The following is a 56,470-nucleotide window of genomic DNA, read 5'->3' as shown; positions in this document are numbered from 1 at the left end:
CTGAATCCGCAGATTCCAGGCTCCGGATACGCGGCCGAGGAGAACGCCAAGGCCAAGCGGCCCATCGGACGTGACACGGAGTCGTACCAGAATCTGCTGCACGAGGTACGGGAGATAGCCGTCCACGCCGACCAGATCGGCTTCGACGCGCTGATGATGACCGAGCACCACTTCCACTCGGAAGGCATGGAGTTCTCGGTCAACCCGCTGATGTTCCTCACCGACCTCGCGGCCAGGACCGAACGCATCCTGCTCGCCCCGCTCGGCATGGTGCTGCCGGCCTGGGACCCCATCCGGGCGGCGGAGGACGTGGCGCTGCTCGACCAGTTCTGCAAGGGACGGCTCCGGCTGGGCGTGGCCAGGGGCTACCAGAACCGGTGGATGAACGTACTGGGTCAGCGCTGGCACGCGGCGGCCGCCCGCTCCGACGGCTCGGCCTCCGACACGCGGAACTTCGACGTCTTCGGCGAGGTGCTGAAGATCATGAAGATGGCCTGGACTCAGGAGACGCTCCGCTACAAGTCCGACGTACTGGACTACGAGGTGCCCTATCCGTTCGACGGCATCGAGGGCTGGCCCGCCTTGGAGTGGACCAAGACGTTCGGCGCCCCCGGTGAGATCTCGGACGACGACAAGGTGCAGGCCATCTCGGTCTGCCCGCGGCCGTACCAGAACCCGCATCCCGAGCTGTGGCAGCCGTTCACGATCTCCGACCGCTCGGTCATCAGGGCCGCGCAGGAGAACATCCTGCCGTGGATGTTCACCCCGAACCCCGACGACCACGCCGCCAAGGCCAAGCTCTACCAGGAGGAATCCGCCCGGCAGGGCCGCGACTACAAGCTGGGCGAGCACACCGGCATCCTCAAGATCGTCGGCATCGCGGACACGACCGAGGAGGCGATCAACACCTTCGGCCGGAGCATCCCCAAGGACTTCGCCGCCTTCTTCGGCCCGTTCGGCTACCTGGAGGTGCTGCGGAAGAAGGAGGACGAGAAACACAAGCCCATCTCCCCCGAGAAGGGCGACGCCAAGCGCATGAACGACGTGGAGATGGCGCTGTTCGGCACCCCCGACGACGTCAAGCGCGGCATCCAGCGGATGCTCGACCGGATGCCCGACCTGGAGTGGTTCGGCCTCTACATGCAGGGACAGCAGGGCGTGTTGCCGCTCGACACGGTCAAGCGGAACCTCGAGATGTTCGCCACCAAGGTCATTCCGGAGTTCCAGTGAGATTCTGGCTGGGCGCCTCGTTCGCGGACACCGACCAGTTCCTGGAGCTGGCCAGGACGGCTGAAAGGTGCGGGTTCGACACGCTCACCCTGTCGGACCACCTCTTCTACGCCGACTTCGCGACGCCGTACCCCTATTCCAAGTCCGGCAAGCCCCGCTGGACCGCCGAGACGCACTGGCCGGACGTGTGGGTGACGATCGGCGCGATGTCCGCGGTGACCACCACGCTGCGCTTCGCCCCCAACGTCTACATCGCCCCGGCCCGCGACCTGTTCACCGTGGCCAAGCAGGTGTCCACGGCGGCGGTGCTGTCGCGGGACCGCGTTTCGTTCGGGGTGGGCGTCGGGTGGTGCGCGGAGGAGTTCGCCGCCACCGGCCAGGACTTCCACACGCGTGGGCGGCGGCTCAACGAGATGATCCCGGTCCTCCGGGACCTCTGGACCGGCGGTACCGTCACGATCGACGGCCTGCCCGAACTGTCCATCTCGCCCACCCCCGCCGAGCCTATCCCGGTCATGGTGGGCGGCGACAGCGAGGCGGCGCTGCGCCGGGCGGCCAAGCTGGGCGACGGCTGGATCGGCAACCGCATCTACACGGAGGAGCAGCTCGACACCGTGCTCGACTCCTTACGGGGGTGGCTGGACGAGTACGGCAGGACCGGGCCGTTCGAGATCATCGCCCCGCTGGCGGTGCTGCCGGACGCCGACACATACCGGCACTTCGCCGCCAAGGGCGTCACCGGGACGATGGCCGCCCCGTGGTGGCTGGCCGCCCCGGAGGAGAAGCAGCGGTACGGCGAGGGCACCCTGGAGCTGAAGATCGCCACCATGGAACGCTTCGCGGAGGAGATCATCGCGAAGATGTGACCCCTGCCGCGGCCGGCCGTCTGTGCAAGCAAGGCCCGGCCCGCTGGAGATCTCCGGAGCGGGTGAGTCGCGGTGGGGGCATCAGGGGTGAACGAGAGGGCCGCGAGGTCGAGGTCACGACCCTCTCCGGTGGTCTGCCGGCTTAGCCGACCGCCGTCTGTGCTGCTCGAAGGAGTGCCGGATCCACATCGGGAACGGCGAGTCTCGGGTTGTGACCCGCCGCGACGACTCTCATGACGAATCCGGCGGCCTCCTCCAGCTGCCGGGCGCAGTTGAGTCCACCGACCACCGCGGGCCGGGCACCAAGATCTTGGATAAGCGCCGCAGCGCGATCGAGAGCACTTGAGTCGTCGCCGCAGATCGCCACGACCGGCGCCGACTCCTGCGGACCCACGTACGGCCACGAGGCTCCTGCGAACAGGTGGAGCCCCTTGACCACGTGTGCGTCGGGAGCCGTATCCGCCACGAGTGTTGCCGCCGAGCCGGCCACTGGCTTCAGCTCACCGGTTGTGTAGTCGACGGGGTTGGTGCAGTCGATCACGGCCTTGCCGGCCAGTGACCCCTCGGGAGCGCCGACGAGAGACAATGCCGCCCGCAGCCCCTCCCAAGCGACCGCGACCACGAGCACGTCGACCTGAGCCGCGAGGTCTGCGGGGTCGACAGCCTTCGCCACCGGACCGATCTGGTCGGCGGTCGCTTTGGCGTGCAGGGGGTCGCGCCCTGTCACCAGCAGTGAGTGACCTGCCGAAGCCCAGGCTCGGCCAAGCGTCACGGCGAGGTTTCCAGTGCCCAAGATTCCTATGTTCACAGCGATCTCCTCTGTCTCGAAGCTGTGTTCTTGGGACGCTACGAATGGCGCTCCTACCGTTTGGTAGGGGCGCGAGGCGATACTGGGTTTCATGCTCGAAGGGTCCTGCCAGACATTCATCTCCGACTGCCAGGTGCGCGCGGCGGCCGAACTCATCAGCCACGCTTGGGATCCTGTCGTGCTCTCGGCGCTGCGCCTGGGGCCAACGCGACGCAAGGACCTGCTCACGAGGATCGCGGGAGTCAGCGACAAGGTGCTGACTCAGGCGCTAGATCGTCTCCAGGCACGCGGGCTCGTCGTGAGAGGCGGCAGCGCCGACCCAGTGTCAGCGCACACAGGCGCGGTCTACCGGCTCTCCACGCTGGGGGAATCGTTCACCGATGGGCCCCTCGCGCACCTCGCACAGTGGGCCGCCGACAACCAAGACGATCTCGTCGGCCGATCAACGACGTCATGACCATGGTGGCGTTCCAGGCGTCGTCATGAGGGGGCGGCTGGAGGCAGGCCCAGCTCGGCCATGGCCAGGTCGACCAGGGAGCCCGGCACCTCGTCCGCCGCCCCGATGCGCACCAACGCGGCCAGCCCGAGGTAGCCGCCGTAGGCCGCCAGCACCCGCCTGCGCGCCTCCCCCTCCGGCTGGCCGAGCTCCCGCAGTACCTCCTGCATGAAGTCCAGGCGGCGCCGGCTCACCCGCCGCACCACCTCGCCGACCAGCGGATCGTCCACCTCGCTGATCAGCCGGAACGAGATCGCCGCATTCTCCGCGTCACCGAAGGCCAGGTCCAGCAGGGTCCGCATGCGCGTCACCGGCTCGTCGAGCGACTCCAGCCGGGCGATGACGCGCTCGGTCCCTGCCTCCCATTGCGCCAGCGCCGCCTCGACCAGCGCCCGGCGGTTGGCGAAGTGCCAGTAGAAGCTGCCCTTGGAGACGCCGAGCCGTACCGCGACAGGCTCCACCGCCACCGCGCCCAGGCCACCCTCCGCGAGCGCCGCCAGCGCGGCTCTCGCCCAGTCGTCCGGCCCCAACCGCTCCGCCGTCCCACGCTTGTCTCTCTCAGCCACCCCATGCCTCCCCCCGCTCGACCGCCTCCGCCGACGGACACCGTCCCCGCTCCGACAGCCTGCCATACGGCGGCGCATAGTCGCCTCCATACGCAACCGTATGGAGGCCGCGAGCAGGCCCCGAGCGCGAGGAGCCCCCCAATGCCGACGCTGGTAGACGACTTCATCCCCCGCCCGGACGCGGCGGAGCGGCACTCGATCGTGATCAACGCCTCCCGCGACCGCGTCTGGCAGGCGATCACGAACCTGGGCCCCCGGGACGTCCGCCTGGCCAAGCCGCTGTTCGCCGTCCGGCGGCTGATCGACCGCTCCCCCGGCGACCGGCCGAAGCGGAACCTGCCCGACTTCACCCCACTGGCCGAGGACCCGATGCGGGAGCTCGTCGTCGGGACGGTCGGGCAGTGGTGGCGGCTCGGCCGCGCCGAGCGCACCCCGGCGATCAGTGACGTGGCCGCGTTCCGGGCCCTCGACCAGCCCGGGTACGCGAAGGCGACGTTCAGCTTCCTGCTGGACGACGCGGGGTCGGGGCGCATCCGCCTGGTCACCGAGACGAGGGTCCTCGCCACCAGCCCCGACGCCCGCCGCGCCTTCCGCCGCTACTGGATCGTCATCCGCCTGGGCAGCGGCCTGATCCGCCGCATCATGCTCTCCGCCATCCGGGCCCGCACCTGACCGCCCGCGCGAGGACACACATACACCACCATGGCTGAACGTGCCGGTCGGCGAGGTAGCGGGGCGGGGCGGGAGTGCTCACACAGGGCGATAACCTCGTGTCGTGCTGGATAAGATCGCGGCGACCCGTTACGTGACGCCGTTGCGCGAGGGCGGGTCGCTGCCGGGCGTGGTCGAGGCGGATGATCTCGGCACATACGTGGTGAAGTTCCGGGGAGCGGGCCAGGGCCGCCGGGTGCTCGTGGCGGAGATCATCTCGGGCGAGCTGGCCAGGCGGCTCGGACTCCGCACTCCCGAGATCAAGCTGATCGACCTCGACCCGCAGATCGCCATCCGGGAGCCCGACGAGGAAGTGCAGGACCTGCTCAAGGCGAGCACCGGCCTCAACCTGGCGATCGACTTCCTGCCCGGCTCCCTCGGATTCGAGCCGCTGACGTGGACGCCCGACCGGATGTTCGCCTCGCGGGTGGTCTGGTTCGACGGCCTGATCCACAACGTCGACCGCAGCTGGCGCAACCCCAACCTGCTCGTCTGGCACCGCGACATCTGGCTGATCGACCACGGCGCGGCGCTCTGGTTCCACCACAACTGGCGGACGGCCGACCCGCGACGGCCGTTCGACGTGGGAGACCATGTGCTGGCGCCGTTCGCCACCCATCTTGAGGCAGCGGGGGCCGAGCTCGCCGCGAAGATCACTCCGGAGCTCCTGGAGACCGTCACCGCGCTGGTGCCCGACGAATGGCTCGACGACGAGCCCGGCTTCGACTCGGCGCAGGCCGTCCGCGACGGCTATGTCGACCACCTGCTCCAGCGCGCGCGGGCACCGTACGAGTGGCTGAGACCGCCCGAGACCCCGGTCGGCGGCCCCACGGGGCCGGCCTCCGTCGGCGAGTTCTGGCGGGGAGGCGACCGATGAGCAGGGACGTCTACGAGTACGCGGTGATCCGCGTGATGCCACGCGTCGAGCGCGGCGAGCTGATCAACGCGGGCGTGCTGCTCTACTGCCAGCCACGCGACTACCTCTGCGCGCGGGTCGATCTCGACGCGGCCCGGCTGCGCGCCCTCGACCCGGTGGTGGACATCGACGGTGTACGACAGGCGCTCAGCGCCTACGAACTGGCCTGCGGCGAGGAGGCCGGACCACTGGCCAAGGAGTCGCTCGGCGGAAGGTTCCGCTGGCTGACGGCACCGCGCAGCACGATCGTGCAGACCGGCCCGGTGCACGCCGGTCTCACCGCCGACCCGGACACCGAGCTGGCCAGACTCTTCGACAAGCTGGTCCGGCTCTGACCCCCTGACCCCAGACAGACGCACCAGCAAGACACACCGGACCGACTGGGTCGGGGGTGCACGGGCACGGCGCATCCGCGGATAGCAGCCTCAACCCGCGCCACACGAACGTGCTCCCCGCCCGCCCGCCCGGCCGTGCGGGCGGGGAGCGGTTCTCTCCTGCCGCCCGCAGTTCATGCCGGGTCCTTGTCGCCGGCAGGAAAGGTCCGGCGATATGCGGTGGGTGAGACCCCGACATGCTGGGCGAAGTGGTGGCGCAGGTTGTTGGCGGTTCCCAACCCGCTGCGTTCGCTGATCTGGTCGATGGGCAGGTAAGTGCTCTCCAGAAGCTCCTGTGCGCGGGCCAGGCGCTGGTGGAGCAGCCATCTCATGGGGCTGGTGCCTGTTGCGGCCTGAAGGTGCCGATGGAAGGTGCGCGCGCTCATCCCGGCACGCGCGGCAAGGTCGTCGACGGTGAGTGGCTGATGAAGATTTTCTGCCGCCCACTGCAGGACGGGGGCGATTCCGTCGTCGGTCACGGGGAGGGCCTGCTCCACGAATTGGGCCTGGCCGCCCGGCCGATGCGCGGGGACCACCAGGCGGCGGGCGAGCTGGTTGGCCACATGCGCGCCGAGGTCACGGCGGACCAGGTGCAGGCACAGGTCGAGCCCGCCGCTGAGCCCCGCGCTGGTGAGCACCTCGCCGTCGTCGACATACAGCACGGTAGCGTCGACCCGCACTTGGGGATATCGCTCCGCCAGGGCACGGGTGTGCGCCCAGTGGGCGGTGGCGGGACGGCCGTCGAGGAGTCCCGCGGCGGCAAGGGCGAACGCGCCATTGCACAGGGACACCATGCGCGCCCCGGCCGCGGCGGCCCGGCGCAGGGCATCGATCAGTTCGGCGGGGAGGTCGCGCTCGCCGTGAAGGCACTCCTCCGGCACGGCGGGGACGATCACGGTGTCGACTTTCGTCAGCTCGTCCAGTCCGTACGGCGCATCCAGCACGAAACCCGGCTGAGACGAGGCGACGCCCTGGCGCACCCCGCACAAGCGCAGCTCATACCAGGGGTCGGCCAGATCGGTATGGGCCACACCGAAAACTGCGGTGGCGATCCCCAGCTCGTACAGGTCCCACATGGGGATGGCGTCGTCGATCACCACAAGGGCGACGGTTCCGGCACTCACTCCCGCATCATATGGCGGGAATTTGGTGAAGGTCGGCATTCCTGCCGCTGGTGACGGGTGCTTCGCGGCTGCCATCGTGGTCGTTCGAAAGCACCATCTACCTGGGAAGTCGATATGAATAACACTGCCGTTGCGGTCATCGGTCTGGGAATGATGGGCCAGGCGCTGGCTGCCGCGTTCGTCAATGCCGCGCGCCCGACGACCGTCTGGAACCGCACACAGGGGAAGGCCGAGCATCTGATCGAGATGGGCGCGAGCCAGGCGCCGACAGTCACCGCCGCTGTCACGGCCGCCCCGCTTGTGATCATCTGCGTGCGCGACTACGACGCCGTCCGCGAATTGCTGGCGCCGGCCGAAGCACACCTGTCCGGCCGGGTCCTGGTCAATCTCACCTCGGGAGCCTCGGACGAGGCACGTGCGATGGCCGAGTGGGCGGCCGAACGCGGAGCCGGCTATCTGGACGGGGCGATCATGATGACGCCGCCAGGCATCGGCGCACCCCAGACGGTCATCCTCTACGGAGGATCACCGGAACTGTATGAGGTGCACGAGAAGACCCTTGCCGTGCTGGGCGGTGGGACGACCCTGCTGAGCTACGACGTCGGCATTCCCTCACTGTATGACGTCGCGTTGCTCGGCATCATGTGGTCGACGTTCAACGGGTTCATGCACGCGGCGGCGCTGCTGAACACCGAGAAGATCGCGGCGACCGATTTCATGCCGCTCGCCGGAGACTGGCTCACGGGTGTGGCGTCGTTCCTGACGGCCTATGCGCACCAGATCGACGAAGGCGAGTACGCAGCCTCGGACGCCACCTTGGAGACACAACTACCTCCGCTTTCGCATCTCCTCCACGAGAGCCGGATCCGCGGCATCGACGCCACCATGCACGAGTACACCAAGACGCTGATCGATGAGGCGATCGCGAACGGCCACGCCCTGGACAGCTATGCGCGAATCATCGAGCACTTCAGGACGCCCGCGGCATGAACACCTCCTGGCCTGACCTGGTGACCGAAGCGGCCGCCGTGTCCACCATGATCCTTGAGGAGGGAGCCGAGCGCGACTGGTCACACAACGCCTCAGGGCTGGACTGGACCTGTCGCAACACCCTCGACCACGTCGTATTGGGCGTGGTCGGCTACGCCGGACTGCTCATCGCGCGCCCCGCCGACCGGTACATCACGCTCTTCGCCTCACTCGACCCGCAGGCGGCCATCTGTGAGTGTCTGGAAGGTGTCGGGATTGCGGCCACCATTCTGGGCTCCGCCGTACGCGATGCCGATGACCAGGTTCGCGCCTGGCATCCCTGGGGTCACTCCGACGGCCCTGGATTCGCGGCCATGGGAGTGGTCGAACTGCTCATGCACACTGCTGACATCGCCCGCGGACTCGGACTCGACTGGCGGCCGCCGGAACACCTGTGCACCCCCGTGGTGCGGCGCCTGTTCCCGGAGGCACCGAGCGGCCACAACCCGGCCGACACCCTGCTGTGGTGCACCGGCCGCGCCGCCCTTCCTGGTCACGGCCGCAGAAGCCGGTGGCAGTGGGACGGAACCGTCCGCTGAGACGTCCGCCGACGCATCCCGGGAGCGGACCGGATCCGCCGGACCGTCATCGGCGAGACCGGCGGGCTGACCGGAGTGCCGGGCTTCGTCCCCAGACCTCCTCACCTGGTCGCCGCCACCAGGGAGGACGACGACCTCATCGCTGTGCCAGCGACTCCCCGATCCCCATCACCAAGATCATGGCTAGAAGAGTACGGACATGAACGTGTCGACCTCGTGGAAACCCACCTTCCGGTAGACCGCCCGCGCCGAGTGGTTGAAGTCGTTGACGTACAGCGAGACCACAGGGGCGAAGCAGTCCAGGGCGGCGTCCACCACCGCCGCCATCCCGGCCACCGCGTGCCCCCGACCGCGCAGCGCGGGATCGACCCACACCCCCTGGATCTGGCAGGCATGGGGAGTGACCGCCCCGACCTCCGCCTTGAACACCACGCGCCCGTCGTCGATGCGCGCGTAGGACCGGCCGATGCGGATCAGCTCGGCCACCCTGGTCCGGTAGAGGGCGCCGCCGTCGCCGAGGTTGGGTGAGACCCCCACTTCCTCGGTGAACATCGAGACGCAGGCGGGCAGCAGGGTCTCGAACTGGTCCGGGCGGACCCGCCGGACCAGCGGATCGGCGGGCACGGGCGACCTGCGCGAGGTGGCCATGACCGGCTGTGCCCAGCGGATCGTGCGGGCCCGGCCCCAGTACGGCTCCAGGCGCTCCCACAGCAGCGAGACCGCGTCGGCGGGACCCACGATGGACGAGCAGCGGCGGCCCTGCTTGCGGGCGCGGTCGGCGAACGCGTGCACAGCTTCGGGGCCGGCGTTGACCGGCACCATGTTTGCCCCCGCGTAGCAGAGCGAGACAAGCCCGCCGCGCGGCCCGAACCCCCACATCTGCCCGCCCAGCCGCGCCGGATTGAGTCCGACGGTCCGCACCCGGGAGGAGACGAAGACGTTGGCGACCGGATCGAAGTCGAGCAAGGCAAGGGCTTCGTCCCGGTCGCTGTCATCGAGCACACGCGACGCCGATGTACGCAGCATCACATGGTCAGACTACGCGAACGACCACCGAATAGCTCATCTGGTGAGGAGCTCGGTGCGCCTTTCGTGACCAAGAGGACTAACGGCCGCCATATGGGCCGTGGGCTTGGGCGCCGGCAGCTTGTCACAGTTGGCAGTGTGCCGCGGCACCGTGCCGTCGACCAGGTACGCGACGAGGTGGCGGTCCACGCACTGGTTCCCCGACAGCGAGGACCCGTGGTTGCCGCCCGCGTCGACGACCATGCGGGCGCTCGGGAACCGTTTGCGCATGTTCAGGGCGCCTTGGTACGGCGTCGCGGCGTCGTCCTTCGACTGGATCATCAGGATCGGGGGCAGCCGCTTGGACGCGTTGATCTTGACCGGGGTGCCGCCCGGCACGGACCAGAACGCGCACGGGGCGTTGTACCAGGCGTTGGACCAGGTGAGGAACGGCGCCTGCCGGTACGTCCGGGTCATGTCCGTCCGCCACTTCTCCCAGGACCTGGGCCACTGGGCGTCGCGGCACTGCACGCTCAGGTAGATGGCGTAGCCGTTCTCCTCGTCGGCGTCCGGCTTGCCGTACTTGTTGTAGACGTCGACCAGTGCCTTCCCGTCGGCCTGCCGCACGTACCTGGACCAGGCGGCGGCGAGGTCGGGCCAGATCCTGTCGGTGTAGCCGGCCACGGTGAACGCGTCGTCGAGCTCGCTCGGGCCGACCACTCCGGCGGCCGGGCGGTCGTGCAGCCTGGAGCGCATCGCGTACCAGGCGAACGAGGTCTGGGCGAGCGAGCCGCCGAGCTTGTAGACGGCGTTGTTCTTGGCGGTCCAGGCCAGGAAGGCACGGTGCCTGCGCTCGAAGGCGCGGTCCTGGGCCAGGTTGGCCTTGTACCAGACGCCGTCCGGGTCGACCGTGCTGTCCAGGACGAGGTGCTTGACCCGGTCGGGGAAGAGCGTGGCGTAGACGGCGCCGATGTAGGTGCCGTAGGAGTAGCCGAGGAAGCTGATCTGCGGCTCGCCGAGGGCCACGCGGATGCTGTCCATGTCGCGGGCGGTGTTCTCGGTGGTCAGGTAGGGCAGCAGCCACGCGTACAGGTCGCCGCACCGGCTGGCGTATTCGCCGGCCCTGCCGAGCAGCACCTTCTCGTCTTCCTCATTGCGCGGCACCGCGTCGGGCCTGGGCGCGGCGTAGTAGACGGCGGGGTCGACGCAGTGCATGGCGGGTTCGCTGTTGCCTACGCCGCGCGGGTCGAAGCCGATGATGTCGTACCGGTCGGCGGCCTTCTGCGAGAGCGTCGCCGACACGTACTCGGCCAGCGACCGGCCCGAGGCACCCGGCCCGCCGGGGTTGACCAGCAGCGGCCCCAGGTAGTCGCCGTCGCGCGGCACCTTGGCCTTGATCCGGTTGAGCGCCAGCGTGATCGACTGCCCCATCGGCTCGTTGTAGTCGAGCGGCACCCGCACGGAGGCGCACTCGACGCCGCTCACCGCGGGCGCGGGCCGGCTGACGACCGTCCCAGGATCGGCCTTCTCCGACGACGAAGCCGACGCCACCGGGCAGGCCCCCCAGTCCAGTCCCGAACTCCCGGCGCTCCCGGCAGCCACAGCGCTACTCGCTCCCCCGAGCACCGGCACCAGCATCGCCATCCCGACGATCACTCTTACGACCCGCTTCACACGGCCTCCCCTTCGATCGGCAGACCGATGGTCCCGGAGTAACCGAGTCATGACGCTGGGTATGGAAGAACGCTTACCATTCTGTAATCGCCCAATTGCCCGCCGTAACGCTGTCGTCGACGGTCAGGGTGCCCGATTTGCCCCGCCTCTGGCCAAGAGTGCGCACGTCACGGCGCCGCACCACCTCCACCGGAGGAGCGTGCCCCTGGACAGGGCTCAGCCCGGTCGGCGTCTGGGGCCGACCGGGCTGAGCCGTAAAAAATAGGAGTTTTGAATCAGCCGACGACAACCTCCGGCTCGCCGTCGAGCGCGATGCCCATCGAGTCGGCGATGCGCAGAGCCTCGTCGATCAGGGTCTCCACGATCTGCGACTCGGGGACCGTCTTCACGACCTCGCCCTTGACGAAGATCTGCCCCTTGCCGTTGCCCGAGGCCACGCCCAGGTCGGCCTCGCGGGCCTCGCCCGGCCCGTTGACGACGCAGCCCATGACGGCCACCCGCAGCGGCACCTTCAGCCCCTCGAGCCCCGCCTGCACCTGCTCCGCCAGCGTGTAGACGTCGACCTGCGCCCGCCCGCACGACGGGCACGAGACGATCTCCAGCCCGCGCTCCCGCAGCCCCAGCGACTCCAGGATCTGCGTGCCGACCTTGACCTCCTCGACCGGCGGCGCCGACAGCGAGACGCGGATGGTGTCGCCGATGCCCTCCGCTAGCAGCGCGCCGAACGCGACCGCCGACTTGATCGTGCCCTGGAAGGCCGGACCCGCCTCGGTCACGCCCAGGTGCAGCGGGTAGTCGCACTGGGCGGCCAGCAGCCGGTACGCGTTGATCATGACGACGGGGTCGTTGTGCTTGACCGAGATCTTGATGTCGCGGAACCCGTGCTCCTCGAACAGCGAGCACTCCCACAGCGCCGACTCGGTCAGCGCCTCGGGGGTCGCCTTGCCGTATTTCTGCAGCAACCGGGGGTCGAGCGAGCCGGCGTTGACGCCGATGCGGATCGGCACACCGTGATCGGCCGCGGCCCGAGCGATCTCGCCCACCTTGTCATCAAATTTCTTGATGTTGCCGGGGTTGACGCGTACCGCCGCGCAGCCCGCCTCGATGGCCGCGAACACGTACTTCGGCTGGAAGTGGATGTCGGCGATGACCGGGATCTGCGACTTGCGGGCGATGACGGGCAGCGCGTCGGCGTCGTCCTGGGACGGCACGGCCACCCGCACGATCTGGCACCCCGAGGCGGTCAGCTCGGCGATCTGCTGCAAGGTGGCGTTGATGTCGGCGGTCACCGTGGTGGTCATCGACTGCACGGAGACCGGCGCGTCACCACCGACCGGGACGTTGCCGACCATGATCTGGCGGGAGTGCCGGCGTTGGGCGAGCGGCTTGGGACGGACCGTGGGGATGCCGAGTGCTACAGAAGACATTTCAACCCTTGAGTTTCGGTAACGGTATCCAGTGTAGGTAGCCCGTGGGACTGCCGGGCTGTGAGCTCCGTCCCAGGCCTCATCCGCCGGCCGCGCGCCGTACGAGCTCGCTAGCGCGAGTGCGAGCCCAGGCGTCGGCGGCGAGCACCTCCTCGACCGAGTCCGCGGGGGTCACCCGGTGCTCTTCGACGACCTTGGCGACCGTGTCGACGATCGCCGGGAACCGCAGCCCGCCGCCGATGAACGCCTCCAGGCACGCCTCGTTGGCCGCGTTGTAGACGGCGGGCGCGGTGCCGCCCTCGGTGCCGACGTGCCTGGCCAGCGCGACGGCGGGGAATGCCTCGTCGTCGAGCGGCTCGAAGGTCCACTGCTGGGCCCGGGTCCAGTCGATGGGGGCCGCGGCGCCCGCGATCCGCTCGGGGTGGCCGAGCGCGAGCGCGATGGGCAGCCGCATGTCCGGCGGGCTGGCCTGGGCGATGGTGGAGCCGTCGATGTACTCGACCATGGAGTGGATGATCGACTGGGGATGCACCACGACCTCGATCCGGTCGAAGCCGATGTCGAACAGCAGGTGCGCCTCGATCACCTCCAGCCCCTTGTTGACCAGGGTGGCCGAGTTGATGGTGATCATGGGACCCATGGACCAGGTGGGGTGCGCCAGGGCCATCTCGGGTGTGACGTCGAACAGGTCGGCGCGCTTGCGCCCCCTGAACGGCCCGCCGCTCGCAGTGATGACCAGCCGCTTGACCGCCTCGGGCCGGTGACCGTCGGGGCCGCCGGCCCACAGGCACTGCTGCACGGCCGAGTGCTCGGAGTCGACGGGCAGGATCTGCCCCGGCGCGGCCAGCCGCTTGACCAGCGGCCCGCCGATGATCAGCGACTCCTTGTTGGCCAGGGCGAGCGTCCGGCCCGCCTCCAGCGCGACCAGCGTGGAGGTCAGGCCGAGCGCGCCGGTGATCCCGTTGAGCACCGTGTCGCACGGCCACGCCGCCGCCTCCGCGACCCCTTCGGGGCCCGCGAGCACCACCGGGCTCGCGCCGCGCGCCGCGAGCGCCTCCTTCAGCGCTGGTACGGCCTCGGCGTCGGCCACGGCCACCACCTCGGCGCCGTGCTCGGCCGCCTGCTCGGCGAGCAGCTCGACCTTCCCGCCACCGGCCGCGAGCCCGGCGACCCTGAACCTGCCCGGCTCGGCGCCGATGACGTCGAGCGCCTGGGTGCCGATCGAGCCGGTGGAGCCGAGGACGACGACGGAGCGGAGGGTGTCTGCGTGCACCCGTCCATTGTCCCCGCTGCCGGAAGCGACCCGGCACGCGCCTCCCCCGTCGCTGAATATGGCAACGCCTGTGACACCAGATATTCATCTACATTAACGCCCAAATTTCCCCATATCCGTATGCGCAAATCCTGAGAAATCTGGATATTGGGGCCGCTACCTTCCAACCTCAGATCCGGGATTTCGGGAGGTACGTAATGCACCGCAGAGTCGCTCTGCTTTCCATCCTCACCCTCACCGCCGGGGGCGCCCTGCTCCCGGCCGGGCTCGCGCAGGCCCAGTCGGGGCCCAAGCCCGCCCAGAAGGCGGCCGCCGACTCCACCTCCGAACAGAAAGCCGTCCTCCGTTACTGGACCCCGCAGAAGATGGAGGCGGCCCAGCCACTCGACGCCCCCGCGCCCAAGAAGCAGGCCAGGCTCGCCATGGGCGCCCCCGGCGAGCCCACGACGGTCCCGCCCACCGGCGCCCCGGCCGGCGCCGCGCAGCCGCAGGCCGCCAACAGCGGCGGCACGGCCTGGACCCGCGGCGGCGCGATCACGAAGACGACCGGCCGGGTCTTCTTCACCTACCAGGGACGCAACGCCTCCTGCTCCGGCTCGGCCGTGACCAGCGCCAACAAGAGCGTGGTGCTCACCGCGGGCCACTGCGTCAAGATGGGCGGCGCCTTCCACACCAACTGGGTGTTCGTCCCCGGATACGACAACGGCAGCCGCCCGAACGGCACCTGGGCGGCCACCAAGCTGCTGACCACCCCGCAGTGGAACGCCGGCGAGGACATCAATTTCGACGTCGCCGCCGCCGTGGTGGCGCCGCTGCAGGGCAAGTCGCTGACCGACGTGGTGGGTGGCCAGGGTGTGGCGTTCAACCAGGCGCGGGGCCGGCAGATGTACGCGTTCGGCTACCCGGCGGCGGCCCCGTACGACGGCTCGAAGCTGACCTACTGCAGCGGCCGTGCGTTCGACGATTTCCTGATGTCCAACGATCAGGGTCTGACCTGCGACATGACCGGCGGTTCGAGCGGCGGTCCATGGTTCCAGAATTTCAATGAAACGACCGGACTCGGCACCCAGAACTCCGTCAACAGCTTCAAATACAACTTCGCCCCTAAATGGATGTTCGGCCCTTATTTCGGGTCAGAGGCCCAAGCTGTCTACCAAGCCGCCCAGAGCGTCAACGCCCTCTGAAACCATTAACCGAAAGTAGTCACAAGAACACATCTTGTGGTGCACACTCGGGGGTCATGAGTCTGAGCATCCCCTTGCTGACAGCCGTACCGCTCGTCACGGGGCTGATGGGCCCCGCACTCATCGGCGCCATGCCCGTCCAGCACCACGACCCCGCCCGTCCCGCCGCCAAGCGGATCGTGCACACGGCCAAGCGGACGGAGGTGGTCGAGCACGTGGCCGCCCGCAGCCCCGCCGAGCAGCGGCGCGTGCTCGACTACTGGACACCGGCCCGGATGGCCGACGCCCTGCCGATCGACATGCTCGGCATCGTGACCAAGCGTGACGGCCTGCTGGGCGGCCTCGCCAAGAAGACGGGGATCGCCGCGGCACCCGGCCTGACCGGTGAGAAAGCGACCGGCGGGAAGGTGACCCGCGAAGGCGAGAAGGCCAGGATCCCCGTCCCCCGCCTCCAGTCGGCCCGGCCCCTGACCACCACGTCCGGCTCCCGCTGGCTGACCGGCGGCGCGGTGACCCGCACCACCGGCCGCGTCTTCCTGACCGTCAGCGGGATCGACTTCGTGTGCTCCGCGAGCACGGTCAAGAGCGCGAGCAGGGACCTCGTGGTCACGGCCGGCCACTGCGTCAAGGACGGCACCGGCGAGTGGGCGGCCAACTGGCAGTTCGTGCCCGGCTACCGCGACGGCGGCGGCCACCCCTACGGCCAGTACGCCGCCCGCCGCATGTTCGTCACCGGCCCGTGGGCGCACTCCGCCGACGACAGCTACGACGTGGGCATGGTGGCCCTGACGACCGCGGAGAGCCGGCACGTCACCGACGTGGTCGGCGCCCAGCAGATCGCCTTCAACCCTCCGCGCGGCGGCCAGACGTTCGGCTTCGGCTTCCCGGCCGATCCGCCCTACGACGGCGAGCACCTGGTCTACTGCGCGGGCCGCCTGCACGGCGACCCCTACAAGCAGACCCGCGACCAGGGCATGGGCTGCGACATGACGGCGGGCTCCAGCGGCGGCCCGTGGCTGTCCGGCTTCGACCCCGCCACGGGCACCGGCGAGATCACGTCGCTGAGCAGCTTCAAGTACAGCGACGACCAGCGCACCATGTACGGCCCCTACTTCGGCGACGCCGCCAAGGCCCTGTTCGACACGGCGCAGCGGGCATAGCTAGAGCGACAGGCCGGTCAGCACCATGACCTTCTCGTAGGTGTAGTCCGTCATCGCCGAGTGCAGGCCCTCGCGGCCGATGCCGGAGTCCTTCACGCCGCCGTACGGCATCTGGTCGGCCCGGTACGACGGCACATCGCCGATGATCACACCGCCCACCTCCAGCTCCCGGTTGGCCCGGAAGGCCGCGTCCAGCGACCGCGTGAACACCCCGGCCTGCAGCCCGTACCTGGAGGCGTTGACCATCGCGTACGCCTCGTCGATGTCCGCGGCGGGCTGCACGACCATGACCGGCCCGAAGACCTCCTCGCGCAGGACCTTGGCGTCGGGGGGCACGTCGGCCAGGACGGTGGGCGCGTACGTGGTGCCCTCGCGGGTGCCGCCCGCGAGCACGCGGGCGCCCCCGTCGACCGCCTCCTTGACCCACTCCTCGACGCGTTCGGCGGCGTGGACCGAGACCAGCGGCCCGACCTGCGTCTTCTCGTCGGCCGGATCGCCGGTCACGAGCCCGTCGACGGCCGGGAGCAGGCGCTCGACGAAGGCGTCATAGACAGGCTGCTCGACGATCACCCGCTGCACCGCGATGCAGCTCTGACCGGCCTGGTAGTTGGAGAACAGGGCGACGCGCTGAGCCGCCCAGTCGAGGTCGGCGTCGCTCAGCACGACGGCCGCGGCGTTGCCGCCGAGTTCGAGCGTCACATGCTTGCGCGGGATCTGATCGGCGATCGCGTATCCGACCGGCGCGGAGCCGGTGAACGACACCACCGGCAGCCTGGGGTCCAGCACCAGGACGGAGGCGCGCTCGTTCTCGACCGGCAGCACGGAGAACATCCCGGCGGGCAGGTCGGTCTCGGCCAGGATCTCGCCGAGCAGGAGCGAGGTGAGCGGCGTGGCGGGCGCCGGCTTGACGATGACGGGCGCGCCGACGGCGATGGCGGGCGCGACCTTGTGGGCGACCAGGTTCAGCGGGAAGTTGAACGGCGTGATCGCGAGCACCGGACCGTACGGCAGACGGGTCACGTACGCCAGGCGCCCGGCGGCGGCGGGCTCGGTGTCGAGCCGCTGCACGCCGCCCGACCAGCGGCGGGTCTCCTCGGCGGCGAAGCGGAAGGTGGCGATCGCGCGGGTGACCTCGCCCCGGGCCCAGAAGATCGGCTTGCCGTTCTCGGCGGTGATCAGCTGGGCGATCTCGTCGGCCCGCTCCGCGATACGGCGCGAGACGTGGGCCAGCGCTTCGGCGCGTACGTGCGCGGGGAGCGCGGCGGCCTGCCCGGCGACCGCGTGGGCGGCCGCGACGGCCTCCTCGACCTGGGCCTCGGTCGGCACGGAATAGCGGCCGACGTCGCGACCGTCGTGGGGATTGGTCACGGTGAGCTGGGAGTCGCCGGTGGCTGGCCGGCCCGCGAGCCAGAAGGTACGCACGTCCATGTTCTCGACGTTATGCCAAGGCGACGATCGGGGACGTACACCACCGTGCACAAGACCCCCACCAGACCTCACCGTTAAGTACAACCTCCCTTGCCTACCCAGGATGTAACAGAAGTAGACCTAATTCGGGATGTTTACCATGCAGGGCGGTTTGAACTTTCTCCCGGCTGGCTAAGTCATCGTGTGCGGGTCCCTCAGCGCGGCGGGCCCCCGAGCAGAAAGGCGTGGCCCCATGACCTCCTCGGCGCCTCTCGGGCTCCAAGGCGCCTACTTGCTCGGTGAGCGGGCCACCCATGACGAACTGCGTTCCCGGCTTCTCGACGTCGCGGTCAATCTGCTGATCAGCGACGGCCCCGAGAGCTTGACCATGCGCAGGATCGCCACGGAGGCCGGTTGCACGACAACGGTGATCTACACGATGTTCGGCAACAGGGAAGGGCTGGCGGAGGCCCTCTACCTGGAGGGATTCGAGCGCTTCCGGCGCTTTCTGGACGCGGTCCCGCAGCGGCGGGACGCGCTCGAGAACCTCACCGCGCTCGGCCCCGCCTACCGTCAGGCGTGTCTGGCCGAGCCCGGCTACTACAGCTTGATGTTCGAGCGGGCGATCCCCGGTTTCGAACCCAGCGAGCGGGCCAGGACATTGGCCCGCGCGGCGCTCAACATCCTCGACCGGGTGATCGCCGACTGCATCTCCGCCGGATACCTCATCCCGACCCAGCCCCGCAAGATCGCCGACGCGCTGTGGGCCGCCGCCCAGGGCGCGATCAGCCTGGAGCGGGCCGGTCACCTGCGTGACGGCCGCACCTACGAGGCGGTCACGACGGCGACGATCTGCTGCTATCTGGTGGACAGGCAGAAGAAGTAGCCGCCAGCGCGATCCAGAGCTCGGCGCGCACGCCGGGATCGTCCAGGTCCCGGCCCAGCAGTTCGCTGACCCGCTTCATGCGGTAGCGGAGCGTGTGGCGGTGGATGCCGAGCCGCTGGGCCGCCGCGTCCCAGTGGCCGTTGCTGCCGATGTAGGCGCGCAGCGACTCGATCAGGTCGGCCCGCGAGCCGTACCTGGTGAGGGGCGCGAGCAGCGCCGCCGCGAACGCCTGGGCGGCGGCGGGGTCGAGCAGGGTAAGCAGCCCCTGGCCGGCGAGGTCGGCGAACCTGACGAGGCCGTCACGACCGCTCTCGAACGCCCGCCTGGCCTGGTCGAGCGCGCCGGGCAGGTCACCGTACGCGCTGGGCGCGCTCATCCCGACCGTCCCCCCGGCGAGCGCGGCCACCCTCTCGGCCTCCGCCTCGGCCACGAGCACCACGACCGGCGATCCGAGCGGAGCGTCCTCGGAGAAGCGGGCGGCCTCGGGAAGGCGGGCGGCCTCAGGAAGGCGGATGGCTTCGGGGAGGCGGGCGGTGAAGGCGTGCGGCTCCACCGCGTCGAGCGCGTCGCCCGCCACCGCCAGCACCACCACCGGCTCTTCCGGCAGCCGCCCACCGAGCGGCGCCAGCGCCGCGCGCGCCCGCTCCGCACCTGTCGGTTGCGCGCGCCCGCGCCCCTTTCCCCCGTCTAGTCCCCCGTCCAGCAGGAGCCCCAGTACGGCCGAGCGCACCCGCCGCTCGGCCTCCCGCTGGGCGCCGCCCTGCTCGACGGCCAGCGTGAGCAGCGATCCGGCCGCGTTGATGACCGTCTGCGTGACGGGCGAGAACGCCCGGGACGCCCCGACCACGAAGAACCCGCGCGGCCTCGGCCCCCCGCCCAGCGGCTGCAGGACGACGTGCTCGTCCGGTCCGGAGAGCGCCAGGCTCGCGGGCGGCCGCCCGTTCGCCGCGCCGCCCCGCCAGACCCCGTGCTCGCCGCGCAGCCGGGCCAGCTCGCGGGCCGCCGCCTCGGCCTTGGCAGCGCGGGTGGCGTGGCGTACCTCGCCGTTCTCATCCAGCAGCGCGGCCCAGCCGCCGACCTCCTTGGCCAGCCGGTCGATGACCGCGTACGGGCCCTCGGTCCGCAGGGCGGCCCGCGTGAGGCGGCCCTGGGCGGCGAAGGCGCGGGTGATCTCGTCGTACTGCTCGGCGGCGAGCAGGTCGCTGACCGCCTTGCCGACCGCGATGAACGGCGTCTCGCGCGGCACCTCCAGCAGCGGCAGCCCGGCCGCGGTGGCCGCCTCCAGCAGGGCGGGCGGCACCTCTTCGTGCGAGAGCCCGACGCCGAGGGCGAGCCCGGCCACGCCACGCGCCACGAGGCGGGCGACATATTGTGAAAAATCGCCTTCGAGGCGCATACCCGTGGTCAGAAGGAGCTCGTCGCCCTCCAGGTACGGTGTGGGATCCTCCAGCTCGCTGACGGCCACCCAGCGCACGACCGAGTCCAAGGTGCCGACCAGCGGCCGCAGCCCTGTCCGTCGCACCACGGTCCGCAGCGAAGGCGCCATACGAGTTGTCCATTCCGGCAAAGACGGGCACCCCAGTGTGACATATCGACGCATCGGGCCAGGTGAGCGCCCGGCGTACCGTCGGGCCTATGAGCATTCCGCAGGAGCGTCGTCTCGTCACCGCGATCCCAGGCCCGAAATCGCAGGAGTTGCTGGCCCGTAAGCAGGCCGCCGTTCCCCCGGGCATCGGCACCGCGCTGCCGGTCTTCGTGACGCGCGCCGGCGGCGGCGTCGTCCAGGACGCCGACGGCAACTCGCTGATCGACTTCGGCTCCGGCATCGCCGTGACCAGCGTCGGCAATGCCGCGCCCAAGGTGGTCGAGCGAGTCCGGGAGCAGGTCGCCGACTTCACCCACACCTGTTTCATGGTCACCCCGTACGAGTCGTACGTGGAGGTCTGCGAGAAGCTCAACGAGCTGACCCCCGGCGACCACGAGAAGCGCACGGTCCTGCTGAACACCGGCGCCGAGGCCGTCGAGAACGCCGTCAAGATCGCCCGGCACGCCACGGGCCGCCCGGCGGTCGTCGTGTTCGACCACGGCTACCACGGCCGCACCCTGCTGACCATGACGCTGACGGCCAAGAACCTGCCCTACAAGCAGGGCTTCGGCCCGTTCGCGCCAGAGGTGTACCGGGTACCGCTGGCCTACCCGTTCCGCTGGCCGACGGGCCCGGAGAACTGCGCGGAGGAGGCCGCCGCGCAGGCCATCGACATGATCGGCAAGCAGATCGGCGCGGAGAACGTCGCGGCCGTGGTGATCGAGCCAATCGCCGGCGAAGGCGGGTTCATCGAGCCGGCCAAGGGCTTCCTGCCGAGGATCGCCGCGTTCTGCCGGGACAACGGCATCGTGTTCGTCGCCGACGAGGTGCAGACCGGCTTCGCCCGTACCGGGCAGATGTTCGCCTGCGAGGACGAGGGCGTCGTGCCCGACCTCATCACCACCGCCAAGGGCATCGCGGGCGGTCTCCCGCTCGCCGCCGTCACCGGCCGCGCGGAGATCATGGACAAGGTGCACCCCGGCGGCCTCGGCGGCACGTACGGCGGCAACCCGGTCGCCTGCGCGGCCGCGCTGGGCGTGCTGGAGACCATCGCCGAGGAGGACCTGGTCGCCAAGGCCCGCCGCATCGGCGAGATCATGCTCCCCCGGCTCCACGCGCTGCGCGAGCGCTTCGACGTGATCGGCGACGTGCGCGGCCGTGGCGCGATGATCGCCGTCGAGCTGGTCCAGCCGGGCACGAAGGAGCCGAACCCGGCCGCGCTCGCGGAGGTCGTCCGGCGCTGCCACGCAGAGGGCCTGCTGGTGCTCACGGCGGGCACGTACGGCAACGTGCTGCGCTTCCTGCCACCGCTGGTCATGCCCGAGCACCTCCTTGAGGAGGGTCTCGGCATCCTGGAGAAAGCTTTCGCTGAACTGTAGGAAACGCGCGAAACGGGCATCCAGCTTGTGGCTGGATGCCCGTTTTTGTAGGTGTAAGGCGTGCGAGCCGGGTAGAGAATTCACCCGGGCTTGACGCTGGCCTAGACGATCAGGAGCACACTCGGGCTTATAACGGATCCGGTATACGAGTGGCCTACCGCTGCTGGGAGCATGATGAACTGGGGTCCGACAGGAACGGCACGGAGCATGTTGACGTTCGACCCTGATGGTTTGAGCCGGGCACAGCTCGAGGGCGAAGCCTGCGTGGTCTGCCACAAGAGATGGCCCAGGCCGCGCGCCCGCGTCGGGCGCTTCCCCGACGACTCTCCCGTGCTGGCCTGCGCCGACTGCGCCGAAGCACTCACTCCGGCGCCGATGGCCACGGTGGTCGCCTTCCCATCGCGCTAGAGACGACCTCTCGCGCCAGGGACGGCGACCCACGGCACGGCGCCCACGCCAAGCGGCTTCCCCGCGGCACCGCTCCCGCCGTCGAACGCCTGGTCGGCTCGCTGTGTGCCGGCTGCCGGACGCGGGCCGCGCCGCCGCCCTCACCCGCCGGCGGTTCAGCCACGCACCCGGCGCCGACTCGGCTGCCGCGGGCTGAGCGACCTCCTCGTAGTCGTCGTCGGGGTAGAGGCACAGCGCGATCAGCAGGTAGACGACCATATGCGCGGCGTGCTTGCGAACGCGACGCTCCCGGCATCTGTGCGTGGCGATGGCCACGTCCAGCAGCTGGCGAGGGATCAGCGATGTCAGCGCGCCGGCCGCGACCAGATCCGTCAACCGCCCCGAACCACCTGCGCCACCCGACAAGATCACCATATAAACGGCATCGGGGAAGCAGCCTGCGGTGATTCCGTCAATCCATTGAGCATCTGAACATCAGCGGATACGGGATAGCCGCCGATCCGGCAGCTCACCAGAATCGTATGAGGAGATCATAGATGGGAGAAATGGATGATGGTTCGGCGAACTATTATGATTCTCGCAGTGGCACTAGGGCTCCTCATACCATGGGCCTCGGTGGCGTCGGCAGCACCGAAAGCATCGACCGCCTCGGCCGCGGCTGACTGCAACGGGTACGAGCCGTACGCCTATCCTCCGGGCCAGAACGGAGATGTGATCTCCGGAATCGGCGGATGCGGCAACCAAGCCGTCACGGTGGAGATCTGGATCGACGTGCCCGGGCCCGACGTAAGGGCAGGCTGCTGCTCTCGATACACCAGCCCGGTCACCGCATACGCCTACTGCAGCAGGACCGGCCCCGGAAACTACTACACGCTGGCCAGGACACCGGTCGGCGACAGAGAATCCGCGCGACGGTGGCTTTGCTAGCCGGCACCGCCAGGTGAGCGGCTGCGTCCTGCGCCCCACATGTGGGGCGCAGGACGCAGCCGTTCACCTGGCGGTCGACACCGAGTCCGGAGGTCCGAATGAGGAAGTCGGCTTCCGTTTCCTGTTGGTGGCCGCGGCGGTAGACGATATTCGTATCAACGGATATGCGACCAACCGCTGCGAGACGGTGAACTCGCCCGCTCAATCGGGTCACCACGAGGATCCGGTGGGCATCGAACTGGAGAAATCAGAATGCCAAGAACAAGGGAGAGGCGTCTCCCGGCATCGATGACGCTTGTAACGGCGAAGACTTTATCGATCGGCGACGCCCAGACAGCGGATCATGGCACGGTAATAGCAGCTCGGCCAAGTAATGGGTTTCCGCGTCAATCGGCGACGCCTACGCGCGTCACACCGTGATCTTCACGATACTGGGCCCTGTCGGTTTGCTGGCGCAGCGGGACGCCGCGCGGAAGGCGGCCGACAAGCAGCTTTCGGAACATCGGGTACGAGGTCTGCTGGCCGCCCTGCTGCTGCGGCCCAACAGGTTCGTGGCCCACACCACGCTGGCCGAGCTGCTCTGGGACGATCCGCCTGCCGGATACCGTTCCAACCTGCGCACGTACGCTTCCGGTCTGCGTCGTTGTCTCAACGCCGTGGACCCCTCGAAGGTACGGCTGGAGTCGCTGCGAGGGAGCGGCGGAGGCGGCGCGTACCTCCTGCGTGTCGAGAAGATGGAACTGGACGCCGACGTTTTCCTTCGGCTGATCGCCCGTGCGCAGACCCTGAGGCGCAACGACGACTACGAGCCGGCCATCCAGCTGCTGAAGCTGGCCTTGGAGCTTTGGCATGGGCCGGCCGGCGGTTGTGACATCGCCGGCTCCAGCCGGCTGCTCGCCCAGCTTGACGCGTTCAACGACCTGCGGTTGATCACGCAGGAGGATCTGAACGCGGTCCGGCTTCAGCGTGGGGAGCACCGGCTCGTCATCCCCGAGCTGAGGGCACTGCTGGCCGACCACCCCTACCGTGAGGGCGCCTGGGCGCAGCTGATCTACGCCTACCACTGCTCCGGGGATGTCGAGAAGGCCCTGCGCACCTACCGTGAGATTCGGGACATCTTGGACAGGGAGCTGGGGGTGGAGCCGGGTGACGAGCTGAACCGGCTGCATCGCGCCCTCCTCGACCGCGACGACGCCAGGGCACGCAGCGTCATCTGGCCGGAGTCGGACCGCCTCGCTGTGCGATGACGGACCGTGACCCGCCGACGACCGGGGAATCCTCCCGGCTCGGTGCCGGAACGCGATCATCGGCCGGGCCGCGGTCCCGCGTGGCTGCCCAGCCCGGCTCGATCGCCAGCCAGCTGTCGCGGACCGGCCCTTGACGGACGTACGCGAACGGCAGCCACCCGTAGCCGTCGTCGCCCCACCTCGTCCCCCAGCTGTTGAGCACCCGGAACGCACCGGTGAGCCCGGGACCGCACGGCTGGTTCTCGTCGTAGCCGACGAGCAGCACCACATGCGTACCGAGGAGCGCTTCCCTGGGATGCGGAACCGGAAAGATCCCGTCGGCGAACGACCCGGTTGTCGAGAGGTGCAGCGTGACCTCGAAGACGACCGGAACGCCCACCGCGAGCGGCGTCTTCAGGGACGTGAGGAGTTTCTCCGGTGGCATCGCGTCGCCCGCGAGCCGCCGGAGTTGTAGCCGCGGCGCGCTCGCCGGGTACGCCTCCTCGGGTGGGTCGTCGTTGACGCGGTTCAGATCCAACGGCCAGCTCGCCTCGTCGGCCAGGCCGTAGCGCGTCCATGCGGCAAGGCTGAAGAGGATGTGCGAGCCGTTGCGGTCGGGATTGCCGCCGAGCTTGCGGGAGAGGCGGTAGTTGAAGAGCAGGGAGGGCTCGAACTCCCGCCCCTCGGCCCGCCGCGCGTAATAGGAGGCCATAGCGGTGATCACCGCTGAGGTGCACAGCGGCTGTTCCCCTTGGTCGATGACGGCGGGAAACCATCGCTCGATGGAATCCGTCGCCGGCGGGAGCCCCGTTCCCGTCGGGCCGCGCGCCGACCACGGAGGCGCGAGGTCGGTCCCCGTGGTGAGGAAGCCGTCTTTGACCGCGATCTGCCAGCCGGTCACCCGGCCCGCCTGGCGTGAGCCTCGCGCATGACCGCGACCAGCCGGGCTTCCCGCATCCTCACACGTGCCCTCAGCAGCCCGCCGGCCCGCCGGGCGATCTCGCGGTAGGTCCTGGGCGCGGTGGCGTACTCTTGCGCCTGCTCCCGATCCAGCAGTTCGACCGGGAAGAGGAACCCGTCGGCATGGAAGCGGGTGCGTCGGTCCTCTCGCGTCGCGGTGTGGTTCCTCATCCCAGATACTCCCTGATCGCGGCGAGCAGCAGCAGGGCGTCATCGGCCTTGGTGTCGGGCGCCTCGAAGGCGAAGAACCGGGCGAGTGCCTCATGTTCGTCGGTGGGCAGATCGGGTTCGACGACCCGCAAAGTGTTGCGCGCGGTGCGCTCGGGGAAGTACAACTTCTTCGCCGCGTCGACGAAAGTCGCTCCGGTCTCGGCCGTGACCAGCCCGCGTTCCACCGCCGCGTCGACGGCGAACCGAAGGTTGATCATGGGATCGGACGCGGCAGCCCCGGTCTCCTCGTCGTAGATGATCGCCACCTCGTCGTCGGCGTCGACGGCCCCGGACGCGTACGCCTCGTAGATCCTCCCGATGCCGATCATTCCCCAGGGAGCGCACTCCGCGGCGCGCAGGGCGCCCATGCTGGAGGACCCATAGACACGTACGCCCTGGTCGACGGCGCCGAGGACCTCCTTCGGCGAGATCGACAGCGACGACAGGAACCGGCCGTCCACGATACCGATCACCTCGGGCGGCTCAGGCCGACGTAGCAGCGCGTCGATGTCGCCACGCTGGATCGGCGGCAGGTATTCCGCCTCCAGTTCCTTCAGCGCCAGGGCCGGGGACAGGCTCGGTCCGAGAAAGACCGCTGCGCGCATGGCGTTCCTTTCTGCGTTCACGGTGGTCAGCCCGCCTCGGCGAGGGACAGACGGCGGTCGAGTTCGGCGGCCGTGCGGACGGCACGGTTCCACGCGGCGGCGGCCCGGTGGCCGAGCCTGCTGTGATCGACGCCCCAGGACTCCAGCCCGGGCACCAGCAGCCGGACCACGGAGACCGGGATCTGCGGTGGGGACAGGTCGACCACGATGGCGCGGGTCATCCCGATCGCCCGAAGGCGGTCGAGCATGAAGCGCACGTCGTCCATCACGTCGGCGTGCCGATAGGAGGTGATCTCCCGGGCGTCGAGGACCTTGTTCACCGGCTTCCAGAGCCAGCCGCCCTTGTCCACGGTCGCGGACCGGTGCACGTGCAGCATGTGCTTGGGCACCTGCGTGCCCGGCAAGGAGATGTCCTCGCGCATTGCCTGGATGTCCACCGCACGTCCCTGAGCACACTCGCTGATCGCCCGCGTGATCGCGACCTCAACGTCGGGGTGGGTGCCGAAGCCGGCGTGGTTGTGTGACGAGGTGGCCGTCAGCTCCTCGGTGGTCGCCGCCACGAAGGTCGGCACGCCGGTGTCATTGGTCAGTTGGACCACCCGCATCTCCAGCCGCGCGTCGTGGACACGGGTGACCAGGTCCTGAGCTCGCGGCGGCAGCGTGTCGACGTCCAGGTGCGGGTGCTGCTCCTTGAGCCAGCCGATGATCGCGGCAGCGTGCCCCGCGCGGTCATCCCGCTGCAGCCCCTGGCCGAGCTTCGTGCTCAGCAGTTCGGAGATGGTTATGGCGTCGCGCTCGATCACCTCGCACAGCGCGTGACACACCGCCTCCTCGAGGCTGTTGCCGGAGGCGAGCCCATTGGTGGTGGTGATGCGGTAGCAGGGCGCCTCGTGGTAATTGGCCACGTAGCCGGCCGCGTCCTGGGGAACCAGCACGGGTTCGTCCGAGAGCAGGTCGTGGCCCTGCGCCCAGGAGATGGGCCGGTTGTCGGAATAGTGCGGGGCCAGCTCCAATAAGTACTCGGTGGGGTGCATCACGCTCCGCCCTGCGGCGCGCAGCTCCGCGTAGGAGGCGATGGCGGCGGGCATGCGTGGCAGCCACGCGGAGAAGCGCTCCATGGCCTCCATCACGGCCGAGGTCTTGGCCTGCAGCGGGGTCATGCCCTTGCCGTTGTAGACAGAGATGATGTCGTTGGAGCGTGGGGAGATCGCGTTGTAGACAGGGATGCCGATACGGTCCAGCCACGTGATGTCGGCGACCCGGGTGATGCCCGCACGCAAGAGATGCGGCTCCACGCGCGACCAGGTCTCCTCAGCCGTGACCTCTCGGTGCACACCACGGCCGTTGACTTTGGGCACCTGAGTACGCAACTTCATGATTCCCCCTGTTCCTGAACGAGTTCGACACGAGCCCGGCCGTCGCCCTCGTATCGGTAACTCAGCGTGATCATGTCTCCGGGCGCGACCTTGACCTCCTCGGGGAAGGCCCAGCCGGCGCAGTACCAGTGGCTCTTCTCACCGCCGTCCCAGGGAGCGGTGGAGAGCACGGTGGTAGGACCGAGCTGTGCCTCGAAGTAGACGAGGGCGGTGTTGAGCAGGCCCGGCCGGGTGACGGGCACGGTCACCCGGTTCTCGAAGTGCCGTACGTCCTGGTGCAGGTCGACCGTGAACAGGGGTACCGGCTCCGAGAGCCGCTCCCAGGTCCGCACGTGCTCGGGCCGTTCGTAGAAGCCCGCGGAGCGGGAGAGGTTGCCCTCCAGCATCGGCGAGAAGTCGATCCCGTACCGGCTCTGCCAGCGCGCGATGTGCGAGGGCAGGATCCGGTGCCGGGAGCGGAAGTCGTCCGGCATGTGGGCGAGGTAGACCTTGCCGCGCAGCGAGCCGGGGATCAGGCGCGCGTCGTCGGTGAGCAGGCGCCGCCGGGCGTCCTGCAGGTTCTCCCAGACGACCATGTCCAGGCCGTCGTTACCGATGATGTCGGTGGTGAGGACGGTCGCCTTCTCGGGCAGTTCGGTGGTGCTGGACCAGCCGCGTATGAGCGTGACCCGGTCGGCGAAGCCGTTGCGCTCCACCACGCGGGCGGCGATGTCGCCGGTGCGTGCGGGCTCGACGGCGTACACGTGCCGGGCACCGGCGCGGGCCGCCGCGACGGCCAGGACGCCGCAGCCGGTGCCGAGGTCCAGGACCACGTCGTCCGGGCCGACCACCTCGTCGATGGCCTTGAGGAACAGCGGCTTGCGAACCGGGTCCTCGAGCATCGTGATATCCGGATACGCCTGTCCGTACCCGCCGATGGGGAACATCAGCTCCGAGTGGCCCTCAGCCGGGTCGGGGGTGAGCAGCCCGGCCCCGGTCATGGTGGTGAGCGTCGTGAGCAGCTCGTCGACGGCTCGCCTGCCCTTGAGCCGCGGGCGAAGACGCTGGAGGGCCTCGGCGACGGTCACGGGCTCGTAGAACACGTCTAGGAGGGACAGCGCGTGGGGGCCGAGCTCCCAGATCCGCCGGTCGTGGTGCACCCGGACCCGATGGGAGCTCTCCACCTCGACCAGCAGTTCGGGGACGCGACGGAGCGTCACGTCGGGTGTCAGGGTCAAAGGTTCCTCCTGCTCTCACTGCTTGCGGCATCCGCGACGGGGGCGGATGTGGATGAACCATCCGTGGACGGGACAGCCTCGGGGTGGCCCGCGGCGCGGGTCAGAGCGGCGATCAGCGGGGCCCGGTAGTCGCCCATCGAACCCTTCTCGTCCGCACCGGTGGCGAGCGAGTGACCCGTCCGCGGCTCCACCACTTCGAAACCGTCGGCTCTGAGCTGCGCGACGTTGCGCCGCACGACGGGCTTGTTCCAGGTCGTCTCGCTGGTGGAGGGCACGACGACGGTCGGGCATGACACGGCCATGAGCGTGGAGCTGACGAGGTCGTCCGCGATGCCATGGGCGAGCTTGCCGACCAGGTCCGCGGTGGCCGGCATCACCAGACCCACCTGAGCCCACTGGGCGACGGACACGTGGGAGCGGTCCTCAAGGGGAAGGTCGTCCCAGTCGCACATCACCTCGCAGCCGACAACGCGTCGGAACGAGTCCTTGGTGACCAGCCGCAGCGCCATCGGTGTCAGCAACACCCTGATCTGTTTCAGCCCGAGCCGGCCTGTCAGCCAGAGCAGGATGTGCGGCATCGCGAGCGCCGCGACCGAGCCGGAGACGCAGACCAGCAGCCGCACCTCACTCAGATCGAGGTGGGCGCCGGCGCCGGGCCCGATCCGAGGCCGTGTCACGCCGTCACCGCCGCCGCGAACCGCCGCCACTGCGCCTCCAGTCGCGGAAGCGCCACGTCCGGGTCGCCCCCCGCGGGCCGCCACAACGTGCTCTGGGCGCAGTGCTCCAGCAGCCGGTCGGCGACGAGGCTCACCAGCCGGCCGGCATCGGCCACCGCGCCGTAGCCGTCGAGGAACGCCATCGCCGCCGGGTCATCCGCCAGCTCGATGAGCGCAGCCGCTTCGACCAGCTCAGCCAGGAAGAAGGCCAGGTCACGATGTGGGTCGCCGAGCCCCGCTTCCCGCCAGCCGAGCACCACCGGCCGGCCGGTGTCGGCGCACACACCGGTCGAGAACCGGCCGTGCACGACTACCGGCTCACCGGTGAAGGGGGTGACGACGGCCGCGCCGCGCGCGAGCTCTCCGCCCTTCAGCCGACGCCGCGTGGCCTCGACCTCCCGGGCCGCCCACGATCCTTCAGGCAGCCAGGCCGGGCGGTCCCGGCGGGGCAGGTCGGCCGGCGGCGCGGCGTGCAGCCGGGAGAGGAAACCGCCCAGTGCCCGGCAGACGTGTTCCAGGTTGCCGCGCTCGGCGACGTACCCCCGGTCGCAGAGCAGCGCGGGGGTGGGCAGCGTGGGCCACGTGGCCAGGCCGGGGGTGGAGAGCGTGGGGACGGCGGCGAGCACGGCGGCGTCCTGGGGCAACACAGTGCGCAGCGCGTCGAGCTGCCGCGCGTCCAGGTATCCCGCGTTCTGCCGCTTGTCCCGTTCGGCCCAGCGGTAACCGGACGGGGTGCGCACGCACACCCGAAGCAGGAACGGCCCGTCCATGCTTCGTACGAGACCTTCGACGGCCGGGGGCGTGACGCCGGTGGCACTCCCCGCAGGTCCGCCCGGCCGGTCGACGGCGTCGGTCGCCCTGTTCACGGCACCCGTACCGGCTCGGCGTACGGCGTCTCCATGCTCAGTCCCTCCCGAGCGTAGCGGTCGCGGATGACGGCCAAGCGGCCGGCGGCGTCGCTCACCCCCTGCTCGTGCGCCTGGACCAGCGCCTCAGCGACGAGCAGGCACCGGTGTTCGCCGAAGCTCAGGAGGCGTCCGGGCACATGGGGCTCAACGGCGAAGGAGACCCCGAACGCGAGCGGCAGCGCCAGCCGCGGGTAGTCGTCACGCAGGACGGCGCGTACCTTCGCGCACATCTCCAGCAGGGCCGTCCGATGGTCCGACCATGCCTCCGCGCTCAGGAAGAGCACTCCAGCGTCGCGCCGGTGGTAGGCGGCCGGGTGGTTGGCCATCTTGAACTGGAAGGGGACCTCCAGCGCGTTGAGCGTCGAGGTGACCGCCTTCATCAGGACCGGGGCCCCGAGGTGTCCGTCCAGGCTGAAATAGATGCGGACCAGGCCATCCTCGCGTTCGGCCACACCCTGGTCGCCGATGGCCATGTACCAGCCGAGCAGGGCGTACCGCATGCTCGGCGGGAAACGCACCGACACCAGTGCGCCTACCTTCACCTCGCCGTCCGGTTCGGCCGCGACCAGCTCCTGCGGGGCGGCGCTGAGCGTGATGCCCTCCCCGTGCACCAGGAAGCGCTGCCCGTCGTGCCCGGTGATCCGCCAGCCAGGGGTGAGATGGCCGCGTCCGGTGTTGTGCCCGTGAAGCTGCTCGCTGAACGGATAGTCCTCGTAGTCAGGGATGGTGGCGACGGCCTTGCCGCCGTCCATGAGGATCTGTGCGGCCGCGTCGTCCCCCGCGTAATAGGACAGATAGATGAGCTTCGCAAGATAGGTGACGACCGGGTGGTCGGCGCTGGCCGCCATGTCGCGCGGCGGCTCGAGGGTCCCGAATCGTGCATGAGTGAAGGTGAAGGCGTCCTCGATCACCACCTCTTCCGCGATCTCACGGAAGAAGCGGAGATAGGGGTTGTCCGTCTCGCCCGTCATCGCAGGATCGCCTCCGGGGTGGGATTCTGGATCAGCTGCTTTCCGTACAGCAGGCAGAGGTGGCCGATCCGGCCGAGAGCGCCCAGGAGTTGCAGTCGGCTCGCCGCCTGGACCAGCAGGAGGACGCCCGCGTAGCGGAAGATCTGCTCCTCGCGGGAGTGCTCGAGCTCGGCCAGCCGGCGGTAGGCGATGAGGAAGGTGCGGATGTTGTGCCGCGCCGCGCGAGGTCCGTCCGGATCACCGTGGCGGCGCAGGGCGGCGGCGAGGAACTGGCCCACCAGAGTGCCGAGGTCGAAATACGGGTCGCCGAACCCGGCGGCCTCCCAGTCGATGATGCGGACGGGTGCGGGCGCCTGCGGGTCCCGGGCCAGGAGGATGTTGTCATCACGCAGGTCGCAGTGGATCAGGCTGTCCGGCCTCCACTCCGCGTGAATCTCCAGGAAGTCGTGCTTGAGCTCCTGCATCGTCCGCAGGTATACGTCGAAGTCGATGCCGCAGCCGTGGGCGTATTCGTACGGCGTGGGGATCGTCGACTTCGGCACCGGCGGCCGCAGCAGCCAGTCGGGGTACTCGGCGTACGCTTCTTCGATCGACGCGCGGTGCAGTCCTGCCATCGCCGCGGCCAGATGGACCAGGTACGCGGTGTCCACCACGCGCGTGTCCCGGATCACGTCGCTGAGGCGTACGCAGTCCTGCATCACGTCCAACGCGATGGTCCCGGTCTGGCGGTCCGCGGCCAGCAGGCGCGGCAGCGCGGCCCGGGTCCGCGCTGAAAGATCGAGCCGGTCGAACAGGCTCAGCATCACGTACTCGTAGTCGTTGTCGTGCTCGGTGTCGGTGTCCGGCCACTTCAAGAGCCGGGCGCTCCCGTCGGCGAGTTCGACCATCAGCACGAGCCGCCGCGAGACGCGTTGACTGACCCGAACCACGGAATCCGGATCTATGTGCAGCGCCGTGAACACCGGGGCGAGCTCCGCGCTGCGGTGATCGAACTGCTGCGTCCGGCGGGGTGCGATCCGCCGGCCCGGACGCGGGGTGTGGAAACCCAGCGTCCGGGCGCGCAGGAGCTCGTCAGCCCCTGGATTCGGGACCATCTAGCAGTGCACCCCGACGGTGACGACAATGCTGGTGAAGCTGCCCTGGATGCCCTCGTCGGGTGACAGACCGACCTTCTCCTCCAGGAACTGCTGCAGGTCCTCTGGGGAGACGCCGGCCAGCTCGCTGAACGCGGCTTCGGACGTGTCGAAGTCCGCGGCCGACTCCTCGGCGCGAATCTGCGCGACGATCTCGTCGAGATTGTGCTCGGGCACGATCGCTGTCATGGCCTCTCCATGGTTCGGTATGCGCTGGATGTAGGAGGAACAGTGAACGGCTCCAGTCTGGCCACGGGCCGCATGCCGAACGCATGGCGCTACGCGGCTTCCTCGCGGATCCGCCAGGGCGAGCCGTACTCGGTCAGCAGGTCGAGGAACGGCACCGCGTCGAACGCCTCCGGCCCCAGCACGCCCGTGCCCTTCCAGGCGCCGCGGGCCAGCAGTTCCAGCGCGACCACGGGGTGGACGGCGGTCTGCCAGACGACGGCCTGCGAGCCGTACTCGCGCATCGACCAGGCGTTGTCGACCACGTGATAGAGGTAGACCTCGCGGGGCCCGCCGTCCTTGCCGGTGCCCTTCACCCAGGTGCCCGCGCACGTCTTGCCGTGCATCCGGTCGCCGAGGGTGGCCGGGTCGGGCAGGCTCGCCGCCACCAGGTCACGCGGCGCCACGTCGGCACCGCCCACCCTGATCTTGTCGGCGCTGTCCAGCCCGAGCTTGTGCAGGGTCTTGAGCACGCCGATGAACTCCTCGCCGAGCCCGTACTTGAACGTCACCCGCCTGGCCGGGATCCAGCGGGGCACCAGCAGCACTTCCTCGTGCTCGACGTTCACGCACTCCACGGGCCCGATGCCCTCGGGGAAGTCGAACACCTCGGGCTCGCTGAACGGCTCGGTCGTGTGCCACCGCCCGTCCTCCCAGACGACGGGCGGGTTGAGGCACTCCTCGATCGTCGTCCAGATGGAGAACGTCGGCGCGAAGTCGTAGCCGTCCACGACCAGGTTCGAGCCGTCCCTGACGCCGATCTCGTCGATGCCGTCGAACAGGTGGTCGGCGGCGTAGCGGGCGAACACGTCGGCCAGCCCCGGCTCCACGCCCATCCCGACGAGCGCGAGCCGGTCCCGCGCCCGCCACTCGTCGTCGCGCGCGAACTGCTCGTCGCCCAGCTTCACCCCCGGCATCTCGTACGGCCGGCTGGCGTGCGGCCTGGACAGCGACATCGCCATGTCCAGGTAATCGGCCCCGGCTGTCAGCGCCGCCTCGAACAGCGGCATCGTGAACCGTGGATCGACGGCGTTGAACAGCACGTCGCACCGGTGCTCCCGGAGCGCCGCCGCCACCGCCGCCCGATCGGCGGCGTCGAGGCTGATCGCGCTGAAGCGTGGATCGTCCACACCGGCGACGGCTCGCGCCGCCCGGCTCTGTTGGGAGTCGGCGACCACGATGTGTTCGAAGAAATCTCGGCGCGCGGCGATGGGCACGACAGCGGAGCCGACGCCGCCGGCGCCGACCAGGAGGATTCTCATGAGCAGAACATACTCACTGACTGGTCATTCAGTCGAATTTGCGGGCGACCGTCCGGAAAAGCGAGACGCCCCGGAGCGGGGGGAGGCCCGGGGCGTCTCTGCAGGCACGGCCCAGCGGGGGGACGGGGCGTGCCTGCGGCAAAAGTCATGTAGGGGTAAGCAGCCCCCGCTCAGTTCACCAGTGTGCCCCACTGTTCGGTCCAGGTGCCGTAATCAGTGCATTCCCCCTCAGAACCCCGGCAACCCCCCGGCGGCCGAGCGGCGAAGGCGACCCGATCAAGCCACTTCGGCTTGTCGGCTCCGTACGCGTCGCACATCTGCTTGGCCCGCCCCTTGCACGCCTTGAGGTTGGCCGGCGCCAGACCGACCCAGGCGGCCGCGTCACGCTGGGCCGGCGCCGCCGCCATCCAGCTCAGCCAGCGGTAGGCGCAGTCGGTGTTGGGGATGTTCGCGCCGAGCATCCAGGAGTCGAGCCAGCCGGTCATCTTGCGCGCGCTGACCGCCTTGACCGGCTTGCCGGCCTTCTGCAGAAGCAGGCGATAGTACGGGGTGGCCTGGGCGTAGTCGAGCGAACCCGTTGCGAAGCCCTTGACCAGGTCGAGCGGGTTCTTCCAGTAGGTGCGGCCCTTGTGCTCGCCCAGCAGCGCCATCGCCCGCTCCAGTTGGCTCTTGGTCAGCTCGAAGGGGTCGTCCACGCTGTCGTCGGTGAGCGCCGCGTCGGCGATGGTCAGCGGGCCGTCCTGGAGCGACACCCGGTCCGACTGGAAGACCTGCTTGAGGCCGCCGCCCTTGATCCTGATCGAGTCGTAGAGGAACTCGTGGTATCCCCACAGGTAGGGCACGCCGTAGACCTTGCCCGACACCTTGGTCATGTCGCGAAAGCGCTTGGTCAGGTCGTCGTAACCGGTGACCTTGGCCGGCTCGATGGGCTGCACCTGCTTGGCCTCGATCATCGAGGCGGCCAGCACCGGGCCCGCCGAGACCACGTCGTATGCGCGCTGGTCGACGTACTTCTTCATGTCGTCGGCGGTCTGCACGGTGTCAAGGCGGGCGATGCGGCAGCCGGTCGTCTTCTCGAAGTCGCCCACCCAGTTGACCCTGGGGCTGGTGCCGCCGTATTCGGCGTAGCCGCGGTAGGTGAGAATCTGCAGCGTGCCGTCGCCCTGCGTCGGAGTCGCCGACGGGGTGGGAGTCGGGGTCGGAGTCGGGGTCTTCTTCGGCGACGGGGTCGCCGCCCCCATGCTGGCGATCAGAGCCGTCATGGCCAGCGCCATGGCAGGTGTGCGGCGATCCACGTTCCCCCCTTGTCCGTGTGCTGGAGTTTATCGGGCACACGACGGGGAGGGACGCCTGGCGCGTCCCTCCCGGTGGAGATCGGTCACCCGTTGGTCGGGAAGCCCAGGTTCACGCCGCCGTGCGACGGGTCGAGCCAGCGCGAGGTGACGACCTTGCCGCGGGTGTAGAAGTGGACGCCCTCGGTGCCGTGCACGTGCGTGTCGCCGAACAGCGACGCCTTCCAGCCGCCGAAGCTGTAGAACGCCATCGGCACCGGGATCGGCACGTTGATGCCGATCATCCCGACCTCGACCTCGTTCTGGAAGCGCCGGGCCGCGCCGCCGTCGTTGGTGAAGATCGCGGTGCCGTTGCCGTACGCGCCGCCGTTGATGAGCTCCAGGCCCTCCTCGTACGAGCCGACGCGGACGACCGTCAGGACCGGGCCGAAGATCTCCTCGGTGTGCACCCGCGAGCCGGCCGGCACGTGGTCGAGCACGGTCGGGCCGAGCCAGAAGCCGGGCGTCTCCGACGCCTTGCCGCCGCCTTCGACGCGCGTGTCCCGGCCGTCCACGACCAGCTTGGCGCCCTCCTCGACGCCGAGGTCGAGGTAGGAGGCGACCTTGTCGCGGTGCGCCTCGGTGACCAGCGGCCCCATCTCGGACCTGGGGTCGGAGCCCGGGCCGACCACCAGCTTGTCGACCCGCTCGACGATCTTCTGGACGAGCTCGTCGCCCACCGGGTCGACGGCCAGCACGACGGAGATCGCCATGCACCGCTCGCCGGCCGAGCCGAAGCCCGCCGACACGGCCGAGTCGGCGACCAGGTCGAGGTCGGCGTCGGGCAGCACGAGCATGTGGTTCTTGGCGCCGCCGAGCGCCTGCACCCGCTTGCCGTGGCTGGTGCCGGTCTCGTAGACGTACCTGGCGATGGGGGTCGAGCCGACGAAGGAGACGCCGCGCACGTCGGGGTGCTCCAGCAGCCGGTCGACGGCGGCCTTGTCGCCCTGGACGACGTTGAAGACGCCGTCGGGCAGCCCGGCCTCCTGCCAGAGCCGCGCCATGAGCAGCGACGCGGACGGGTCCTTCTCCGACGGCTTGAGCACGAACGCGTTGCCGCAGGCGATCGCGATCGGGTACATCCACATCGGCACCATGGCCGGGAAGTTGAACGGCGTGATGCCGGCCACCACCCCGAGCGGCTGGCGCAGCGAGTAGGAGTCGACCCGGGTCGAGACGCCCTCGGAGAAGCCGCCCTTGAGCAGGTGCGGGATCCCGCAGGCGAACTCCACGACCTCCAGGCCGCGGGCGACCTCGCCGAGCGCGTCGGAGTGCACCTTTCCGTGCTCGGCGGAGATGAGCGCGGCCAGCTCGTCGCGGTGGGCGTACATCAGCTCGCGGAAGCGGAACAGCACCTGCGCCCGCTTGGTCAGCGAGGCGTCACGCCAGGCGGGGAAGGCCGCCACGGCGGCGGCCACGGCCGCGTCGACGTCGGCGGCCGACGCCAGCGCGACGTGCCCGCTGACCTCGCCGGTAGCGGGGTCGAAGATCTCCTGGGTACGGCTGTCGCCGTCCGCGAGAGCTCCGTTGATCCAGTGCTTGACGAACTTCACTGCTTCGCTGCCTCTGCGTTGATGACTTCCATGTTGAGGCCTTCCAGGACGTGCACGATGATGCCGAGGCCCTCGGTGGCCTCGTCCACCGTGAGGGTGAGCGGCGGGGCCATGCGGATGGCGGTGCCGTACAGGCCGCCCTTGCCCGCGAGCAGGCCCGCCTTCTTGGTCTCCTCCATGAACCGCGCGGCCTGCGCGGGACTCTCCAGCTCGACGGCGAACATCAGGCCCTTGCCGCGTACGGCCTTGATGATCGGCAGCCGCTCGGCCGCCGCGCGCAGGCCATCGGCGATGATCTTGCCGGTCCTGGCGGCGTTGGCCTGGAGATCGTGGTCGAGCACGTAGTCGAGCGTGGCGTTCGCGGCGGCCATGGAGATCGGGTTGCCGCCGAACGTGGCCAGGCCCACGGCGGGCAGGCTGTCCATCAGGTCGCCGCGGGCCACGACGCCGCCGACCGCGAACCCGTTGCCCAGGCCCTTGGCGAAGGTCATCATGTCGGGCGTCACGCCGTGGTTCTGAATGCCGAAGAACGCGCTGCCGGTGCGCCCCCAGCCCGTCTGCACCTCGTCGGAGATGAACAGGATGCCCTGCTCGTCCAGGACCTCCTTGTAGGCGGCGAACAGCCCGTCGGGGGCCATCGTGAACCCGCCCACGCCCTGAATGGGCTCGGCGATCAGCGCGGCCACGTCGTTGGAGACGGCCGTGGCCAGCACATGGCGCAGGTCGTCGACGCAGGCCGCGATGTAGTCGGCGTCCGACAGCCCCTTGAACTGGACCAGGTGCCGGTCGGCGCCGTGCAGGAAGTGCACGTTCAGCGGGGAGAGCGAGTTGTTCTTCCACGTCCGGTTGGAGGTGACGCTGATCGCGCCGAAGCTGCGGCCGTGGTAGCTCTGCCGCATGGCGAGCACCTGGTCGCTCTTGCGCGCGTACGTGGCCAGCAGCAGCGCGGTCTCGTTCGCCTCGGTGCCGGAGTTGGTGAAGAAGACCTTGGCATCGGGGATGCCGGAGAGCCTGGCGATCTTCTCCGCCAGCTCGACCTGGCCGCGCAGGAGGTAGACCGTACTGGTGTGGACGACTCCCGTGGCGAGCTGACGCTCGACGGCCTCGCGCACCTCGGGCACGTCGTACCCGATCATGTTGGTGAGGATGCCGGCGAAGAAGTCGAGGTAGCTCTTGCCATCGGCGTCGACGACGCGATTGCCCTTGCCACTGACGATCTCGATCGGCTCGTTGTAGTTGAGTGCCACCCAGTTGGGGATCACTGCCCGGTGGCGGGCGAGAAGCTCCGACATGCTTCGAGTATCGCGGCTCGTCATCGCCACACCCACCTCCAACGTGTCCACACGACACCACATCCCCTTACATGATGTCATGCAGACTCCAGCGCCAACTTCGACCATATGTCAGGACATAAGGACTTACAACTCCCGAGAACTCAAATCCCGCCATCGGGTGAAAGGGGCTGACAGTATCGGCGACGGGAGTACCGGGTGGTTGTGGAAACAGAGTCGGCCGAGGGCGCCGGCGGAGCGTTGAGCGGCATGGACGACGCCGAGGTGATCCGGCGCTCCCGCAGCGACCCGGGCGCTTTCGCCGTGCTGTTCGACCGGCACGCGCCTGCCTTACATCGTCGCTACGTCACCCGCCGTCTGGGGGATTCGCTGGCCGACGACATCGTCGCGGAGACGTTCCTGGCCGGCTGTGGCGGCCCCTCGCCAGGCGCGCGCTGCTCGCCGGGACCCTGGCGGCCGGACTGGCGGTCACGCTGACGTTCGCCGGGCCCGCCCACGAGAGCCGTCCCACGCGTCCGGCGCCCAGCATGCGGCCGGGCAGCCTCCTGCTGCTGGAGCAGGCGGCCACGGCAGTCGAGAACAAGACCTACTCGACTCCACGCCCCGATCAGTGGGTCTACACCAAGTCCAAGGTCGTGCAGCCCGGCGACGGCCGCGTGACCACCCAAGAGAGCTGGTTCAGATACGACGGAAAGCAGCGCGCCGACTTCTTGGACGGCGAGCTGAAGGTCTCCGATGTCCCGCCGGACCCGGACGACGACGACCTGTCGCCGCAGGAGTACCACGACAGGCTGACGGCCCTGCCGACCGACCCCGACAAGCTGCTCGCGAAGGTCTCACGCGACAGGCACTGGAGCGACCTGCCGAAAGAGGACCCAGGCGCCGGCGAGCCGCCCGACGCCCGGGCGTATCGGGTCCTCTCGGTCTACCTGGAGCAGCAGGCCGTCATGCCGCCGAAGCTGGAGGCCGCGATCTTCCGGGCCATGGCGAGGATCCCCGGCGTCAAGATCGTCGTGGACGTCCCCGACGCGGAGGACCGGCTGGGCATCGGCGTCTACTACGAGCCGAAGGGGCAGCAGGTCACCACGGAGTACCTTGTTCTCGACCCGGCGACCTACCACCTGCTCGGCCGTCGCACGATCTGGAACCGCGACGAGTGGATCACCATGCCGGGCAAGGCACCGGAGCCGGCCTTTGAGGCGGGCAGTTTCTGGGCGTCCGCCGAGCTGAAGTCCGGCATCGTCGACAAGCCCGGGCAGATCCCCTAGGGGATCTCCCGTCCGCCCGCGGGCGTACGACCGCCTTGATCGCTACGCCCGCGGGGGCACCACGATTGCCCACCGGCGGCCGACGACCGGCCACCCCCCGCTCCCCCACCATCGAGTCATCACCAGAGAAGACTCAGGGAGAGCGGACATGACCATCACCGTGGACCACCGGCCCGACGTGCACCCCGGCCCGCCGAAGCTCGACCGCGACCAGCTGCTCCGGGCCCAGCGGGACACGCTCGCCACCCCGCGCATGAAGTACAGCCTGCTGGCCAAGATGATGTTCAAGCCCGTCGACCTCATGTACGGCAAGCAGGGCTCGTTCACCAAGTTCGCCATGCTGGAGATCATCGCCCGCGTGCCGTACCAGGCGTGGGAGCGCATGGGCTACTGGGCCGTGCACCGCCACGCGGGGCGCTCGGGCCTGGCCAGGCGGGTCTTCGAGCGCATCGTGGAGGCCCGCGCCGATCAGGACAACGAGCAGTGGCACCTGCTGATCATGCAGGACCTCGTCCAGCGGCACGGGCTCAAGCAGACCTGGCTGCTGCACCAGGCGGCGCCGTGGCTGATCTCGTTCTTCTACTACCACGTGTCGTGGGTGCTGTTCCTGGTCCGGCCCGACTGGAGTTACCGGCTGAACGCGGAGTTCGAGGACCACGCCGAGCACGAGTACATGACGTTCGTGGCGGACAACCCCGACCTGGACTTCGTCCCCGACCCGGGCACCTACGCCGCCGAGTACGGCCGCTACCGGTCGGGGGGCGGCCCGGGGGGGCGGGGGGGGCCCGCCGCGCGGGCCGCCCAAAAGGGCCGACCTGCTGCGGCAGGTCGGCCACGACGAGCGGACGCACAAACTGGACAGCCTGGAGGCCATGCGCGAGCCCCGCATCCGCTAGACCGGGGCGGACTCGGTGGTGTGGGCCGCGGTGACGGGAGCGGCCGGCCGCAGCACCGCGAGGGCGAGCAGCGCGGCCGCCACGCAGAACCCGGCCCCGACCCAGGAGCCGAAGTGCATCGCGTCGGTGAAGGCCGCGCGGGCGGGCTCCACGATGCCCAGCTTGAAGGCGCCGCCGATCGACTCCCTGGCCGCCTCGGGCGCGTCGGCGGGCATCGCCGAGGTGAACACCCCGGCCAGCACGCTGCCCAGGATGGCGATGCTCATGGCCATGCCGACCTGCTGCACGGTGTCGTTCAGCGCGGAGCCGACACCCGCGTGCTCCATGGGGATGGCCCCCATCAGCGACGCGTACGCCGCGGGCCCGGCCAGGCCGCCGCCGACGCCCATGATCAGCAGTGCGGTGAGCACCGCGATGTAGCCGGTGGTCGTGGCGAGCACCACGAAACCGCCGCACATGACCACCAGCCCCGAGGAGATCAGCAGCCGGTTGCTGGCCTTCTGGCCCAGTCCGGCGCCGACCACGTTGAAGACGGTCGCGGCGATGGCGTACGGCAGCAGCGCCAGACCGGCCTGCATGGGCCCGTAGCCGAGCACGAACTGCAGATACTGCGTCAGCATCAGCATCACGGCCCCGGCCCCGAACGACATCAGCAGGATCGAGAACGACGCCCCGCTGAAGTTGCGGTTCCTGAACAGTTCGAGCGGCAGCATCGGATGCTCCGACCGCCGCTCCCAGATCACGAACGCGCCGAGCGCGACCACGGCGATGGCGATGCCGACCGGGTTCCACTCGCGCTCGATGATGACGTAGACGGCCGAGGTCAGGCCGATGATCGACAGCACCACGCCCACCGGGTCGATCGTCCGGCCCGCGCTGCGGGTCTCCGGCATCAGCGCCACGGCGGCCACGACCGCGACCAGCGCGATGGGGATGTTCAGCAGGAAGACCGAGCCCCACCAGTAGTGGTCGAGCAGGAAGCCGCCCAGCGTGGGGCCCGCGATCACCCCCACCATGGCGACGGCGCTCCACGCGGCCATGGCCTTGCGCCGCTCCTCCTCGTCGAAGACGGTCATCAGGATGGACAGCGTCGAGGGCATCAGGAGCGACCCACCGATGCCCATGAGGGCCCGCGAGCCGATCAGCTGCCACGGCTCGGACGAGAGCACCGCCAGCAGCGACGCGCCGCCGAAGAACAGCAGGCCGATGATCAGGAACCGCCGGCGCCCGAACCGGTCGGACAGGCTGCCCGCGGTGAGCAGCAGACCGGCGTAGGCCAGCACGTAGGCGTCAATGATCCACTGGATGTCGCCGGGGCTCGCGCCCAGATCCTTGATCAGTTTGGGGATGGCCAGGTTGAGGACGGTGTTGTCGACGACCAGGACCAACAGTGACAGACAGAGGACGCCGAGAATCCACCAACGACGGGGATCTCGCACAGTGTTCGATTCCACTCGCACACCGTACGACAAACCTCGTACAGTGTGCGAGTGGAATTATCCTGGAGGCGTGACCAGCAAGCAGTACAACTCCGTGTGGTTCCGCGAGCCGCGCAAGCAGGCCGGCTCCAGCCCCGGCCGCAGCCGCGAAGAGATCGTCGCGGCCGCCATGGAGCTGCTCGACGACGAGGGCCTGGCCGGGCTGAGCATGCGCAAGCTCGGGGCGAAGCTCGGCGCGGGGGCGACCAGCCTCTACTGGTACGTGGCCCACAAGGACGAGCTGCTGGAGCTGGTCTACGACGAGATCTGGGGCGAGATGATCGCACCGGACCCCGAGGAGGTGGGCTGGCGGGACGCCGCCTCGGTCATGGCCCACAGCATGCGCCAGGTGATCCTGCGGCATCGGTGGGCGGCCGACCTTATCGGCCGCCTGCCGGCGCTGGGGCCCAACGCGCTCATGATCTCCGACCAGACGCGCAAGACGTTCAAGCTGGCCGGATTCACCGGGACGGACATCGACTACGCCAACGCGACGCTCACCGCCTTCGTGTTCGGCATGACGATCCCCGAGGTCGCCTGGGACACCGCGATGGCGGGCTACGAATATGACGGGGACAACCTCCGCCAGACCGTCGCCAAGGCCGCGGCCGGCTACCCCGACCTCATGGAGGCGATCAATGCCGCCAACTACGAGAATCCGCGCGTGATGCGCGAGGTGTGCTTCGACTTCGGCCTCGTGTCGGTGCTCGACGGCCTTGAGAGGCGGCTGGTGACGTAGCAGGATCCCGAACATGAGCGATTTCCGTGCCGCACGTGACCTCCTCCTCGCAGCCGACTACCCGACGGCTCGCCGCGAGTTCCGCTGGCCGGAGCTGACGGACTTCAACTGGGCGCTCGACTGGTTCGACGGCGTCCTGGCCGCCGAGACCCCCGACGCGGTCGCGCTGAAGATCGTCGGCAAGGTCACTTATACCTTCGCCGAGCTGTCCGCCCGCTCCAACCAGGTCGCCAACTGGCTGCACGAGCAGGGCGTACGACGTGGCGACCGGATCCTGCTCATGCTGGGCAACCAGGCCGAGCTGTGGGAGTCGCTGCTGGCGGCCATGAAGCTGGGCGCGGTGATCATCCCGGCCACGACGCTGCTGACCGCCAAGGACATCGTCGAGCGCGTCGAACGCGGCGGTGTCTCCCACGTGATCGCGAACGCCTCCGACGCGGGCAAGTTCGGCGACGGCGGCTACACCAGGATCGCGGTCGGCGACGCGTACGGCTGGCTGCCCTACGCCGAGACCTACGAGGCGGCCGCGGACTTCGCCCCGGACGGGCCGAGCCGGGCCGGCGACACGCTGCTGCTCTACTTCACCTCGGGCACGACCTCGCAGCCCAAGCTGGTCGAGCACACGCACGCCTCCTATCCGGCGGGCCACCTGTCGACCATGTTCTGGATCGGGCTCAGGCCCGGCGACGTGCACCTCAACGTGTCCTCGCCCGGCTGGGCCAAGCACGCGTGGAGCAACGTGTTCGCGCCGTGGAACGCGGGCGCCACCGTGCTGATCCACGACTACCAGCGCTTCTCCGCCGTCGCCCTGCTGGAGGTGCTGCGCGACGAGCGGGTCACCACGTTCTGCGCGCCGCCGACCGTGTGGCGGATGCTCATCCAGGAGGACCTGGCGGCGTGGCGGCTGCCGCTGCGTACGGCCGTCGCGGCGGGCGAGCCGCTCAACCCGGAGATCATCGACCAGGTCGCCAAGGCGTGGGGGCTGACGATCAGGGACGGCTACGGCCAGACCGAGACCACCGCCCAGGTGGGCAACGTGCCCGGCGAGCCGGTCAAGCCGGGGTCGATGGGCCGGCCGCTGCCCGGCTACGACGTCGTGCTGCTCGACCCGATCACTGGGGAGGTGGGCGACGACGGCGAGATCTGCCTGCCGCTGACCGACCGCCCCCTCGGCCTCATGTCCGGATATGTCGGCGGATCTAGTGAGGCGATGCGGGGCGGCTACTACCACACGGGCGACGTCGCGACCCGTGACGGCGACGGCTACATCACCTACGTGGGCAGGACCGACGACGTCTTCAAAGCCTCCGACTACCGCATCTCACCCTTCGAGCTGGAGAGCGTACTCCTGGAGCACGAGGCCGTCGCGGAGGCGGCCGTGGTGCCCGCGCCGGATCCGGTGCGGCTGGCCGTACCCAAGGCTTACGTGACGCTGGCGCCCGGGTTCGAGGCGGACGAGGCGACGGCCCGCTCCATCTTCGAGCACTCACGGCGCGAGCTGGCGCCGTACAAGCGCGTGCGCAGGCTGGAGTTCGGTGAGTTGCCCAAGACCATCTCCGGCAAGATCCGGCGAGTGGAGTTGCGGGAGCGGGAGGCCGCCCGGGAGTTCAGGGAGGACGAACTGGGCTCGTGACCGGCACACTGTAAATGGGTACCTATCCGATCTTACAGGCTGATCGGCTAGGCTCGGGCGCGTGCTGCCCACCATCGCCGACGTCCTCGCCCTGGACACCGTCCGCCGCGGTAACCCGCGCGTGGTCGCGGGCGGCGACCGGCTGGACACCAAGGTGCGGTGGGTGCACGTCGGCGAGATCGCCGACATCGCCCACCTGCTCCGCGGCGGGGAGCTGGTGCTCACCACGGGAGTGGCGCTGCCCGAGGACCCGGAGAAGCTCGCCGACTACATCGGTGAGCTGTCGGCCGTCGGCGCCTCCGGGCTGATCGTCGAGCTGGGCCGCCGGTTCGTCCGCGAGCTGCCCCGCGCCGTGGTCAAGGCGGCGGAGGAGCACGGGCTACCGCTGATCGTGCTGACCCGCGAGACGCCGTTCGTGCAGATCACCGAGTCCGTGCACGAGCGGATCATCGACATCCAGCTGGAGGAGCTGCGCGCCTCCGAGCAGCTGCACGAGGTCTTCACCGAGCTGTCCGTGGAAGGCGCCTCGCCCGCCGAGGTGCTCGTCCAGGTGGCCCGGCTGTCCAGCCGCCCGGTCCTGCTGGAGAACCTCGCCCACCAGGTGCTGGCCTGCGAGTCCGCGGGCCGCGACGCCGGCGCGCTGCTGGCCGGCTGGGAGAGCAGGTCACGCGCCGTCGCACCGGCCGAGCGGACCGCCTACGACGCCGCCTCCGGCTGGCTGGTCACCACGGTCGGTGCGCGCGGACAGGACTGGGGGCGACTGATCCTGATCTGCGAGAGTCCGCCGTCACCCCGCGACCTGGTGCTCGCCGAGCGCGCCGCCACCACGCTCGCCCTGGGCCGCCTGCTCGAACGTCACCAGGAGTCCCTCGAACGCCAGGCGCACGGCACGATCATCACCGGCATCCTCACCCACGCCTACGCCGATCCGGACGAGGCCGCCGCCCGCGCCCGCGCCGTGGGCGTGCCGCTCACCGGGCGTAAGCTGGTCAGCGTCGTCATCCGGCCGACCGAGCCCGTCGAGCAGGCGCTCGACGGGCAGGCGCAGCTCGGCGAGCTGGCCGAGGCCACCGCCGCCGCCTGCCGCGACGCCCGGCTGCCCGCCCTCGTGGGCGCGCTCGACCAGGACCGGGTCGGCGTCCTGCTCCCCCTGCCGCCGCGCTCGGGCGCCGAGCCCGCGCTGACGGCGCTCGCCGATCGGCTGCGCGTCCTGTGGAAGCCCGGCGCCGCGTTCGTCCTGGCCTCGGGCTCGGTGGTGGAGTCGATCAGGGACGTACGCCGCAGCTTCCTCGAAGCCGAGCAGGTGGCCGACGTGGCCGTCCGGCAGCCCGACGGCCGGGCCTTCTACCGGCTGCCCGACCTGCGCCTGCGCGGGCTGCTCCACCTGCTGCGCGACGACGCCCGGCTGCAGACGTTCGCCGAGCGGGAGCTCGGGCCGCTGCTGGCGCACGACGCGCAGCGGGGCGGCGACCTGGCCCGCATCCTGCGCATCTACCTGGACGCGGGGCGCAACAAGGCGGTGGCCGCCCAGAAGGCCCACCTGTCCAGGCCCGCCTTCTACGACCGGCTGCGCCGCCTCGAACGCATCCTCGACACCGACCTGGACGACGTCGAGTCGTGCCTGTCCCTGCACGTGGCCCTGCTGGCGCTGGAGTCGTTCCGCCGGGACAGCAGGTAACATTTTTTCCCCTCGCGGCTTACCGTCGCGATGTGCCCCTATTCGTCAATCCCCTGGAAGCGGCGGCGCACCGCCTGTCGATCCTGCCCCCGATACTCGACTACTTCGGCGTCATGGGCCTGCACGCGCTGATCGCGGGGATGCGGCTCGGCCTCTTCGACGCCCTGCGCGGCGGCCCCATGACCGCCGCCGACCTCGCGGGATCGCTCGGCCTGGACCCGCACGCGACGGACGTGCTGCTGCGCGGGCTGACCGGGCTCGGCTACCTGCGCGCCAGACGCGGCCGCTACCGGCTGACCCGAACGGCCCGCCTCTGGCTCACCTCCGACTCCCCCGCCTGCCTGGCCGAGGGCCTGTACTTCTGGGAGCGCACCGCCTGCGTGATCTGGCCCCAGCTCGAACGGACCGTACGTGACGGGTCGCCCATCACCTCGCTGTACGCGCTGACGGAGAGCGAGCCCGAGCTGTCGCGCTCGTTCCAGGCGTGGACCGCCGCCGTGGCCGGCCGCCAGGCGCCCGCCACCGCGGCCGCCATCCCGGTCCCCGCGGGCGCCACGCGAATGCTGGACGTGGGCGGCAGCCATGCCCGCTACAGCGTGGAGCTGCTGCGGCGGCACCCGGCGCTGCGGGGCACCGTGATCGACCTGCCCGAGGCCCTCGAATCGGCGGCGGCCCACCCCCGGCTGACGCTGCGGGCCGGCTCGTTCCTCGACGAGGACCTGGGCGGCGGGTACGACGTGATCCTGCTGTTCAACATCCTGCACTGTCTCGACGACCAGGAGGTGGGCACCCTGCTGGGGCGGCTGGCCAAGGCGCTCAACCCCGGCGGCACGATCGCGATCGGCGACCAGTTCGGTGACAGCCTCATGCCTGGCCGGGCCAGCCGTACCCTGCTCGACCTGCTCCACCTCAACTACCTGGTGGCGGGCGGCGGCCGGATCCGTACCTACAAGGAAGTGGCCCGCCTGCTCAGGGAGGCCGGCTTCACCAGACCGCGGCACCGCCGCCTCCTGAGATCCCCGGCCACCGAACTGGCCATCGCCAGAGGCCCGCGCCAGAAGCCCATCGCCTAGAAGCCCATCGCCGCCCGTACCTCCCCGAGCGTGACGATCGCCCGCTCACGGGCGCGCTCGTTGCCGTCCGTCAGCACCTGCCTGGCATCGGCCGCCGAGTGCTCAAGGCGGCGTTTTCTCATCGGGCGCAGGAACTCGTTGACCGCCTCGGTGACCAGCCGTTTCAGTGTGGAGGCCCCGCCGTTGCCGATCTCGTCGACGATGGACTCGGGCGCGCGGCCGAGGCAGAGGCCGGCCAGGGTGAGCAGGTTCGCCACCTCCGGCCGGTTCGCCTCGTCGAAGGTGATGAGCCGCTCGGAGTCGGTGCGGGCCGCGCGGATCAGCGCCGCCGTCTCGTCCTCGGTGGCGGACAGGGCTATCGCGTTGCCCCGGCTCTTGCTCATCTTGCCGCCGCCCAGGCCATGGAGCAGCGGCCGCGCGCCCATCATGGCCTCCGGCACCGGGAAGACGGGGCCGTAGCGCTCGTTGAAGCGCCGCGCCACCAGCCGGGTCACCTCCACGTGCGGCAGCTGGTCCTTGCCGACCGGCACCAGAGTCCCCTTGCAGAACAGGATGTCGGCCGCCTGATGCACCGGATAGGTGAACATCAGGCCGTTGACCGCCTGCTGCGTACTGTGCGCGATCTCGTCCTTGACGGTCGGGTTGCGGCTCAGCTCGGCCACGGACACCAGGCTGAGAAAGGGCAGCAGCAGCTGGTTCAGCTCAGGGATCGCGCTGTGCTGGAAGATCGTCACCTTCGCGGGGTCGAGCCCGATGGCCAGGTAGTCGAGGACCAAGCTGGTGATGTTCTGCTGGATCGCGCCGGGAAGATCCCGATCGGTGATCACCTGATAGTCGGCGACCAGCACGTACATGGGGTGGACGTCCTGCAGGGCGACGCGGTTGGCCAGTGTGCCGAAGTAGTGGCCCAGGTGGAGCGGCCCCGTCGGGCGGTCTCCGGTGAGCACGACGTGATCCATCATGGGTTCCTTTCTTCAGGTCATGCCGTCCTGAAGAAGAACCCACGCACCGGGCCCGTCCTGAGGACGGCCCGAGCATGCGGAGATCAGCGGCCGTCTGTCGGCCGCCACCACATGCTGATGCGTGTCATGCGCCTCATTCTAGGTGTGGGCGTAGGGATAGGCGCAAGCCGCACAGAACCCAGAAGCTGTGCGGCTTGCGCCGGCTCGTGGTCACTCGTGAGGATCGCGCGTCACGTCGGGGCGGGTCCGGTCGTCGGGGTACATCACCCATCCGCGTGGACGGGTGACGAACGCGCCCAGGATGAACCCCAGAATCACGCTCGCGATGATCACAATGAGGATGCTCAGCCCCATCACGGCTGCCTCTCGGACTGGTGTGCCGCTCGGTCGCGGCCTACCGCACGGTAACGCCGCGCCCACAGTGCGCGCAGGAAAATCCGCCGAGGGATGTCAATCTTGTAACCTCTCAGACCGTTTAGCGTGTTTCCCTGCCTCCGCGACCATGATCTCGCCAGGATGGGTCGGTTCCTTTGCCCGCCCTCTGGAGTTTTCATGTCTCGACGCACCTTCGCCGTCGGCTTGTCGATAGCCACGGTCCTCACGGCGACGGCCGTACCCAGCGCGGCCGCCGAGCAGGTTTCGGTCTCGTTCCCCTCGGCCAAGTTCCCGCTGGGCGTCCCGGCCGTACCGGCCAAGACGATGACCAGCGTGGCGCCGGGCATCGACCTCTGGAACGTGAAGGCGGGCAAGGCGACCGACGGCTTCACCGTCACGGTGCTGATGCCGAGCGGCCGCGACTACGGCATGCAGCAGACCGCCGAGGCCAAGGTGGCCGAGGTCGAGGCCACGGGCGAGACGGCCAGCCTGCAGAAGGTCGTCCGGCCGAAGGTCGCCGACGCCGACGCCCAGACCGTCTACATGGTGCGGGTCGGGCTCTGGAAGTTCGAGGAGAAGGACAAGGCCGCCGAGACGGCCAAGAAGCTCAAGGACGCCGGGCTGAAGGTCAGGGTCGACTACGTCGGCGACGACGGCATGAAGACCACCGGGCCCTGGGACGTCAAGGTGGTCATGATCGACGCCAGGAAGTTCCACGGCTCGTACAGCTCCACGCTCGGCACCAGCGTCGCCGCCCGCGAGACCGTCTCCTCGATGGCCAAGGCCAACAAGGCGATCGCGGCAGTGAACGGCGGCTTCTTCAACATCCACACCGCCAAGAACCTGCGCGGCGAGCCGGTCGGCATCTCGGTGGTCGGCGGCAGGCTGCTCAGCGAGGCCGTACCGGGCCGCTCCGCCGTCGTGCTCAAGGGTCGTACCGCCCGCATCACCGAGCTCAAGTCGACCGTGACCGCGATCGCGCAGGACGGCCAGAAGCTGACGGTCAACGGCGTCAACCGCGCCGCGGCGGCGGACGAGCTGATCCTCTACACCGCGGAGTACGGCGCCAAGACGCCCACGGACGACGGCGCCGACGCCGTGCTCGACGCCAACGACAAGGTCGTGGCACTACGCGCGCCGGGCGCCGAGGTACCGGCCGGCTCCCGGGTCCTGCACGGCTCCGCCGGCATCGCCGCCGAATGGCTGAACGCGCACGCGGCGGAAGGCGGAACCGTCAAGGTCGACACCAAGGTCGTGGACGTACGGGCGGGCAAGGCGCTCAAGCTCACGCCCGACCTGAGCGTGATCGGGGGCAATGTCGGCCTGGTCAGGAACGGGCACGTCAAGATCACCGCCAAGCGTGACGGCCACGACTCCGTGAACATGATCCTCCGCCGCCACCCGCGCACCCTGCTGGGCACCACCCGCAACGGCAGCCTGATCCTGGCGACCATCGACGGCCGTCAGCCTGGCGTGTCGGTGGGGGCCAACTTCATCGAGGCGGCACAGTTCATGCGCTGGCTGGGCGCCACGCAGGCGGTCAACCTGGACGGCGGCGGCTCCACGGCGATGGTGGTGGGCGACAAGCTGGTCAACCGCCCGTCCGACGGGGTGGAGCGCGGCGTCGGCGATGCCCTGCTGGTCCTGCCGAAGTAACCACCCATTTCGTTCACCCTCTCCCCCGAGGGGGCCCAGCCACGACGGACCGTCCCTTCCACTCCCCCGGAAGGGGGGTCCCTCCCCAGGGACCTCAGCCCACGACGGACCGTCCCCTCCCACACCCCCCAAAAGGGGACCCCTCCAAGGGACCCCAGCCACCACGAACGGTCGACGGTCGGGTGACGAACCACCCAGCGAACCATCGTGGACACCGCACCAGCCCAGGTGAGCGCGGCCCGAGCGGGTGAGCGCAGTCTCCCCGCGCTCACCCGGATCCTCCCGCATCACCCGTATCACCGGCATCACCCGCATCACCGGCGGCCGATCAGCCCGCGGCGCGCTCCGCCAGCGGTCGGCGGCGCCGAGCGGGGTCCGACAGCGTCGGCGGGGTCCAGGCGCCGTCCGGGTGGTAGAGGTTGGCCCCCGGCGGCACGATCTCGTCGATCCGGTCGAGGACCGCGTCGTCGAGCGTGAGCGCGGCCCCCTTCAGCAGCGACTCCAGCTGTTCCATGGTCCTCGGCCCAGTGATCACCGACGTGACACCGGGATGCGCCGCGCAGAAGGCCACGGCGAGCTCGGGCAGCGAGCAACCGAGGCCGTCCGCGACCTCGGCCAGCTCCTCCACTGCGTCGAACTTGGCCGCGTTCCCGGGGATCGAGGGATCGAACCGGGCCGGCGTGAGCGAGGCGCGCCCGGTGGTGAGATCGATGGCCTGCCCCTTCCTGTACTTGCCGCTCAGGAAGCCGGACGCGAGCGGGCTCCAGGTCAGCACCCCCATCCCGAGGCGCTGGCAGACCGGCAGCACCGAGGCTTCGATCCCCCGGGCGAGCAGAGAATAGGGCGGCTGCTCGGTCCTGAACCTCTGAAGGCCCCGGCGCTCGGCGACGTGATACGCCTCGACGATCTCGTCGGCCGGAAAGGTCGAGCAGCCGAAGGCCCGGATCTTCCCCGCGCGCACCAGGTCGGTCAGCGCGGAGAGCGTCTCCTCGATGTCGGTCGTGTGGTCGGGCCGATGCACCTGGTAGAGGTCGATCCAGTCGGTCCGCAGGCGCCTCAGGCTCTCCTCGACCTCCTTGACGATCCACCGCCGCGAATTACCGCCCCGGTTGCGGCCCTCCCCCATGGGGAAGTGCACCTTGGTGGCGAGCACGACGTCGTCGCGGCGCCCCTCGAGCGCCTTGCCGACGATCTCCTCGGACTCACCCGCGGAGTACATGTCCGCGGTGTCGATGAAGTTGATCCCCCGGTCGAGCGCCGCGTGAATGATGCGGACGCAGTCATCGTGGTCCTTGTTGCCGACAGCACCGAACATCATCGCGCCGAGACAGTGGACGCTTACCTCTATGCCGGTGCCGCCGAGAGTGCGGTAACGCATGGTCATGCGCGGCATCCTAGGATCTAGAGCCGACTTTAGATCAAGCCCTAACCTGTACGGCATGCCGGAGATTTTGAGCATTGGACAGGTCGCGGAGCGGACCGGATTGAGCGTTCACACGCTGCGCTTTTACGAGCGCGAGGGCATCCTGCACAGTCCGGTGCGCCGCGGGGCCGGCGGGAACCGCGTCTACAGCGAGCAGGACATCGAGTGGCTGACCTTGTGCATGGTCCTGCGCGCCTCCGGCATGCCGCTGCCGGCGATCCGGCGCTACACCGAGCTCGTCAGGGAGGGCGCGGGGAACGAGGCGGAACGACTCGCGCTGCTGAGACGGCACCGCGAGTATCTGATCACCCAGATGGCGAACCTCAGCGAGTGCATGGACCTGATCAACTACAAGGTCGGGGTGTACGAGGACCTCATCGACGAGGGCGCGGCCGACCACTCGTGCAACACGCCGACTCTCCCGGCGGACGAAGCGCCAGACTAGGCCACTATTGGGGGATCTCGGCGCCCGACGGCATACCGTCGGCGACATAGGCGTCATAGTGCCCACGCCACGACTCGGCGCTCTCACCGTGCGGCCCGTCGCCCGGCTGTCCGGCCACGACCTTGTCCAGCTCCGCCAGGCAGACAGCCCATCCTGCCGCGTTGCGCGCCGCCGCGTCCCGCGCCTCGATCACGTTGACCAGCGTGAACGTACACCCGCCAGCACCATCGGACGTCAGCTCCAACCGCAGCTCGTCACCGCCCCACGTGAAGACGAAGCGCCGCGGCGGATCCCAGACCAGGATGGTGCCCGTGACGCTGTCCATGTGCGGGTCGTCGGAGAACTCGATCTTCCCGCCTTCTCGCGCGTCCATCGTCACGTTCTGCGGGAACCAGTGAGTCAGCTCACCCGGCTCGGTCACCGCCCGCCACACCCGCTCGACGGGATGGGGGTAGGTGCGCTGGAAGCGCACGGCCGGACGGCCGTCGATCTCGATGTATGTTCCGCGGTCCATCATGACTCCTTGCCTATGTCTGCGCCGGTATCCGGCTCATCGAGGTGGCGCCCGAGGATGTCGAGCCGGTCGTTCCAGAGCCGCCGGTATGGGGCCAGCCATTGATCGAGCTCGGCGATCGGCTCCAGATCGATCGCGTAGATGCGACGCTGGGCGTCCTTACGCACCCGGACCAGCCCTGCCGCCCGGAGCACCCGGAGATGCTTGGACGCGGTGGGCTGGGTGACACCGAGCTCGTCGACCAGCTCCGTGACCGACCGATCTCGCTCACGCAGCAGATCGAGCACCGCCCGCCGATGGGGATCCACGAGAGCAGCCCAGATCACATCGCTCATACCAGCCACCATACCTCATGGCGTATGTACGCATCAAGGCATGTAGTCCGTAGTTAATGCGGGCCGGGGAGGCACTCCCTACCCACCTCCAGGAACCGACCGACCAGCGGATTCCCATCCTCTCGCCGCCAGCACATGGCCACCGTGGTGCGTGCGCTGTCCGGCTCGATCCGGCGATAGGACACTCCCTTGAGCCGGATCCGGCGCACGCTCGCCGGGGCAAGGGACACCCCGAGCCCCGCCTCGACCAGCGCGGAGACCGTCGCCCACTCCACCGCGTACTGACCGATGCGCGGCTCGAACCCCACCGACCGGCACAGACCCACGATCCGATCGTGAACCGTCGGCCCGGCCTCTCGGTTCAGCAGCACGAACGGCTCCTCCGCCAGCGCCGCGACAGGAACCACCCGCAGCCCGGCCAGCACATGACCAACCGGCAGAACAGCGACGAACTCCTCGGAAAGCACAACCTCGGCGGCCAGCCCCGGATCGTCAGGCGGCTCCCGCAGGAGCCCGACGTCGATCGAACGCTCCAGGAGCGCCGCCACCTGCGGCGCCGTCGTCATCTCCTTGATCTCCATCTCGACCCCGGGATACCGATCCCGGTAAGCCCGCAGCATCCCCGGCAGGATCGTCAACGCCAGCGACGCCGCGAACCCGACCCGGATGCGCCCGGCCTCTCCCCCACCGACACGCCGCGCCGCCTCCAGCCCGTCCGCGATCTCGCCGAGCGCACGCCGAGCGGCGGGCAGCAGTTCGTGCCCCGCCGACGTCAGGACGACCCCACCGGGCCCTCGCTCGAACAGCGGATGCCCCACCCTCTCCTCCAGCCGCCTGATCTGCTGACTCAGCGGCGGCTGCGCGACACCCAGCCGTATGGCGGCGCGCCCGAAGTGCAACTCCTCAGCCAGAACGGCGAACGCGTAGAGCTGATGCAGCGCGAGCTGAGGACGTTCCATACGTGCAGAGATATCACATCATTCACTCATACGTCTTAGACGTATCACCGCAGTTCGCCTACCGTTCCGTGTATGACAGAAGCACGACGCGCGATCTTCAGCGGCTCCACCTTCGAGGAGCAGATCGGATATGCCCGGGCCGTGGTGGACGGCGACTGGGTCCACGTCTCGGGGACCACCGGGTTCGACTACGCGACCATGACGATCTCCGAAGACGTGGTCGAACAGGCCGAGCAGTGCCTGCGCAACGTCGGAACGGCGCTCACCGAAGCCGGCTGTACGTTCGCCGACGTCGTCCGGGTCCGCTACCTGCTGCCCGACCGAGCGGACTTCGAACCGTGCTGGCCGACCCTCCGCCGCTACTTCGGCGAGATCCGCCCGGCGGCGACGATGCTCGTGTGCGGCCTCTCCGACCCCCGCATGCGCCTCGAGATCGAGGTGTACGCGCGGCTTCGCGGAGCGGTTGCGGTGTGAGCACACACGGCCCCACCGGTCCGGCACCAGCGTGAGCGCAACCGCGGCCCCGCCTGGCCAGGACCAGCGTGAGCGCACGCGGCCCGCCACGCCAGTACCAGCAGGAGCACACACGGCCCCACCACGCCAGTACCAACAGGAGTGCACGCGCGGATGGATCCCCGCCCATGATCACCACCTCCAGCGGCGCCCCTTCCGCTGCTTCCCTACGCCCGCGAAACCGCGTTCGAGTCGCCCGCGCACGGCACCCGGCGCCCCACGAGGAGAGAAGGAAGAGTCCGGGACAGCCGGCCGGGATAGACGTCGGAGTGCGGCAGCCCACCACCCCAAACGTGCCGGGACAAGCCGCACATGCAGCCGTACGTACAGCCGTCCACGCAGAGGGGCCGACCGGGATGTACCAGGTCGGCCCTCTCAGTCGTACATTCGCAGCACTGCCATCATCCGCAGGACGGCCATCCGCAGCCCAGCCATTCGGAGCACAGCCATCCGCAGGACGGCCATTTACAGGACGGCGCAGCCGATTCGGACCGGGACGCGAGCCGAGTAGCGCCCCGACATCGTGTCGTATGCATAGGCGTAGGCGTAGGCGTTGGCCGGCTTGCCGGGGCCGGAGCAGTCGAACTTGCCGGTCTTGTAGCCGAAGCTCCCACCCGGGTAGCCGCTGTTGGACTTGGCGGTCACGCTGCCGTTCCAGTACACCGCGTCGTTGTGGCTCCACCGGATGACCAGCTTGACCTGGCCGAAGTTGTAGTAGCTGCCGTTCAGCTTGAGGCGCGCGATGTCATCGGTGGACGTCGTGGTCGCGGTGCCGTCACCGTTGTCCCTCGGCGAGACGGTGTACTTGGTGATCCACAGCTTGGCCAGAACCTTGCGCCCGGCGCTCGCGCCGTTGTCCGATGCGGCCTGACTGCGCTCGTTGGCGGTGACGCAGACGTCGTCACCGCTGTAGGCCTCGCGCCAGACGTACGGGACGACGCAGGTGTGCGGGCCGAAGGCGCCGTTGGTCCAGCGGCTGTTCTTGGCGGCGTTGTCGGCGGCGACCTGGTCCCGCGTCTTCGGCGTGACACAGACGAGGTCCGACGGCCGGCTGACCCGCCAGACGTAACCCTGACGACACGTCTCAGGGCCGGGGTCCGCGCTGGCGGTCGCTGTGGTGGTGGTTGTGGCGGAAGCGGCGGAAGCCGAGAGGGCGGTGGCCAGACCGGCGATCGCGATGACGGCCAGACCGAGCGAGGTGCGCTTCATGGTAGGTGCCCTGACATGTGTGCTTCCCGGTCTGCTGGTTCCCTCCGGGGCTCGCACCTCAGTTATGCGGTCCGCTACCTGCACCTCTCTTGCGCGATGCTGACGAATGCCACGGATAGTGACATGTAAGTCGCTCAAGCGGACTGCAATTCACCCGACCCACCTTCCGTCAACGGGCAACCCCCATCGGCCTTCACCACCTTCATCGCCAGATACGAGGCCAACTGCGCAACCCCTGGCAACCAGGACAACACCTCCGCATAGAACCGCTCATACGCCTTCACATCGACCCTCAGCAAGAAGTCCGGATCCCCGAACAGCCGATGCGCCTCCACCACCTCCGGCATCCGCGCCGCTCGGTGGGACGCCATCCGCGCCATCGAACTCAGGCCCCCTCGCAATGCCACCGGCCCCGGGCGCGCCAACGCGCACCTCCACCCGTCTACCTCTTCAAGGGACCGCCACGCTTGAGTGGGAGGCCGCATTATCGCCGAGGGCCCGCCAACGGCTGATTGCGAAGCCGCCCTACTGACGAGGAGACGCTCACCAACGGCTGGGCGTGGACATCGCGAGTTGCCGCCGCTGACGCCACAGTGACGGCCGCCCTCCACTCGGGCCGTAGATGGAGAGACCGTAGATGACCGACCACAGGCGTCAGCCGTGAAGGGTCCTAGCGCGCTACCGACCCTTCCGTGTACCTGCCCCCATAACCCGCAAAACCCCATAACGCAAAAAGATCCCACGCGGCAAAGCGTGAGACCTATACAACGCAGGAAGGGGCCTCACGGGCCAAGCCGTCCCCTCCCGCCCTTGGCCTTCCGCCCAGCAGACCGCCCCGCGCCTCGCGGGACCGCACCCAACAAGGCCCGGAAACGCAAGAAAGGGCCCCACACGGCAAAGCGTGAGACCCATACACCGTACAACGCAGAAAAAAAGGGGGCCCGCACGCGTAAGGCGTGCAACCCCCCGTAACGCAGAAAGGGCCCCACACGTCACGCGTGGAGCCCTTTCCCGCTATCAAAGATTGTCCGGCGGTGACCTACTCTCCCACACCCTCCCGAGTGCAGTACCATCGGCGCTGGGAAGCTTAACTTCCGGGTTCGGAATGTAACCGGGTGTTTCCTTCCCGCCATAACCGCCGTAACCCTATGAAACTGTCAAACACACAACCAACCAACCAGGTGTGTTTGTTGTTTCAGAATCGCATAGTGGACGCGAGCAAGAAAAGCTTTGTGGTCAAGTCCTCGGCCTATTAGTACCGGTCAGCTCCACACGTTACCGTGCTTCCACCTCCGGCCTATCAACCCGGTCGTCTACCGGGAGCCTTACCCACTCTCATGGTGGGAGACCTCATC

Annotated in this window: 54 protein-coding genes, 2 rRNA genes and 2 pseudogenes (1 of these 58 cut by a window edge); 23 read left to right on the top strand and 35 right to left on the bottom strand. The window is 69.3% G+C overall.

All coding sequences use genetic code 11. The features are described from left to right. Both LDL49_RS39125 and LDL49_RS39120 read left to right on the top strand, forming a co-directional pair. Nucleotides 1-1,230, top strand: the 3' portion of a protein-coding gene (locus LDL49_RS39125) for an LLM class flavin-dependent oxidoreductase (protein ID WP_225299207.1). It extends 18 nt beyond the left edge of the window; the window shows 1,230 of its 1,248 coding nt (coding positions 19-1,248); the start codon falls outside the window, past its left edge; the stop codon is at nt 1,228-1,230. After that, complete coding sequence (locus LDL49_RS39120; protein ID WP_225299205.1) at nt 1,227-2,096, top strand: TIGR03619 family F420-dependent LLM class oxidoreductase; 870 nt, start codon at nt 1,227-1,229, stop codon at nt 2,094-2,096. Before LDL49_RS39125 ends, LDL49_RS39120 begins: the two co-directional genes overlap by 4 nt. 142 nt (nt 2,097-2,238) lie before the next feature. Here LDL49_RS39120 and LDL49_RS39115 read toward each other — a convergent pair whose 3' ends face one another. Continuing rightward, entirely contained in the window at nt 2,239-2,997 is a 759-nt protein-coding gene (locus LDL49_RS39115) for an NADPH-dependent F420 reductase (protein ID WP_225299204.1), read from the bottom strand. On the opposite strand from LDL49_RS39115, the gene LDL49_RS39110 reads away from it, so the two are divergent. Further along, complete coding sequence (locus LDL49_RS39110; protein ID WP_225299201.1) at nt 2,996-3,361, top strand: winged helix-turn-helix transcriptional regulator; 366 nt, start codon at nt 2,996-2,998, stop codon at nt 3,359-3,361. The genes LDL49_RS39115 and LDL49_RS39110 overlap by 2 nt on opposite strands. 23 nt (nt 3,362-3,384) lie before the next feature. Here LDL49_RS39110 and LDL49_RS39105 read toward each other — a convergent pair whose 3' ends face one another. Next, a complete protein-coding gene (locus tag LDL49_RS39105) occupies nt 3,385-3,966 on the bottom strand; it encodes a TetR/AcrR family transcriptional regulator (protein WP_308016250.1) in 582 nt (193 codons plus the stop codon). 141 nt (nt 3,967-4,107) lie between these two features. On the opposite strand from LDL49_RS39105, the gene LDL49_RS39100 reads away from it, so the two are divergent. From LDL49_RS39100 to LDL49_RS39090, 3 genes are all read left to right on the top strand, one after another. Beyond that, nucleotides 4,108-4,638 carry a hypothetical protein gene (locus LDL49_RS39100; protein ID WP_225299199.1) on the top strand — a complete coding sequence of 177 codons (531 nt, stop codon included), beginning with the start codon at nt 4,108-4,110 and terminating at the stop codon, nt 4,636-4,638. A 103-nt stretch (nt 4,639-4,741) separates the two neighbouring features. Then, nucleotides 4,742-5,554, top strand: coding sequence for a HipA family kinase (locus tag LDL49_RS39095; RefSeq protein WP_225299197.1), 813 nt, complete (start codon nt 4,742-4,744; stop codon nt 5,552-5,554). Then, the gene (locus LDL49_RS39090) at nt 5,551-5,928 is read left to right on the top strand and encodes a DUF3037 domain-containing protein (protein ID WP_225299195.1); all 378 of its coding nucleotides are present in this window, start codon (nt 5,551-5,553) and stop codon (nt 5,926-5,928) included. The genes LDL49_RS39095 and LDL49_RS39090 overlap by 4 nt, the downstream gene beginning before the upstream one ends. Nucleotides 5,929-6,101: 173 nt before the next feature. Here LDL49_RS39090 and LDL49_RS39085 read toward each other — a convergent pair whose 3' ends face one another. Next, nucleotides 6,102-7,043 (bottom strand): helix-turn-helix domain-containing protein, encoded by a 942-nt coding sequence (locus LDL49_RS39085; RefSeq protein ID WP_263656091.1) that lies wholly within the window; start codon nt 7,041-7,043, stop codon nt 6,102-6,104. Nucleotides 7,044-7,205: 162 nt separating this feature from the next. Between LDL49_RS39085 and LDL49_RS39080 the strand changes: the two genes are divergently transcribed. Next, a complete protein-coding gene (locus tag LDL49_RS39080) occupies nt 7,206-8,081 on the top strand; it encodes an NAD(P)-dependent oxidoreductase (protein ID WP_225299191.1) in 876 nt (291 codons plus the stop codon). Beyond that, entirely contained in the window at nt 8,078-8,659 is a 582-nt protein-coding gene (locus LDL49_RS39075) for a DinB family protein (protein ID WP_225299189.1), read from the top strand. The genes LDL49_RS39080 and LDL49_RS39075 overlap by 4 nt, the downstream gene beginning before the upstream one ends. Nucleotides 8,660-8,842: 183 nt before the next feature. On the opposite strand, the gene LDL49_RS39070 is transcribed toward LDL49_RS39075, so the two are convergent. The 4 genes from LDL49_RS39070 to dxr all read right to left on the bottom strand — a co-directional run bounded on the left by LDL49_RS39070 (nt 8,843) and on the right by dxr (nt 14,038). Next, nucleotides 8,843-9,685, bottom strand: coding sequence for a GNAT family N-acetyltransferase (locus tag LDL49_RS39070; RefSeq protein WP_225299473.1), 843 nt, complete (start codon nt 9,683-9,685; stop codon nt 8,843-8,845). A 36-nt stretch (nt 9,686-9,721) separates the two neighbouring features. Further along, the gene (locus LDL49_RS39065; RefSeq protein WP_225299187.1) at nt 9,722-11,338 is read right to left on the bottom strand and encodes an alpha/beta hydrolase; all 1,617 of its coding nucleotides are present in this window, start codon (nt 11,336-11,338) and stop codon (nt 9,722-9,724) included. Between the two features lie 275 nt (nt 11,339-11,613). Continuing rightward, on the bottom strand, nt 11,614-12,765 hold the full coding sequence (gene ispG, locus LDL49_RS39060) for a flavodoxin-dependent (E)-4-hydroxy-3-methylbut-2-enyl-diphosphate synthase (protein ID WP_225299185.1): 1,152 nt from the start codon (nt 12,763-12,765) through the stop codon (nt 11,614-11,616). Between the two features lie 79 nt (nt 12,766-12,844). Next, entirely contained in the window at nt 12,845-14,038 is a 1,194-nt protein-coding gene (gene dxr / locus LDL49_RS39055; protein ID WP_225299183.1) for a 1-deoxy-D-xylulose-5-phosphate reductoisomerase, read from the bottom strand. Nucleotides 14,039-14,235: 197 nt separating this feature from the next. On the opposite strand from dxr, the gene LDL49_RS39050 reads away from it, so the two are divergent. After that, the gene (locus tag LDL49_RS39050; RefSeq protein ID WP_225299181.1) at nt 14,236-15,222 is read left to right on the top strand and encodes a trypsin-like serine peptidase; all 987 of its coding nucleotides are present in this window, start codon (nt 14,236-14,238) and stop codon (nt 15,220-15,222) included. 56 nt (nt 15,223-15,278) lie between these two features. Next, nucleotides 15,279-16,382 carry a trypsin-like serine peptidase gene (locus tag LDL49_RS39045; RefSeq protein ID WP_225299178.1) on the top strand — a complete coding sequence of 368 codons (1,104 nt, stop codon included), beginning with the start codon at nt 15,279-15,281 and terminating at the stop codon, nt 16,380-16,382. Here the strand turns inward: LDL49_RS39045 and LDL49_RS39040 are convergent, their stop codons facing one another. After that, nucleotides 16,383-17,810, bottom strand: coding sequence for an aldehyde dehydrogenase family protein (locus tag LDL49_RS39040; protein ID WP_225299176.1), 1,428 nt, complete (start codon nt 17,808-17,810; stop codon nt 16,383-16,385). It lies immediately after the preceding gene. A 232-nt stretch (nt 17,811-18,042) separates the two neighbouring features. On the opposite strand from LDL49_RS39040, the gene LDL49_RS39035 reads away from it, so the two are divergent. Next, entirely contained in the window at nt 18,043-18,675 is a 633-nt protein-coding gene (locus LDL49_RS39035) for a TetR/AcrR family transcriptional regulator (protein WP_225299174.1), read from the top strand. On the opposite strand, the gene LDL49_RS39030 is transcribed toward LDL49_RS39035, so the two are convergent. Further along, a complete protein-coding gene (locus tag LDL49_RS39030) occupies nt 18,626-20,200 on the bottom strand; it encodes a PucR family transcriptional regulator (RefSeq protein WP_308016249.1) in 1,575 nt (524 codons plus the stop codon). The two genes, LDL49_RS39035 and LDL49_RS39030, sit on opposite strands and share 50 nt — an antisense overlap. Nucleotides 20,201-20,310: 110 nt before the next feature. Here LDL49_RS39030 and gabT point away from each other — a divergent pair, with 110 nt between their 5' ends. Then, nucleotides 20,311-21,639: a 4-aminobutyrate--2-oxoglutarate transaminase gene (gene gabT / locus LDL49_RS39025; RefSeq protein ID WP_225299170.1), complete on the top strand. Its 1,329-nt coding sequence runs from the start codon at nt 20,311-20,313 to the stop codon at nt 21,637-21,639. Nucleotides 21,640-21,870: 231 nt separating this feature from the next. Beyond that, nucleotides 21,871-22,047 carry a hypothetical protein gene (locus LDL49_RS39020; RefSeq protein ID WP_308016248.1) on the top strand — a complete coding sequence of 59 codons (177 nt, stop codon included), beginning with the start codon at nt 21,871-21,873 and terminating at the stop codon, nt 22,045-22,047. A 201-nt stretch (nt 22,048-22,248) separates the two neighbouring features. Here LDL49_RS39020 and LDL49_RS59390 read toward each other — a convergent pair. Then, a pseudogene (locus LDL49_RS59390) lies at nt 22,249-22,461 on the bottom strand (transposase domain-containing protein); the annotation flags it as partial. A 929-nt stretch (nt 22,462-23,390) separates the two neighbouring features. Here LDL49_RS59390 and LDL49_RS39010 point away from each other — a divergent pair. Beyond that, entirely contained in the window at nt 23,391-24,221 is an 831-nt protein-coding gene (locus LDL49_RS39010; protein ID WP_225299166.1) for an AfsR/SARP family transcriptional regulator, read from the top strand. Here LDL49_RS39010 and LDL49_RS58700 read toward each other — a convergent pair. The 14 genes from LDL49_RS58700 to LDL49_RS38940 all read right to left on the bottom strand — a co-directional run bounded on the left by LDL49_RS58700 (nt 24,184) and on the right by LDL49_RS38940 (nt 37,959). Continuing rightward, nucleotides 24,184-25,101 carry a C1 family peptidase gene (locus tag LDL49_RS58700; RefSeq protein ID WP_225299165.1) on the bottom strand — a complete coding sequence of 306 codons (918 nt, stop codon included), beginning with the start codon at nt 25,099-25,101 and terminating at the stop codon, nt 24,184-24,186. The two genes, LDL49_RS39010 and LDL49_RS58700, sit on opposite strands and share 38 nt — an antisense overlap. Next, nucleotides 25,098-25,331: a hypothetical protein gene (locus LDL49_RS39000; RefSeq protein WP_225299163.1), complete on the bottom strand. Its 234-nt coding sequence runs from the start codon at nt 25,329-25,331 to the stop codon at nt 25,098-25,100. The genes LDL49_RS58700 and LDL49_RS39000 overlap by 4 nt, the downstream gene beginning before the upstream one ends. Continuing rightward, on the bottom strand, nt 25,328-25,975 hold the full coding sequence (locus LDL49_RS38995) for a TfuA-like protein (RefSeq protein WP_225299161.1): 648 nt from the start codon (nt 25,973-25,975) through the stop codon (nt 25,328-25,330). Before LDL49_RS38995 ends, LDL49_RS39000 begins: the two co-directional genes overlap by 4 nt. Before the next feature lie 26 nt (nt 25,976-26,001). Further along, nucleotides 26,002-27,351, bottom strand: a complete 1,350-nt coding sequence (locus LDL49_RS38990; RefSeq protein ID WP_225299160.1) for a YcaO-like family protein — start codon at nt 27,349-27,351, stop codon at nt 26,002-26,004. Beyond that, entirely contained in the window at nt 27,348-28,568 is a 1,221-nt protein-coding gene (locus LDL49_RS38985; RefSeq protein WP_225299157.1) for a 50S ribosomal protein L11 methyltransferase, read from the bottom strand. Before LDL49_RS38985 ends, LDL49_RS38990 begins: the two co-directional genes overlap by 4 nt. Continuing rightward, a complete protein-coding gene (locus tag LDL49_RS38980) occupies nt 28,565-29,245 on the bottom strand; it encodes a flavoprotein (RefSeq protein WP_225299155.1) in 681 nt (226 codons plus the stop codon). The genes LDL49_RS38985 and LDL49_RS38980 overlap by 4 nt, the downstream gene beginning before the upstream one ends. After that, nucleotides 29,242-30,150: a phosphotransferase family protein gene (locus tag LDL49_RS38975; protein WP_225299153.1), complete on the bottom strand. Its 909-nt coding sequence runs from the start codon at nt 30,148-30,150 to the stop codon at nt 29,242-29,244. Before LDL49_RS38975 ends, LDL49_RS38980 begins: the two co-directional genes overlap by 4 nt. After that, on the bottom strand, nt 30,147-31,163 hold the full coding sequence (locus LDL49_RS38970) for a T3SS effector HopA1 family protein (RefSeq protein WP_225299152.1): 1,017 nt from the start codon (nt 31,161-31,163) through the stop codon (nt 30,147-30,149). The genes LDL49_RS38975 and LDL49_RS38970 overlap by 4 nt, the downstream gene beginning before the upstream one ends. Beyond that, nucleotides 31,160-32,257: a phosphotransferase family protein gene (locus tag LDL49_RS38965; RefSeq protein WP_225299151.1), complete on the bottom strand. Its 1,098-nt coding sequence runs from the start codon at nt 32,255-32,257 to the stop codon at nt 31,160-31,162. Before LDL49_RS38965 ends, LDL49_RS38970 begins: the two co-directional genes overlap by 4 nt. Further along, nucleotides 32,258-32,485: a thioviridamide family RiPP peptide gene (tvaA, locus tag LDL49_RS38960; protein ID WP_225299150.1), complete on the bottom strand. Its 228-nt coding sequence runs from the start codon at nt 32,483-32,485 to the stop codon at nt 32,258-32,260. It lies immediately after the preceding gene. An 89-nt stretch (nt 32,486-32,574) separates the two neighbouring features. Continuing rightward, the gene (locus tag LDL49_RS38955) at nt 32,575-33,783 is read right to left on the bottom strand and encodes a saccharopine dehydrogenase family protein (protein ID WP_225299148.1); all 1,209 of its coding nucleotides are present in this window, start codon (nt 33,781-33,783) and stop codon (nt 32,575-32,577) included. 170 nt (nt 33,784-33,953) lie between these two features. After that, nucleotides 33,954-35,078, bottom strand: a complete 1,125-nt coding sequence (locus tag LDL49_RS38950; RefSeq protein ID WP_225299146.1) for an extracellular solute-binding protein — start codon at nt 35,076-35,078, stop codon at nt 33,954-33,956. Between the two features lie 83 nt (nt 35,079-35,161). Continuing rightward, complete coding sequence (locus LDL49_RS38945; protein WP_225299144.1) at nt 35,162-36,667, bottom strand: CoA-acylating methylmalonate-semialdehyde dehydrogenase; 1,506 nt, start codon at nt 36,665-36,667, stop codon at nt 35,162-35,164. Continuing rightward, nucleotides 36,664-37,959 carry an aspartate aminotransferase family protein gene (locus LDL49_RS38940; protein WP_225299142.1) on the bottom strand — a complete coding sequence of 432 codons (1,296 nt, stop codon included), beginning with the start codon at nt 37,957-37,959 and terminating at the stop codon, nt 36,664-36,666. The genes LDL49_RS38945 and LDL49_RS38940 overlap by 4 nt, the downstream gene beginning before the upstream one ends. 170 nt (nt 37,960-38,129) lie before the next feature. On the opposite strand from LDL49_RS38940, the gene LDL49_RS38930 reads away from it, so the two are divergent. Further along, nucleotides 38,130-39,227: a CU044_5270 family protein gene (locus LDL49_RS38930; protein ID WP_308016255.1), complete on the top strand. Its 1,098-nt coding sequence runs from the start codon at nt 38,130-38,132 to the stop codon at nt 39,225-39,227. A 148-nt stretch (nt 39,228-39,375) separates the two neighbouring features. Continuing rightward, nucleotides 39,376-39,858, top strand: a pseudogene (locus LDL49_RS59385) (ferritin family protein); the annotation flags it as partial. Nucleotides 39,859-40,119: 261 nt separating this feature from the next. Here LDL49_RS59385 and LDL49_RS38920 read toward each other — a convergent pair. Continuing rightward, a complete protein-coding gene (locus tag LDL49_RS38920; RefSeq protein ID WP_225299140.1) occupies nt 40,120-41,577 on the bottom strand; it encodes an MFS transporter in 1,458 nt (485 codons plus the stop codon). 55 nt (nt 41,578-41,632) lie between these two features. Here LDL49_RS38920 and LDL49_RS38915 point away from each other — a divergent pair, with 55 nt between their 5' ends. The 4 genes from LDL49_RS38915 to LDL49_RS38900 all read left to right on the top strand — a co-directional run bounded on the left by LDL49_RS38915 (nt 41,633) and on the right by LDL49_RS38900 (nt 46,724). Further along, nucleotides 41,633-42,340: a TetR/AcrR family transcriptional regulator C-terminal domain-containing protein gene (locus tag LDL49_RS38915; RefSeq protein ID WP_225299138.1), complete on the top strand. Its 708-nt coding sequence runs from the start codon at nt 41,633-41,635 to the stop codon at nt 42,338-42,340. Nucleotides 42,341-42,353: 13 nt separating this feature from the next. Beyond that, complete coding sequence (locus LDL49_RS38910) at nt 42,354-43,973, top strand: AMP-binding protein (protein ID WP_263656070.1); 1,620 nt, start codon at nt 42,354-42,356, stop codon at nt 43,971-43,973. A 61-nt stretch (nt 43,974-44,034) separates the two neighbouring features. Further along, nucleotides 44,035-45,651 carry a PucR family transcriptional regulator gene (locus tag LDL49_RS38905; RefSeq protein WP_225299136.1) on the top strand — a complete coding sequence of 539 codons (1,617 nt, stop codon included), beginning with the start codon at nt 44,035-44,037 and terminating at the stop codon, nt 45,649-45,651. Between the two features lie 32 nt (nt 45,652-45,683). Then, nucleotides 45,684-46,724, top strand: a complete 1,041-nt coding sequence (locus LDL49_RS38900) for a methyltransferase (protein ID WP_225299134.1) — start codon at nt 45,684-45,686, stop codon at nt 46,722-46,724. On the opposite strand, the gene trpS is transcribed toward LDL49_RS38900, so the two are convergent. Then, nucleotides 46,721-47,686 carry a tryptophan--tRNA ligase gene (trpS, locus tag LDL49_RS38895; RefSeq protein WP_225299133.1) on the bottom strand — a complete coding sequence of 322 codons (966 nt, stop codon included), beginning with the start codon at nt 47,684-47,686 and terminating at the stop codon, nt 46,721-46,723. The two genes, LDL49_RS38900 and trpS, sit on opposite strands and share 4 nt — an antisense overlap. 210 nt (nt 47,687-47,896) lie before the next feature. Continuing rightward, nucleotides 47,897-48,040 (bottom strand): hypothetical protein, encoded by a 144-nt coding sequence (locus LDL49_RS38890; protein ID WP_225299131.1) that lies wholly within the window; start codon nt 48,038-48,040, stop codon nt 47,897-47,899. 198 nt (nt 48,041-48,238) lie between these two features. Between LDL49_RS38890 and LDL49_RS38885 the strand changes: the two genes are divergently transcribed. Next, nucleotides 48,239-49,717, top strand: a complete 1,479-nt coding sequence (locus tag LDL49_RS38885; RefSeq protein ID WP_225299128.1) for a phosphodiester glycosidase family protein — start codon at nt 48,239-48,241, stop codon at nt 49,715-49,717. 328 nt (nt 49,718-50,045) lie between these two features. Here LDL49_RS38885 and LDL49_RS38880 read toward each other — a convergent pair whose 3' ends face one another. After that, entirely contained in the window at nt 50,046-51,101 is a 1,056-nt protein-coding gene (locus LDL49_RS38880; RefSeq protein WP_308016247.1) for an aldo/keto reductase, read from the bottom strand. A gap of 55 nt (nt 51,102-51,156) precedes the next feature. On the opposite strand from LDL49_RS38880, the gene LDL49_RS38875 reads away from it, so the two are divergent. Beyond that, a complete protein-coding gene (locus tag LDL49_RS38875; RefSeq protein WP_225299126.1) occupies nt 51,157-51,585 on the top strand; it encodes a MerR family transcriptional regulator in 429 nt (142 codons plus the stop codon). A gap of 4 nt (nt 51,586-51,589) precedes the next feature. On the opposite strand, the gene LDL49_RS38870 is transcribed toward LDL49_RS38875, so the two are convergent. The 3 genes from LDL49_RS38870 to LDL49_RS38860 are packed head-to-tail and all read right to left on the bottom strand — an operon-like array spanning nt 51,590 to nt 53,393. Then, a complete protein-coding gene (locus LDL49_RS38870) occupies nt 51,590-52,099 on the bottom strand; it encodes an SRPBCC family protein (protein WP_225299124.1) in 510 nt (169 codons plus the stop codon). Next, a complete protein-coding gene (locus LDL49_RS38865) occupies nt 52,099-52,434 on the bottom strand; it encodes an ArsR/SmtB family transcription factor (RefSeq protein WP_225299122.1) in 336 nt (111 codons plus the stop codon). Before LDL49_RS38865 ends, LDL49_RS38870 begins: the two co-directional genes overlap by 1 nt. Before the next feature lie 53 nt (nt 52,435-52,487). Continuing rightward, nucleotides 52,488-53,393, bottom strand: a complete 906-nt coding sequence (locus tag LDL49_RS38860; protein ID WP_225299120.1) for a LysR family transcriptional regulator — start codon at nt 53,391-53,393, stop codon at nt 52,488-52,490. A gap of 72 nt (nt 53,394-53,465) precedes the next feature. Here LDL49_RS38860 and LDL49_RS38855 point away from each other — a divergent pair, with 72 nt between their 5' ends. Then, nucleotides 53,466-53,867: a RidA family protein gene (locus LDL49_RS38855; protein WP_225299118.1), complete on the top strand. Its 402-nt coding sequence runs from the start codon at nt 53,466-53,468 to the stop codon at nt 53,865-53,867. A 504-nt stretch (nt 53,868-54,371) separates the two neighbouring features. Here LDL49_RS38855 and LDL49_RS38850 read toward each other — a convergent pair. From LDL49_RS38850 to LDL49_RS38835, 4 genes are all read right to left on the bottom strand, one after another. Continuing rightward, a complete protein-coding gene (locus LDL49_RS38850) occupies nt 54,372-55,115 on the bottom strand; it encodes a hypothetical protein (RefSeq protein WP_225299116.1) in 744 nt (247 codons plus the stop codon). A 134-nt stretch (nt 55,116-55,249) separates the two neighbouring features. Further along, nucleotides 55,250-55,486, bottom strand: coding sequence for an Lrp/AsnC ligand binding domain-containing protein (locus LDL49_RS38845; RefSeq protein WP_263656081.1), 237 nt, complete (start codon nt 55,484-55,486; stop codon nt 55,250-55,252). A 655-nt stretch (nt 55,487-56,141) separates the two neighbouring features. Then, nucleotides 56,142-56,258: ribosomal RNA gene (gene rrf, locus LDL49_RS38840) — 5S ribosomal RNA — on the bottom strand. A gap of 89 nt (nt 56,259-56,347) precedes the next feature. Further along, a 23S ribosomal RNA gene (locus LDL49_RS38835) occupies nt 56,348-56,470 on the bottom strand; the annotation flags it as partial.

The sequence above is a fragment of the Nonomuraea aurantiaca genome (genome assembly GCF_020215705.1).
Classification (GTDB): Bacteria; Actinomycetota; Actinomycetes; order Streptosporangiales; family Streptosporangiaceae; genus Nonomuraea; species Nonomuraea aurantiaca.
Note: the sequence above shows the minus strand (reverse complement) of the source record. Positions and strands in the feature narration are given on the sequence as shown.

Coding starts and splice junctions, on each gene's coding strand:
- LDL49_RS38965 (WP_225299151.1), bottom strand. CDS start 32,257: ATGGTCCCGAATCCAGGGGCTGACGAGCTCCTGCGCGCCCGGACGCTG.
- LDL49_RS39040 (WP_225299176.1), bottom strand. CDS start 17,810: ATGGACGTGCGTACCTTCTGGCTCGCGGGCCGGCCAGCCACCGGCGAC.
- ispG (WP_225299185.1), bottom strand. CDS start 12,765: ATGTCTTCTGTAGCACTCGGCATCCCCACGGTCCGTCCCAAGCCGCTC.
- LDL49_RS39045 (WP_225299178.1), top strand. CDS start 15,279: ATGAGTCTGAGCATCCCCTTGCTGACAGCCGTACCGCTCGTCACGGGG.
- LDL49_RS38990 (WP_225299160.1), bottom strand. CDS start 27,351: ATGAAGTTGCGTACTCAGGTGCCCAAAGTCAACGGCCGTGGTGTGCAC.
- trpS (WP_225299133.1), bottom strand. CDS start 47,686: ATGATGGATCACGTCGTGCTCACCGGAGACCGCCCGACGGGGCCGCTC.
- LDL49_RS39110 (WP_225299201.1), top strand. CDS start 2,996: ATGCTCGAAGGGTCCTGCCAGACATTCATCTCCGACTGCCAGGTGCGC.
- LDL49_RS38865 (WP_225299122.1), bottom strand. CDS start 52,434: ATGAGCGATGTGATCTGGGCTGCTCTCGTGGATCCCCATCGGCGGGCG.
- LDL49_RS39000 (WP_225299163.1), bottom strand. CDS start 25,331: ATGAGGAACCACACCGCGACGCGAGAGGACCGACGCACCCGCTTCCAT.
- LDL49_RS38940 (WP_225299142.1), bottom strand. CDS start 37,959: ATGTCGGAGCTTCTCGCCCGCCACCGGGCAGTGATCCCCAACTGGGTG.
- LDL49_RS39100 (WP_225299199.1), top strand. CDS start 4,108: ATGCCGACGCTGGTAGACGACTTCATCCCCCGCCCGGACGCGGCGGAG.
- LDL49_RS38970 (WP_225299152.1), bottom strand. CDS start 31,163: ATGACGGGCGAGACGGACAACCCCTATCTCCGCTTCTTCCGTGAGATC.
- LDL49_RS39115 (WP_225299204.1), bottom strand. CDS start 2,997: ATGAAACCCAGTATCGCCTCGCGCCCCTACCAAACGGTAGGAGCGCCA.
- LDL49_RS38845 (WP_263656081.1), bottom strand. CDS start 55,486: ATGGCGTCCCACCGAGCGGCGCGGATGCCGGAGGTGGTGGAGGCGCAT.
- LDL49_RS38875 (WP_225299126.1), top strand. CDS start 51,157: ATGCCGGAGATTTTGAGCATTGGACAGGTCGCGGAGCGGACCGGATTG.
- LDL49_RS39075 (WP_225299189.1), top strand. CDS start 8,078: ATGAACACCTCCTGGCCTGACCTGGTGACCGAAGCGGCCGCCGTGTCC.
- LDL49_RS38870 (WP_225299124.1), bottom strand. CDS start 52,099: ATGGACCGCGGAACATACATCGAGATCGACGGCCGTCCGGCCGTGCGC.
- LDL49_RS38855 (WP_225299118.1), top strand. CDS start 53,466: ATGACAGAAGCACGACGCGCGATCTTCAGCGGCTCCACCTTCGAGGAG.
- gabT (WP_225299170.1), top strand. CDS start 20,311: ATGAGCATTCCGCAGGAGCGTCGTCTCGTCACCGCGATCCCAGGCCCG.
- LDL49_RS38995 (WP_225299161.1), bottom strand. CDS start 25,975: ATGCGCGCAGCGGTCTTTCTCGGACCGAGCCTGTCCCCGGCCCTGGCG.
- LDL49_RS39080 (WP_225299191.1), top strand. CDS start 7,206: ATGAATAACACTGCCGTTGCGGTCATCGGTCTGGGAATGATGGGCCAG.
- LDL49_RS38890 (WP_225299131.1), bottom strand. CDS start 48,040: ATGGGGCTGAGCATCCTCATTGTGATCATCGCGAGCGTGATTCTGGGG.
- LDL49_RS38850 (WP_225299116.1), bottom strand. CDS start 55,115: ATGAAGCGCACCTCGCTCGGTCTGGCCGTCATCGCGATCGCCGGTCTG.
- LDL49_RS39070 (WP_225299473.1), bottom strand. CDS start 9,685: ATGCTGCGTACATCGGCGTCGCGTGTGCTCGATGACAGCGACCGGGAC.
- tvaA (WP_225299150.1), bottom strand. CDS start 32,485: ATGACAGCGATCGTGCCCGAGCACAATCTCGACGAGATCGTCGCGCAG.
- LDL49_RS39035 (WP_225299174.1), top strand. CDS start 18,043: ATGACCTCCTCGGCGCCTCTCGGGCTCCAAGGCGCCTACTTGCTCGGT.
- LDL49_RS39050 (WP_225299181.1), top strand. CDS start 14,236: ATGCACCGCAGAGTCGCTCTGCTTTCCATCCTCACCCTCACCGCCGGG.
- LDL49_RS39085 (WP_263656091.1), bottom strand. CDS start 7,043: ATGTGGGACCTGTACGAGCTGGGGATCGCCACCGCAGTTTTCGGTGTG.
- LDL49_RS38860 (WP_225299120.1), bottom strand. CDS start 53,393: ATGGAACGTCCTCAGCTCGCGCTGCATCAGCTCTACGCGTTCGCCGTT.
- LDL49_RS38885 (WP_225299128.1), top strand. CDS start 48,239: ATGTCTCGACGCACCTTCGCCGTCGGCTTGTCGATAGCCACGGTCCTC.
- LDL49_RS39090 (WP_225299195.1), top strand. CDS start 5,551: ATGAGCAGGGACGTCTACGAGTACGCGGTGATCCGCGTGATGCCACGC.
- LDL49_RS38955 (WP_225299148.1), bottom strand. CDS start 33,783: ATGAGAATCCTCCTGGTCGGCGCCGGCGGCGTCGGCTCCGCTGTCGTG.
- LDL49_RS38910 (WP_263656070.1), top strand. CDS start 42,354: ATGAGCGATTTCCGTGCCGCACGTGACCTCCTCCTCGCAGCCGACTAC.
- LDL49_RS38880 (WP_308016247.1), bottom strand. CDS start 51,101: ATGACCATGCGTTACCGCACTCTCGGCGGCACCGGCATAGAGGTAAGC.